The sequence below is a fragment of the Variovorax sp. EBFNA2 genome, assembly GCF_033802765.1.
Lineage (GTDB): Bacteria > Pseudomonadota > Gammaproteobacteria > Burkholderiales > Burkholderiaceae_C > Variovorax > Variovorax paradoxus_H.
In genome coordinates this window covers 3057349-3112902 of the sequence record NZ_CP138496.1, presented here as the reverse complement: position 1 = coordinate 3112902, position 55554 = coordinate 3057349, and the positions used below count along the sequence as shown (strand labels likewise).

At 66.2% G+C, this 55554-nt stretch carries 55 protein-coding genes (2 of these 55 cut by a window edge); 20 read left to right on the top strand and 35 right to left on the bottom strand.

The annotated features are described in order from the left end of the window. The 10 genes from RZE79_RS14560 to icd form a co-directional block, all read right to left on the bottom strand. Positions 1-347: the 5' portion of a GNAT family N-acetyltransferase gene (locus tag RZE79_RS14560; protein ID WP_319360955.1), read on the bottom strand. Its footprint begins 205 nt before the window's first position; only the first 347 of its 552 coding nucleotides appear in the window; the start codon lies at positions 345-347; the stop codon falls past the left edge of the window. Next, entirely contained in the window at positions 334-771 is a 438-nt protein-coding gene (locus RZE79_RS14555) for a DUF3574 domain-containing protein (RefSeq protein WP_319360954.1), read from the bottom strand. Before RZE79_RS14555 ends, RZE79_RS14560 begins: the two co-directional genes overlap by 14 nt. 18 nt (positions 772-789) lie before the next feature. After that, complete coding sequence (gene sbcB, locus RZE79_RS14550; RefSeq protein WP_319360953.1) at positions 790-2229, bottom strand: exodeoxyribonuclease I; 1440 nt, start codon at positions 2227-2229, stop codon at positions 790-792. Further along, positions 2230-3678, bottom strand: a complete 1449-nt coding sequence (gene cls / locus RZE79_RS14545) for a cardiolipin synthase (protein ID WP_319360952.1) — start codon at positions 3676-3678, stop codon at positions 2230-2232. Positions 3679-3778: 100 nt separating this feature from the next. Next, positions 3779-6100: an ATP-dependent Clp protease ATP-binding subunit ClpA gene (clpA, locus tag RZE79_RS14540; RefSeq protein ID WP_153284392.1), complete on the bottom strand. Its 2322-nt coding sequence runs from the start codon at positions 6098-6100 to the stop codon at positions 3779-3781. Between the two features lie 67 nt (positions 6101-6167). After that, on the bottom strand, positions 6168-6527 hold the full coding sequence (gene clpS / locus RZE79_RS14535; RefSeq protein WP_124460748.1) for an ATP-dependent Clp protease adapter ClpS: 360 nt from the start codon (positions 6525-6527) through the stop codon (positions 6168-6170). A gap of 141 nt (positions 6528-6668) precedes the next feature. Further along, positions 6669-7259 carry a hypothetical protein gene (locus RZE79_RS14530; RefSeq protein WP_319360951.1) on the bottom strand — a complete coding sequence of 197 codons (591 nt, stop codon included), beginning with the start codon at positions 7257-7259 and terminating at the stop codon, positions 6669-6671. Then, complete coding sequence (locus RZE79_RS14525) at positions 7256-8299, bottom strand: type VI secretion system ImpA family N-terminal domain-containing protein (protein WP_319360950.1); 1044 nt, start codon at positions 8297-8299, stop codon at positions 7256-7258. Before RZE79_RS14525 ends, RZE79_RS14530 begins: the two co-directional genes overlap by 4 nt. Positions 8300-8322: 23 nt before the next feature. After that, complete coding sequence (gene tssG, locus RZE79_RS14520; RefSeq protein ID WP_319360949.1) at positions 8323-11151, bottom strand: type VI secretion system baseplate subunit TssG; 2829 nt, start codon at positions 11149-11151, stop codon at positions 8323-8325. A 360-nt stretch (positions 11152-11511) separates the two neighbouring features. Next, entirely contained in the window at positions 11512-12771 is a 1260-nt protein-coding gene (gene icd, locus RZE79_RS14515) for an NADP-dependent isocitrate dehydrogenase (protein WP_153284407.1), read from the bottom strand. Positions 12772-12990: 219 nt separating this feature from the next. Between icd and RZE79_RS14510 the strand changes: the two genes are divergently transcribed. The 3 genes from RZE79_RS14510 (at position 12991) to RZE79_RS14500 (ending at position 14232) form a co-directional block, all read left to right on the top strand. Then, entirely contained in the window at positions 12991-13329 is a 339-nt protein-coding gene (locus RZE79_RS14510) for a cell envelope biogenesis protein TolA (RefSeq protein ID WP_153284408.1), read from the top strand. A 152-nt stretch (positions 13330-13481) separates the two neighbouring features. After that, positions 13482-13670, top strand: a complete 189-nt coding sequence (locus RZE79_RS14505; protein WP_101493099.1) for a hypothetical protein — start codon at positions 13482-13484, stop codon at positions 13668-13670. A 91-nt stretch (positions 13671-13761) separates the two neighbouring features. Further along, entirely contained in the window at positions 13762-14232 is a 471-nt protein-coding gene (locus tag RZE79_RS14500) for a DUF192 domain-containing protein (RefSeq protein WP_319360948.1), read from the top strand. A 67-nt stretch (positions 14233-14299) separates the two neighbouring features. On the opposite strand, the gene RZE79_RS14495 is transcribed toward RZE79_RS14500, so the two are convergent. Next, a complete protein-coding gene (locus RZE79_RS14495; protein WP_319360947.1) occupies positions 14300-14881 on the bottom strand; it encodes a Fe-Mn family superoxide dismutase in 582 nt (193 codons plus the stop codon). Between the two features lie 39 nt (positions 14882-14920). Continuing rightward, positions 14921-16249: an exodeoxyribonuclease VII large subunit gene (gene xseA / locus RZE79_RS14490; RefSeq protein WP_319360946.1), complete on the bottom strand. Its 1329-nt coding sequence runs from the start codon at positions 16247-16249 to the stop codon at positions 14921-14923. Between the two features lie 312 nt (positions 16250-16561). On the opposite strand from xseA, the gene RZE79_RS14485 reads away from it, so the two are divergent. The 6 genes from RZE79_RS14485 to adk all read left to right on the top strand — a co-directional run bounded on the left by RZE79_RS14485 (position 16562) and on the right by adk (position 20355). After that, complete coding sequence (locus tag RZE79_RS14485) at positions 16562-17194, top strand: MotA/TolQ/ExbB proton channel family protein (protein WP_070060550.1); 633 nt, start codon at positions 16562-16564, stop codon at positions 17192-17194. A gap of 14 nt (positions 17195-17208) precedes the next feature. Then, positions 17209-17634: a biopolymer transporter ExbD gene (locus RZE79_RS14480; protein ID WP_153284409.1), complete on the top strand. Its 426-nt coding sequence runs from the start codon at positions 17209-17211 to the stop codon at positions 17632-17634. Next, positions 17635-18630, top strand: coding sequence for a tetraacyldisaccharide 4'-kinase (gene lpxK / locus RZE79_RS14475; RefSeq protein WP_319360945.1), 996 nt, complete (start codon positions 17635-17637; stop codon positions 18628-18630). It begins immediately after the preceding gene. Further along, positions 18611-18793, top strand: a complete 183-nt coding sequence (locus RZE79_RS14470) for a Trm112 family protein (RefSeq protein ID WP_013541700.1) — start codon at positions 18611-18613, stop codon at positions 18791-18793. The genes lpxK and RZE79_RS14470 overlap by 20 nt, the downstream gene beginning before the upstream one ends. Next, positions 18790-19563 (top strand): 3-deoxy-manno-octulosonate cytidylyltransferase, encoded by a 774-nt coding sequence (gene kdsB / locus RZE79_RS14465; RefSeq protein WP_319360944.1) that lies wholly within the window; start codon positions 18790-18792, stop codon positions 19561-19563. The genes RZE79_RS14470 and kdsB overlap by 4 nt, the downstream gene beginning before the upstream one ends. A gap of 135 nt (positions 19564-19698) precedes the next feature. After that, positions 19699-20355 (top strand): adenylate kinase, encoded by a 657-nt coding sequence (adk, locus tag RZE79_RS14460; RefSeq protein WP_319360943.1) that lies wholly within the window; start codon positions 19699-19701, stop codon positions 20353-20355. A 33-nt stretch (positions 20356-20388) separates the two neighbouring features. Here the strand turns inward: adk and RZE79_RS14455 are convergent, their stop codons facing one another. Beyond that, positions 20389-21375 carry an asparaginase gene (locus tag RZE79_RS14455; protein WP_319360942.1) on the bottom strand — a complete coding sequence of 329 codons (987 nt, stop codon included), beginning with the start codon at positions 21373-21375 and terminating at the stop codon, positions 20389-20391. Between the two features lie 73 nt (positions 21376-21448). Here RZE79_RS14455 and lexA point away from each other — a divergent pair, with 73 nt between their 5' ends. From lexA to RZE79_RS14410, 9 genes are all read left to right on the top strand, one after another. Then, positions 21449-22132 carry a transcriptional repressor LexA gene (gene lexA / locus RZE79_RS14450; protein ID WP_153284414.1) on the top strand — a complete coding sequence of 228 codons (684 nt, stop codon included), beginning with the start codon at positions 21449-21451 and terminating at the stop codon, positions 22130-22132. 144 nt (positions 22133-22276) lie between these two features. Further along, positions 22277-22660, top strand: coding sequence for a hypothetical protein (locus RZE79_RS14445; protein WP_319360941.1), 384 nt, complete (start codon positions 22277-22279; stop codon positions 22658-22660). 167 nt (positions 22661-22827) lie between these two features. After that, positions 22828-23835, top strand: a complete 1008-nt coding sequence (locus RZE79_RS14440; RefSeq protein WP_101493041.1) for a D-2-hydroxyacid dehydrogenase family protein — start codon at positions 22828-22830, stop codon at positions 23833-23835. Positions 23836-23839: 4 nt separating this feature from the next. Continuing rightward, entirely contained in the window at positions 23840-25000 is a 1161-nt protein-coding gene (locus RZE79_RS14435) for an MFS transporter (protein ID WP_101493040.1), read from the top strand. A 133-nt stretch (positions 25001-25133) separates the two neighbouring features. Next, positions 25134-26654 carry a 3-hydroxyacyl-CoA dehydrogenase gene (locus tag RZE79_RS14430; protein WP_319360940.1) on the top strand — a complete coding sequence of 507 codons (1521 nt, stop codon included), beginning with the start codon at positions 25134-25136 and terminating at the stop codon, positions 26652-26654. A 30-nt stretch (positions 26655-26684) separates the two neighbouring features. Beyond that, complete coding sequence (locus RZE79_RS14425; RefSeq protein WP_095745199.1) at positions 26685-27464, top strand: oxepin-CoA hydrolase, alternative type; 780 nt, start codon at positions 26685-26687, stop codon at positions 27462-27464. Positions 27465-27524: 60 nt separating this feature from the next. Next, positions 27525-28244 (top strand): Crp/Fnr family transcriptional regulator, encoded by a 720-nt coding sequence (locus RZE79_RS14420; RefSeq protein WP_056581250.1) that lies wholly within the window; start codon positions 27525-27527, stop codon positions 28242-28244. A 10-nt stretch (positions 28245-28254) separates the two neighbouring features. Beyond that, complete coding sequence (locus tag RZE79_RS14415; protein ID WP_319360939.1) at positions 28255-29361, top strand: phosphotransferase; 1107 nt, start codon at positions 28255-28257, stop codon at positions 29359-29361. Positions 29362-29395: 34 nt separating this feature from the next. Next, the gene (locus RZE79_RS14410; protein ID WP_319360938.1) at positions 29396-30673 is read left to right on the top strand and encodes an acyl-CoA dehydrogenase family protein; all 1278 of its coding nucleotides are present in this window, start codon (positions 29396-29398) and stop codon (positions 30671-30673) included. 95 nt (positions 30674-30768) lie between these two features. On the opposite strand, the gene RZE79_RS14405 is transcribed toward RZE79_RS14410, so the two are convergent. The 5 genes from RZE79_RS14405 to RZE79_RS14385 all read right to left on the bottom strand — a co-directional run bounded on the left by RZE79_RS14405 (position 30769) and on the right by RZE79_RS14385 (position 36282). Next, entirely contained in the window at positions 30769-31272 is a 504-nt protein-coding gene (locus RZE79_RS14405) for a GNAT family N-acetyltransferase (protein ID WP_319360937.1), read from the bottom strand. Then, entirely contained in the window at positions 31269-32606 is a 1338-nt protein-coding gene (gene glmM, locus RZE79_RS14400) for a phosphoglucosamine mutase (RefSeq protein WP_319360936.1), read from the bottom strand. Before glmM ends, RZE79_RS14405 begins: the two co-directional genes overlap by 4 nt. Before the next feature lie 6 nt (positions 32607-32612). After that, positions 32613-33521 (bottom strand): dihydropteroate synthase, encoded by a 909-nt coding sequence (folP, locus tag RZE79_RS14395; protein ID WP_319360935.1) that lies wholly within the window; start codon positions 33519-33521, stop codon positions 32613-32615. Positions 33522-33530: 9 nt separating this feature from the next. Next, on the bottom strand, positions 33531-35447 hold the full coding sequence (gene ftsH / locus RZE79_RS14390) for an ATP-dependent zinc metalloprotease FtsH (protein WP_153284424.1): 1917 nt from the start codon (positions 35445-35447) through the stop codon (positions 33531-33533). 166 nt (positions 35448-35613) lie between these two features. Beyond that, positions 35614-36282, bottom strand: a complete 669-nt coding sequence (locus RZE79_RS14385) for an RlmE family RNA methyltransferase (protein WP_319360934.1) — start codon at positions 36280-36282, stop codon at positions 35614-35616. 33 nt (positions 36283-36315) lie between these two features. Between RZE79_RS14385 and RZE79_RS14380 the strand changes: the two genes are divergently transcribed. Together RZE79_RS14380 and RZE79_RS14375 are read left to right on the top strand one after the other, a co-directional pair. Next, entirely contained in the window at positions 36316-36795 is a 480-nt protein-coding gene (locus tag RZE79_RS14380) for a YhbY family RNA-binding protein (protein WP_062471564.1), read from the top strand. A 2-nt stretch (positions 36796-36797) separates the two neighbouring features. Next, complete coding sequence (locus RZE79_RS14375) at positions 36798-37556, top strand: glycosyltransferase (protein WP_373696557.1); 759 nt, start codon at positions 36798-36800, stop codon at positions 37554-37556. 49 nt (positions 37557-37605) lie between these two features. On the opposite strand, the gene RZE79_RS14370 is transcribed toward RZE79_RS14375, so the two are convergent. From RZE79_RS14370 to uppS, 17 genes are all read right to left on the bottom strand, one after another. Further along, positions 37606-38028, bottom strand: coding sequence for a DUF4149 domain-containing protein (locus RZE79_RS14370; protein ID WP_153284426.1), 423 nt, complete (start codon positions 38026-38028; stop codon positions 37606-37608). A gap of 5 nt (positions 38029-38033) precedes the next feature. After that, a complete protein-coding gene (greA, locus tag RZE79_RS14365; protein ID WP_056581276.1) occupies positions 38034-38510 on the bottom strand; it encodes a transcription elongation factor GreA in 477 nt (158 codons plus the stop codon). Between the two features lie 66 nt (positions 38511-38576). Next, complete coding sequence (locus RZE79_RS14360) at positions 38577-39446, bottom strand: Kdo hydroxylase family protein (protein ID WP_153284427.1); 870 nt, start codon at positions 39444-39446, stop codon at positions 38577-38579. A gap of 15 nt (positions 39447-39461) precedes the next feature. Beyond that, positions 39462-42710 carry a carbamoyl-phosphate synthase large subunit gene (carB, locus tag RZE79_RS14355; RefSeq protein ID WP_319360933.1) on the bottom strand — a complete coding sequence of 1083 codons (3249 nt, stop codon included), beginning with the start codon at positions 42708-42710 and terminating at the stop codon, positions 39462-39464. After that, positions 42703-43896 carry a glutamine-hydrolyzing carbamoyl-phosphate synthase small subunit gene (gene carA, locus RZE79_RS14350; protein ID WP_319360932.1) on the bottom strand — a complete coding sequence of 398 codons (1194 nt, stop codon included), beginning with the start codon at positions 43894-43896 and terminating at the stop codon, positions 42703-42705. Before carA ends, carB begins: the two co-directional genes overlap by 8 nt. Positions 43897-44038: 142 nt before the next feature. Then, positions 44039-44824 (bottom strand): RNA methyltransferase, encoded by a 786-nt coding sequence (locus RZE79_RS14345; RefSeq protein WP_319360931.1) that lies wholly within the window; start codon positions 44822-44824, stop codon positions 44039-44041. A 7-nt stretch (positions 44825-44831) separates the two neighbouring features. Continuing rightward, positions 44832-45563 carry a ribonuclease HII gene (gene rnhB / locus RZE79_RS14340; protein ID WP_319360930.1) on the bottom strand — a complete coding sequence of 244 codons (732 nt, stop codon included), beginning with the start codon at positions 45561-45563 and terminating at the stop codon, positions 44832-44834. After that, positions 45535-46683: a lipid-A-disaccharide synthase gene (lpxB, locus tag RZE79_RS14335; RefSeq protein WP_319360929.1), complete on the bottom strand. Its 1149-nt coding sequence runs from the start codon at positions 46681-46683 to the stop codon at positions 45535-45537. Before lpxB ends, rnhB begins: the two co-directional genes overlap by 29 nt. Positions 46684-46693: 10 nt before the next feature. Then, complete coding sequence (lpxA, locus tag RZE79_RS14330) at positions 46694-47482, bottom strand: acyl-ACP--UDP-N-acetylglucosamine O-acyltransferase (protein ID WP_319360928.1); 789 nt, start codon at positions 47480-47482, stop codon at positions 46694-46696. A gap of 25 nt (positions 47483-47507) precedes the next feature. Beyond that, positions 47508-47963: a 3-hydroxyacyl-ACP dehydratase FabZ gene (fabZ, locus tag RZE79_RS14325; protein WP_101493097.1), complete on the bottom strand. Its 456-nt coding sequence runs from the start codon at positions 47961-47963 to the stop codon at positions 47508-47510. 23 nt (positions 47964-47986) lie between these two features. Further along, a complete protein-coding gene (lpxD, locus tag RZE79_RS14320; RefSeq protein WP_319360927.1) occupies positions 47987-48964 on the bottom strand; it encodes a UDP-3-O-(3-hydroxymyristoyl)glucosamine N-acyltransferase in 978 nt (325 codons plus the stop codon). Positions 48965-48978: 14 nt separating this feature from the next. Next, complete coding sequence (locus RZE79_RS14315) at positions 48979-49524, bottom strand: OmpH family outer membrane protein (RefSeq protein WP_153284435.1); 546 nt, start codon at positions 49522-49524, stop codon at positions 48979-48981. After that, positions 49525-51954 (bottom strand): outer membrane protein assembly factor BamA, encoded by a 2430-nt coding sequence (gene bamA, locus RZE79_RS14310; protein WP_153284436.1) that lies wholly within the window; start codon positions 51952-51954, stop codon positions 49525-49527. Positions 51955-51992: 38 nt separating this feature from the next. Further along, entirely contained in the window at positions 51993-53369 is a 1377-nt protein-coding gene (rseP, locus tag RZE79_RS14305) for an RIP metalloprotease RseP (RefSeq protein WP_319361186.1), read from the bottom strand. 21 nt (positions 53370-53390) lie between these two features. Continuing rightward, on the bottom strand, positions 53391-54578 hold the full coding sequence (gene ispC / locus RZE79_RS14300; protein ID WP_319360926.1) for a 1-deoxy-D-xylulose-5-phosphate reductoisomerase: 1188 nt from the start codon (positions 54576-54578) through the stop codon (positions 53391-53393). Continuing rightward, complete coding sequence (locus tag RZE79_RS14295) at positions 54575-55420, bottom strand: phosphatidate cytidylyltransferase (RefSeq protein WP_153284439.1); 846 nt, start codon at positions 55418-55420, stop codon at positions 54575-54577. The genes ispC and RZE79_RS14295 overlap by 4 nt, the downstream gene beginning before the upstream one ends. Before the next feature lie 23 nt (positions 55421-55443). Continuing rightward, on the bottom strand, positions 55444-55554 hold the final stretch of the coding sequence (gene uppS, locus RZE79_RS14290; RefSeq protein ID WP_099796807.1) for a polyprenyl diphosphate synthase. The gene runs 615 nt beyond the window's last position; only the last 111 of its 726 coding nucleotides appear in the window; its start codon lies off the right edge, out of view — the gene reads right to left on this strand; its stop codon occupies positions 55444-55446.

The following is a 55554-nucleotide window of genomic DNA, read 5'->3' as shown; positions in this document are numbered from 1 at the left end:
GCGAGCACCAGTTGCCGTCCGGCGCCGACGCGCCGCGCCGTCGGTGCCACGGCCATGCCGAACAAGCTGGCCTTGTGGCGTGTGCGCTGCCGCGATTCGCGACCGAGGCCCGCCGCACCGATGAGCGCGCCCTCGCCATCGAAGGCGCCGTACACCACCTCGGCGGCATCGGCGTCCGTGCGGAGGCGCGCCTCCCACCAGGCCGGCGGCAGGCTGGCGCGCTCCTCGACCGTGGAGGTGAAGGCCTCGGGGTGCCGCGCGTAGGCGTCGAGCATCAGCGCGCGGTAGGCCGGCGCATCAGCGGGGATCAATCGGCGAACGGTGGGAACGATGTCAGAAACGGGCACAGACGGACTGCCTTTCCTGCAACACGGCTTCTTGCGCAAAGCGCTGGCGGTAGGTGTCGATCAACGTGGCGATGGCCGCGTCAGCCTTGGCATCGCGCGGGTGCAGCAGCACGACCAGCTTCGAAGGCTCGCGCACCACCTGCCCCGACGCAGCCCGCCATTGGCCGGCGGCGTCGATCACGGTGAAGCCTTGCGGAAAGGCCGGGGTCACGCGGGTGTCGAGAAAATCGGCCCAGTCGGCGTCGGACACCTGGCCGCCCGTGGGGATGGCGCGGCCGAAATAGAGGGTGTCGCGCTCGAAGGCGTCGAAGCCTGCGGCGCAGTTGCCGGAGTGGCTCGTGGCGCAGCCTGCCAGCGCCAATGTCGCGGCGATCAGCGCGCCCGCCACGCCTGCGCGAGACAGTGTGTAGTGGGCAACGCTCATGCCGGGGACCTCGATCTTTCAGGCCTCGGGCGCGATCATCTCGGCGTACTCGTACAGCGCGCCCAGGATTTCCTCGCCGCGCTCATCGGCGTTCTCGGACAGCGCATCGACCTCGCTGAACAGCGCCTCGATGGTGCGCGCCCCGCCCTCGCCCTTGAACAGGCGCGCCACGCGCAGCGCTTCCCAGCGCTCGGTTTCTTCCTCGTTCAGCGACTCAGGCCAATTGCGTGCGCGGTAGCGGAAGAGGATTTCGTCGAGTCGCCCGTCATCGAAGGCCACGCGCTCCTTGGCGAGCCCTTCGGGCGACAGCCCGCGCAGCTGGTTCAGCCGACGGCGGTCGCCGTTGCCGACAAAGCCGCCGTAGAGGTCTTCATCGACATCGGGCGTCGCCTCCTTCGGACGGGAAAAAACCTGCGACCAGATGGCGCTCATGTCGGGCAGGTCGCGCGCGATGGCGGCGTGGCGCATGGCGGTGTCCATGTCGACGCCCCAGCGCTCGGCCATGGCCGGTGCCAGCGTGCGCAGGTTGCCGACCACCATCGGCGACTTGTTCAGGTGCACGCTCTTCATCGGCAGCCGCGTCAGGCCCTCGGGCAGGTCGGCGGTGCGTGTGAACAGGCGCAGGCGCAGCGTCTCGGCGTCGAGGTCGCGCAGCTCGCTCGGGTCTTGCGACAGGTCCCAGGCCAGCAGCTCGTTCTTGTTGGTCGGATGGCTGGCCAGCGGCCACATCACGGCCAGGCAGCCGCGCTCGACCGGGAACATGCCCGACACGTGGAGGAAAGGCTTGGCGGTCTCGCGCATGGCGGGCAGGCTGAGTTCGATCGCCACGCGGTCTTTCTTGTGCAGGCTGAAGGCGAAGTCGAACAGCTTGGGCTGCTTGTCGCGGATGAGCCGCGCCAGCGCGATGGTGGCGCGCACGTCGGACAGCGCATCGTGCGCCGACTCGTGCAACAGGCCGTTGGCGCGCGCCAGGTCTTCGAGCTTGAAGCTGGGCTTGCCGTCTTCTTTTTTCGGCCACTCGATCCCGTCGGGGCGCAGCGCGTAGGTGAGGCGCACCACGTCGAGCAGGTCCCAGCGGCCGCAGTCGTTCTGCCATTCGCGCGCATACGGGTCGATGAGGTTGCGCCAGAACAGGAAGCGCGTGACCTCGTCGTCGAAGCGGATCGTGTTGTAGCCCACGCCGACGGTGCCGGGCTGCGAGAAGGCTTGCTCGATGTGCGCCGCGAACTCGTGCTCGGGAATGCCGCGCTCCAGGCAGATCTGCGGCGTGATGCCGGTGATCAGGCAGGCCTCGGGGCTGGGCAGGTAGTCCGGCGCGGGCTTGCAGTAGATCATCAGCGGCTCGCCGACCTCGTTGAGTTCGGCATCGGTGCGGATGGCTGCGAACTGCGAGGGACGGTCGCGGCGCGGCACGGCGCCAAAGGTTTCGTAGTCGTGCCAGAGAAAGGTGTGGTTCATTCAGAGCAAGGGAGAAAACAGTCGCGCGATGGCGTCGCCGAGGCGGCGCCAGAAACTCTGCGGCCGGTGGGCGCGCACGGCGCCGGAACTGTGCAGGTCGGTCTCGAATTGCGCCGCCAGCGGCTGGGTCAGCGCGGGTCCGTAGACCACGGCACTGACTTCGAAGTTGAGCCGGAAGCTGCGGTTGTCGAAATTGGCGGTACCGATCATCGCGCAATGGTCGTCGACCACCAGCGTCTTGGAGTGCAGCATGCGCGCCTTGTACTCCCAGACCTTGACGCCCGCCGCGATCAGCTCGTCGAAGTACGAACGCGCCGCGGCGCTCACGATGGCCGAGTCGCTGCGGCGCGGCACGAGCAGCCGCACGTCGACACCGCGCAGCGCCGCGCTGGTCAGCGCCATCAGCGCGGGCTCGCCCGGCACGAAGTACGGCGTGGTGAGCCAGGCCCGGTGCGTGGCCGAATGGATCGCCTCGACATGCATGCGATGGATGGCCTCGAGCGCGTTGTCGGGCCCGCTCGTGACGATCTGCACCGGGATGTCGCCCGCATCCACGCGCGGCAGCAGCAGGTCCATGGTGTCGTCGAGGCGGCGCACGTCGTCGCCGGTGGCGTAGGTCCAGTCTTCGAGGAAGGTGGTCTGCAGCCAGCGCACCACGCTGCCTTCGACGCGCAGGTGCACGTCGTGGTAGGCGTCGTCGGGGTAGGTGCGCTTGTCTTCCTCGTCGGTGATGTTCACGCCGCCGGTGAAGCCGACGCGGCCATCGCACACCACGATCTTGCGGTGGGTGCGGTAGTTGGTCACGGGGCGCAGGCGCCGGCCGATCTTGGTGTCGTGGAACAGCGCCACCTGCACGCCCGCCGCGAGCATCGGCGCCATGAACTTGCGGCCGATGCGCTTGGAGCCGAGCGCGTCGATCAGAAGACGCACCGTCACGCCGGCCTGCGCGCGTTCGATCAGCAGGTCGCGCAGCGCGGTGCCGATGCGGTCGGGCTCGAAGATGTAGTACTCGAGGTGGATGTGGTCACGCGCCGCGCGCACGGCTTCAAAGATGGCGTCGAAGGTGCGCGCGCCGCCCGACAGCAACTCGACGTTCGTGGCGCTCGACACCGGCAGCCCGCAGGCGGCGGTGCCCAGCCGCGCCATCTGCTGCAACGCCGGCGGCGCATGCTGCGACGCGTCCCGCAACCGCGCGAGGTCGGCCTGCGCATGCGCGCTCGCCCGGCTGCGCAATCGCTTGACCCGCTGCTTGCGCAGCCGCTGCGGTCCCAGGAAGTAATAGACGATGAAGCCCGCGAACGGCAGCAGCGCGAGCGACAGGATCCAGCTCATGGTGGACACCGGCGCGCGCTTCTGCATCACGATCCAGACCGACAGCACGGCGATGTAGCCGCTCCATGCCAGGGAGAGGCCGGTTTTCCATTCGTGGCTGAGTTCGGGGAGGATCAAGGCAAATGCGGGTGGAGGCGGAGTGTTTTCGACCGGCCCAAAGAAAAAGGCCGGCAGCGAATGCTACCGGCCTTTGACTTCGTTTCTTACAGCGGCTCGATCAGCCCGTTGCGGCCTCTTCGGCTTCAGGCTTCGACTTGCCTTCCTTCTTCGGGATCGGCTGGATGTCGAGCAGCACTTCGTCCTTCTCGTCGAGGTCGACTTCGAGGCGACCGCCGTCGGTCAGGCGACCGAACAGCAGCTCGTCGGCCAGCGCACGACGGATCGTGTCCTGGATCAGGCGCTGCATCGGACGTGCGCCCATCAGCGGATCGAAGCCCTTCTTCGCCAGGTGCTTGCGCAGCTTGTCGGTGAAGGTGACCTCGACCTTCTTCTCGCTGAGCTGGGTTTCCAGTTGCAGCAGGAACTTGTCGACCACGCGCAGGATGACGTTTTCGTCGAGCGCCTTGAAGTTGACGATGGCATCCAGACGGTTGCGGAATTCAGGCGTGAACAGGCGCTTGATGTCGCCCATTTCGTCGCCGGCCTGCCGCGCGTTCGTGAAGCCGATGGTCGCCTTGTTCATGGTCTCGGCACCCGCGTTCGTCGTCATGATGATGATGACGTTGCGGAAGTCGGCCTTGCGCCCGTTGTTGTCGGTCAGCGTGCCATGGTCCATGACCTGCAGCAGCACGTTGAAGATGTCCGGGTGTGCCTTCTCGATTTCGTCGAGCAGCAGCACCGCGTGCGGCTTCTTCGTGACAGCCTCGGTCAGCAGACCGCCCTGGTCGAATCCGACGTAGCCCGGAGGCGCGCCGATCAGGCGGCTCACCGCGTGACGCTCCATGTACTCCGACATGTCGAAACGGATCAGCTCGATGCCCATGATGTAGGCCAGCTGCTTCGCCGCTTCGGTCTTGCCGACGCCCGTGGGACCCGAGAAAAGGAACGAGCCGATCGGCTTGTCGCCCTTGCCCAGGCCCGAACGCGCCATCTTGACCGCGGAGGCCAGCACTTCGAGTGCCTTGTCCTGGCCGAACACCACGCTCTTGAGGTCGCGCTCGATCGTCTGCAGCTTGCTGCGGTCGTCGTTGCTGACGTTGGCCGGGGGAATGCGCGCGATCTTTGCGACGATTTCCTCGACCTCGGTCTTGCTGATGGTCTTCTTGCGCTTGCTCGGCGGCAGGATGCGCTGGGCGGCGCCGGCCTCGTCGATGACGTCGATCGCCTTGTCGGGCAGGTGACGGTCATTGATGTATTTGGCGCTGAGCTCGGCCGCGGCCTGCAGCGCCGCCACGGCGTACTTCACGCCATGGTGTTCCTCGAAGCGCGACTTCAGGCCCTTGAGGATGTCGACGGTTTCCTGCACCGACGGCTCGACCACGTCGACCTTCTGGAAACGACGCGACAGGGCCGCGTCTTTCTCGAAGATGCCGCGGTATTCCGTGAAGGTGGTGGCGCCGATGCACTTGAGCTGGCCGCTGGAGAGCGCCGGCTTGAGCAGGTTCGACGCATCGAGCGTGCCGCCCGAGGCTGCACCCGCACCGATCAAGGTGTGGATTTCGTCGATGAACAGGATGGCGTTCGGCTTGTCCTTGAGCGACTTGAGCACGCCCTTCAGTCGCTGTTCGAAGTCACCGCGGTACTTGGTGCCGGCCAGCAGCGCGCCCATGTCGAGCGAGTAGACCTGCGCCTCGGCGAGGATCTCGGGCACGTCGCCTTGGGTGATGCGCCATGCCAGGCCTTCCGCAATCGCGGTCTTGCCCACGCCGGCCTCGCCCACGAGCAGCGGATTGTTCTTGCGCCGGCGGCACAGGATCTGGATGACGCGCTCGACCTCGTACTCACGGCCGATCAGCGGATCGATCTTGCCGTCCTTGGCGAGCTGGTTGAGGTTCTGGGTGAACTGCTCGAGCGGCGAGGCCTTCTCGTTGCGTTCGCCACCGCCCTCTTCACCTTCGCCCTGGGGCGCTTCGCCGCTGCCCTTGACGGCTTCCGGCGGATCGCTCTTCTTGATGCCGTGGGCAATGAAATTGACCACGTCCAAGCGGGTGACGCCCTGCTGGTGCAGGTAGTACACGGCGTGCGAGTCCTTCTCACCGAAGATCGCGACCAGCACATTGGCGCCGGTGACTTCCTTCTTGCCGTTGCCGGTGGACTGCACATGCATGATGGCGCGCTGGATCACGCGCTGGAAACCCAGGGTCGGCTGGGTGTCTACATCGTCGGAACCCGCCACTTGCGGCGTGTTGTCCTTGATGAAGTTGGTGAGCGACGCCCGCAGGTCGTCGACGTTGGCCGAGCAGGCGCGCAGAACTTCCGCGGCGCTCGGGTTGTCCAGCAAAGCGAGCAGCAGATGTTCCACGGTGATGAACTCGTGGCGTTGCTGCCGGGCCTCGACGAAGGCCATGTGCAAGCTGACTTCCAGTTCCTGGGCAATCATGTGATTTCCTTTTGCCTTGCTGTAAATAAGTTCTCAGATGGGTTGGAGCGCGTGCAATTCAACTGGTTCACGCGACAGGTTCGCTGACGCATTGCAGCGGGTGCCCAGCCTGATGCGCCGCCTCCATCACCTGATTGACCTTGGTGGCCGCCATGTCGCGGGAATAGACCCCACAAACACCGCGGCCATCGAGGTGGATCTTGAGCATGATCTGGGTCGCCGTTTCCCGGTCCTTGCTGAAATATTCCTGCAGGACGACGATCACGAACTCCATCGGCGTGTAGTCGTCGTTCAGCATGACGACCTGGTACATCTGGGGCGGTGCCGTTTTTTGCGGGCGGCGCTCCAGAACGACCGAATCTCCGTCGTCGCCCGCCGGTTTCTGCGCCGGTGGGGTGTTGGGAGTTTTGGGAATTCTCGTTGCCATGAAAAAGATTCTATAGAGCGTGCAAGCACCGTGCCGACGCCAACAGACTTGGTGACGCCTATTCGACAAATCAAGAGGCATGCGTCGTGTACGACAGCACGAAGACAGACGTAAAAAAACCGGCAGATTGCCGGTCTTTTTTTACAGATTGCGCAGCACGGGGCCCTTGGGCGCCGGCAATTTCCGGCCCGGCACCCGGGTCGCGACCGGTAGATCGGGCGGCAAGGCGTCGATTTCTTCGTCGGTGAGTTCGCGCTCGGGTGCCGTCTCTGTCTCTGCCTCCCAGTGAGAGACAGGGGGCAGCACGAGCGGGACCGGCGACTTCTGCGGTTCTGAATCCTCGTGCAAGGCGGGTGTGGGTGGCGACGATCGCGTCCGCTGTGCTGGGAACGGTGCAACGGGCGGGGCAATCAGCCCTGCTCGTCTGGCCGGCAAGGAGGGGGGCGCTGGCCACAACCCCTGCCATTCAGCCCGCCGCCGCGCGTCTTGCTCAGACTGCCAGTGCGCCAGCGCGAGGCGCTGCGCTTCCTGGTGCGCGGTCTGTTGCTGTCCGAGCAGCGCCAACTCGGCGCAGATTGTCTGCCGCGTCTGTTCGCGCTCCGAATCCAAGGCACGGCGCTGCGCGTCGAGTTGCCTGCCGAGCCTGTGTGAAAACGCCCAGAGCCCCAGCAAGGCGCCCACAGCACCGACCGAAAAACAGACGACAAGGAAATTGGCCTGGATCAGCGTCACAGCGAGATCTCCTCGTCGGCATCCCATTTGCGCAACAGATCGAGCGGGATGGCATCGGCCACCTGTGAGAACCGCAGACCGGTCATGCGTTCGGCCTGCTTGAGCAGCACGGCGACGGGGCTGCTCGGCTCGTGGCTTTCGAACCATCGACGGGCTTTGCGAATGTCGCGCAGGATGTCGTCGCGTGCCACCAACCCTTCGCCGACTGGCGGAGTGGCCGGCCACGGCGGCAGCGGGCCAGGCATTGTTGCGACCACATCAGGTGACACCGATGACCCGGTTCGCTGGAACGGGGCCAGCAACCGCACCAGCGTGTGCAGTGGCGGCGCGTCCTGTCCCAGGTGCTGCGTGGCCCACGCGACGATCTGCGCAGCGGCCTCGCCCGCTTGCGCCAGGAGGCGCAGCGGCGCCTGGTCACCGCCCGAAGCGGCAACCGCCAGGTCTGCCAATTGCTGCGTCATGCTCTCGGGACTGGCGGCGTCCGGCGACCGGGGCATTGCAAACGCGCGCTCGACTTCGCGCACCGTCAAGTGCCGCGCGGCATTGGCCGCGACGACGACTTCTCGTATGTCGCTCAACAGACCTTCCGGATCGGCCAACGCTGCAAGCGCATTGGCACGCACAGCCGGGTCGCGTTCGCCTTCGATCATCAACTGAGGGTGCACCGCGTCAGGCCACGTCTTGAGCGCCTCGACCAGCAGCACCAACGACTGCGCAAGTCCTGGTGCCTGCGCCAACCGGGTGCGCGCGCGACACAGCCAGACAAAGAGATTGATATCCCGAGTCCGCAGCAACAGTCGACGGCAGTCCCGTTCGATCTCGGCCCAGTTAGGCGCATCGGGGGCTCCAACGAACTGCCCGTACTGGGCATCGCCGCGCGGGGCCATGCGTGCCAGCAAGACGGCGTATTCCGCGTCGTATTCGAGGCTCGGGCCGCAGGGGGCTGCGGCACTGAAGGGCGACAGCCGGTTGTCGGCCTCGATGCGGGCAGGCATGGCGTAGACGGTTGGCTCGGCGTCGGTGTGAATGGGAGCGGTCATGGCAGGTTCTCACAGGGGAAAAATCAACGTGCCACGGTCGCGTTGCCGTGATGGCACGAACCGATGTAGGCCTCGGGCTCGAACACCATCCCGACGGTGTAGCCTGGGGATGAACGGGGCGCATCGACGGCCCGGCGCCCCTCCTCCGCGCCCACGGAGCCGCCAAGCCACGTGGACCACCCGAGCTTTTCGGTGTCCTCGAGCCGCGCAGGCGGCGTGCTGTCGTTGCGCACGCGCAGCTCCACCTCCCAGACGAATTCGTAGCCGACAAAGCCACGGACCCATTCGACGAGCAGCGCCAGGTCTTGCCCCTGCGGCGTGAAACGCAGGTACTGCGCCAGGCTCAACGGGCCGAGCACCAACCGGAACTTGTTCTGCCGATCGGCCACGACCTCCCCCGCAATGGCTCCGAGGCCCATGATGCTGGAGCTGCGCGCGAGCCCCAGATGGCTCTGGTCCTCGGGATCGATCCGGATCCAGTGGCGCACGAACTCATCCAGTTGGACGGGCACGGCGAAGAATTGCGCAAGGGTGGCCGCCAGCCCATCGGGATTGCGAGCTTCGCGGGCCAGATAGGTCGAGGCCGCCAGCCGGGCATGCGACGGCAGCACCGAATCACGGATCTCCAGCGGGTCGTGGCCTGTCAGGCGTGCGATGTAGCGGCTGAACGCCTCGTCCTCCGGCCGGTCGAGCCCGGCGGCGGCCTGCCCTTGCGCCCATGCCCGGTACATGTGCGTCAGGTAGCGGTGATGAAACAGGTCGAGGAAGTCCGCCAGGGTGCTGTCGTTGTGGTTTTCGGTGCGGTCCCGAACCAGTTCGGTGAAATGCAGCGGCAGCGGGCCGTTGGGCCCGAGAAGGCCGAGGCCGTACAGGCGCACGATCGGGAGCGCCGGATTGTTCCCGGACCGCGTCGGAGAAGCCCCCAACATCCGGCGCTCCGACTCGCCGGGCAGCACCACGCTGGCGATTTCACGCGGCGCGAAAGTCAAGGCCGCCGCCTGCCCCAGCCGGAACGACTCCTGCTGAGGGCGTCGGGCCAATCCAACGGAGGGATGCTGCGGATGGCCGATCACGCGCGCTTCCAGGCGGGATTGAAGCGCGACGACTGCAGCAACCTCGTCGGTGACCATTCGCCCCACCGGAATCCCGGTCCAGTCGGCCACGATGCCAGCAACCACCGCTTCGTCGACCTGAGGGAATATCAGCGGCGTGTCTTTCTGATGCGCGGCAAGTTCAAGCTCGAGGGCCGCCAACTGCGCCGAGGGTGCATTGCCCTCGGCGCGGCTCACCTCTTCCGCCTCCTCCCTCTTCTTTGTTCTCAATCCATGGATCGTGCGAACCAAGACAAGCTCGTCCTGCCACCGCGCCTCATGCTGGGACAACGCGTGCTGCGCTGCGTTGAATTCTGACTGGGCGATGTCGAGGCGCAACACTCTTTCGTGCCTGCCTTGGACGACAACACCTTCCTGGCCAAGCAGTTCGAGCTCGACTTGAAGCGCTGTGATGCGATGCCGCCATTGATCGACTTCGGGCGGAGGCGCATGGAGTGACATGGCGACGCGCGCGCATGCGGTGTCCAGCAGACTGATCGCCTTGTCGGGCAGCTGGCGTGCAGGAATGTAGCGATGTGACAGCGTCACTGCGGCACGCACGGCTTCGTCGAGCACAAGCACGCCGTGATGCTCGGCAAATGTGGCGACGAGGCCGCGAACCATCTCGATCGCGGAAATCTCATCGGGCTCTGCCACCTGCAGCGTCTGAAAGCGCCGCGTCAGCGCGGGGTCCTTTTCGATGTGGCGCTTGTACTCGCTCCAGGTGGTGGCGCCGATGGTGCGCAAGGTTCCCCGCGCAAGCGCCGGCTTGAGCAGGTTGGCTGCGTCGCCAGTTCCCGATTGCCCGCCCGCGCCGACCAGCGTGTGCACTTCGTCGATGAAGAGGATGACGGGCTGCACCGACTTGCTCGCCTCTTCCAACAAGGCCTTGAGGCGCGACTCGAATTCCCCCCGCATGCTCGCGCCGGCCAGAAGCGCACCGACGTCGAGACTCCAGAGCCGGCAGTTCTTCAGGCCAGGAGGAACTTCGCCTTGGGCGATGGCCAGTGCCAAGCCTTCGACAACCGCTGTCTTGCCAACGCCCGCATCGCCCGTGAGCAAGGGATTGTTCTGGCGACGGCGAAGCAGGATGTCCACCATCGTGCGGATCTCGTGCCCGCGCCCAATGACGGGGTCGATCTGCCCTTGAGAAGCGCGCTCGGTCAGGTCCGTACCGTAGCGACGCAACGCCGACTTGCCATCCGACGCCGCATCGGCGAACGCGGCGCTGGCCTCGCCTGGCAGCGCAGACGGAAGCCCCGAGCCGTCATGCGGTCCTTCCCTCCCTTCGGGGGAACCGGCCACGATCGCGCTGACGGCTTCCGTCAGCTGATCGGCAGGGATTCGCTGGAACGCAGATGAGATGCCAAGAAGCACGCGCCGCAGTTCCGGCGTTTGAAGCAGCGCAGCAAGCAACCAGGCACCACGCACGCAATGCGCGCCGAACTCGAGGCTCGAGAGCACCCACGCGCGCTCAATGGCTGCTTCGATGTGGCTGGAAAAATCTGTCAGCGACGTTGCACCGGACGGCAGGCAGGACAACGCCGATGCAAAGTCTTTCTCGATGACCTGCGCGTCGATCTGGTAGTGCCGGCAGATGCGGTGCAGATCGCTGTCGTTGAGCTGCCAGAGCTGATGAATCCAGTGCGTCAGTTCAACGTACGGATTGCCGCGCAACTTGGCAAATGCAGTGGCAGATTCGATGCCGCGAAACAAGGTGAGATTGAGCTTGCCGAACAGCGCTCGCCGAGAGATCGTCATTGCGCGATCTGTCGTGCGGTGTACACGCCTTGTTCGATCGATTCATCTGGAACGCCCGATGTCGTCGGGCAGATTTCTGCGTTCTTTTTCCCCACTTCGCGCCCCTATGCTTCTTGGAATGGGCGCGATTCTGGCGGCTCGTTGCAGGGCAAATCGCAGCACAGTTTCTACCAATAGTTAAACGCAAGAGGCCGCCTATTGATCTGTGATGTTTGCCCGCCGCTCCTTACGTTCAGAAGACAAAGGAGGTCATTCGACAACGATATCGAAACCGCCGCAGGCAAGAAAAAACCCTCGAGTCCTTTCGGAAACTCGAGGGCTTGAGAGGCTTCTGACGTGTCGCAACGTCCGCGGTTGCAATCACATGTTGTCGATCATGACCTGACCGAAACCGGAGCAGCTCACTTGCGTTGCGCCATCCATGAGACGCGCGAAGTCATAGGTGACCTTCTTGCTGGCGATCGACTTTTTCATCGAGCTGATGATCAGGTCAGCCGCTTCGGTCCAGCCCATGTGGCGCAGCATCATCTCTGCGGACAGGATTTCGGAACCCGGGTTCACATAGTCCTTGCCGGCGTATTTGGGGGCCGTGCCGTGGGTGGCTTCGAACATGGCGACGGTGTCGCTCAGGTTCGCGCCCGGAGCGATGCCGATGCCACCGACCTGTGCGGCCAGTGCGTCGGACACGTAGTCACCATTCAGGTTCAGTGTCGCGATCACGCTGTACTCGGCGGGGCGCAACAGGATCTGCTGCAGGAACGCGTCGGCGATGCTGTCCTTGACCGTGATCTCCTTGCCCGTCCTCGGGTTCTTGAACTTCATCCACGGACCGCCGTCGATCAACTCGGCGCCGAATTCCTTGGCGGCCAGGTTGTAGCCCCAGTCACGGAAGCCACCTTCGGTGAACTTCATGATGTTGCCCTTGTGGACCAGAGTCACGCTGGGCTTGTCGTTGTCGATCGCGTACTGGAAGGCCTTGCGCACGAGGCGCTCGGTGCCTTCGCGCGAGACCGGCTTGACGCCGATGCCCGAGGTGTCCGGGAAGCGGATCTTCTTGACGCCCATCTCGTCCTGCAGGAACTTGATGAGCTTCTTGGCCTTGTCGCTTTCGGCCTCGAATTCGATGCCGGCGTAGATGTCTTCCGAGTTCTCGCGGAAGATGACCATGTTGGTCTTGTGCGGCTCGCGCACCGGGCTGGGCACGCCCTCGAAGTACTGGATGGGTCGCAGGCAGACGTACAGGTCGAGTTCCTGGCGCAGCGCCACGTTCAGCGAGCGGATGCCGCCGCCGACGGGCGTGGTCAGCGGACCCTTGATGGAGACCACGTAGTCGCGCACCGCATGCAGGGTTTCCTCGGGGAGCCAGACGTCGGGGCCGTAGACCTTGGTCGACTTCTCGCCTGCGTAGACTTCCATCCAGTGGATCTTCTTCTTGCCGCTGTAGGCCTTGGCCACTGCGGCGTCCACCACCTTGAGCATCACCGGCGTGATGTCCAGCCCCGTGCCATCGCCCTCGATGAACGGGATGATCGGCTGATCGGGCACATTGAGCGAATTGTCGGCGTTGACCGTGATCTTCTGGCCTTCGGTCGGGACTTTGATGTGCTGATAGCTGGACATGAGAGGGCTTGACTCCGGGAAATGACGTAATTCGAACGACTGTCTGCGAATTCAGACAGCGAGGAGAATCGCTGTACAGCGCGCTAACAAATCGCTGTACATTTTAGACGCAACCCATCAGCGGACAATTGTCAACCGTAGGGCGATAGCGCCCGTTACTGGCTGACCTTCTGCTCGCCGGGAGGCGTTTCCAACCAATTCTCGATAGAGGAATCATCAATGAGCAAACTTCTCGCAGTCATGATCGCTGGCCTGTTCGCCGCTGGCGCGTACGCCCAAAACCCGGCCGGTACCACGCCCGAACAAGGCAACGCGACCAACAGCAAGCCGCAAGCTCGCGCTGAAGCCAAGAAGGAAGCCAAGCCCGCTGGCCAAGTGGCTCCCGCTGCTGGCGACACCGCCAAGACGCCCGAAGGCGGCGCATTCGGCGCTGACAAGGCTGGCGTTGCTGGCGAAAAGCGCGCCAAGACCCGCGACGATCGTCGTCGCAACAAGGACGGCAGCGTGAAGCGCAAGGCCACCCAGGGCGGCACGCCCGACATGGCCGGCGCCAAGTAAGCTGTTCGGTCCCCTCAAGAAAAGCGCTCTTAGGAGCGCTTTTTTTCGTTCGCAGTTTTGCTCGACCACTGTCAACCGGGGTTCTTGAGGTCCGTTGAATGGAAGCCTTCCACAGGGAGGTGATCCATATCAACAATCTCAAAGGATTTCTCATGAACAAGCTGATCGCAGCCCTGGTCGCCGGCCTCTTCGCAGCCGGTGCATTTGCGCAAGCCGCCGCACCCGCAGTTGCCGCACCGGCCGCCCCCGCCGTCCACAAGGCGAAGGCCAAGCACACGGTCAAGAAGCACAAGGTGCGTCACGTCTCCAAGGCCCACGCGGCCGCCGCCAAGAAGGTGTAAGCTTTCAAGCTCCCGGCAATGCCCGCTTCAGCGGGCATTTTTATTGGTCACGGGCCGACCTTGTGTATGGCGGCCCCGAAAGAGTCATCCGATGTTCCAGCGTCTTGCCGCGCTGCTTCTGGTGTCCGCGTCCTTCCTGGCGCCGGCCCACGCACAGCAGCAAATCCAACCGCAACCCCAAACCGATCTGGCACGCACGCAGTTGTCGGTCGGCCTCTACAAGATCGACGCACAGGTGGCGCAATCGCCCCGTGAACGCGAGATCGGCCTGATGTTTCGCAAGACGATGCCGCAGGCCGAAGGCATGATCTTCGTGTTCGATCAGCCGGCCACACAGTGCTTCTGGATGCGCAACACGCTGTTGCCACTGACCGCCGCCTTCGTGGCCGACGATGGCCGCATCGTCAACCTGGTCGACATGCAGCCGATGACCGAGAACTCGCATTGCTCCGAAGAACCGGTGCGCTACGTGCTCGAAATGAACCAAGGCTGGTTCGCCAAGAAGAACATCAAGAAGGGGGCCAAGCTCGGCGGCGATCTGTTCTCCACAGCCAAGCGCTAACTCTGGACTCAGCGCCCGTAAAAAAGCCGACCCGCAGGTCGGCTTTTTCATGGCGAGAGCGCCGGCTTCAGCCGAAGTTCTTGGCTGCGAAGTCCCAGTTGGCCAGTTTGGCCAGGAAGGTTTCGACGAACTTCGGGCGCAGGTTGCGGTAGTCGATGTAGTACGCGTGCTCCCACACGTCCACCGTCAGCAGGGCGGTGTCGGCGGTGGTCAGCGGCGTGCCGGCGGCGCCGGTGTTCACGATGTCCACCGAGCCGTCGGCCTTCTTCACGAGCCACGTCCAGCCCGAACCGAAGTTGCCCACGGCCGACTTCACGAAGGCTTCCTTGAAGGCGTCGTAGCTGCCCCATTTGGCGTCGATGGCCTTGGCCAGTGCGCCCGTCGGTGCGCCGCCGCCTTGCGGCTTCATGCAGTTCCAGAAGAAGGTGTGGTTCCAGATCTGCGCGGCGTTGTTGTAGATGCCGCCGCTGGACTTCTTGATGATCTCTTCGAGCGTCATCGCTTCGAACTCGGTGCCCTTTTGCAGGTTGTTCAGGTTCACCACGTAGGCGTTGTGGTGCTTGCCGTGATGGAACTCGAGGGTTTCCTGCGAGTACTCGGGGGCCAGTGCGTCGATGGCGTACGGCAGGGGTGGGAGCACATGTTCCATGGTTTTTTCTCGTGGGTTGGTTGTGGGGAATGAAGGATTCTAGGAAGTAATTTTCGAGGGCGCGTCGGACGTGTTCCCGTTGTTGCTCCCTCCATGCGTCACGGTCAGGTCGACCTCGCCATCCGCGAGCCGAGCGACGACCGCATCGCCGGCATGCAGCTTTTTCGCGCTGATGAGCGCGCGGCCGGCGCCATCGGTGAGCCAGGCGTAGCCGCGCTGCAGAACCAGCGCCGGATCGAGCAGCCGAAAGCGCAGCGCCACGCGCTCCAGGCGCTCGCGCCGCTGCACCAGTGCGCGGTCGAATTTCGAAGGGAAGTCGGCCGCGATCGATTTCGGCACCTGCGCCAGGCGCTCCCGTCGCGACAGCACCGCGAAATGCAGGCGCTGTGCATGGTGGGCCAGGCGAAGCTGCTGGCGAGCCACCAGATTGGACGGCCGGCCGAGACGCCCCGCCGCTTGATCGAGTCGCTGCCCCAGTACGTCCAGACGTGCACCCAGCGCATCGCCGAGTCGTTCGTCGAGCAGATCGAGCGCACCGAGCCACAGGTCTCGCGGCGCACTGACCAGCTCGGCGGCGGCCGTGGGCGTGGGCGCGCGCAGGTCGGCACAGAAGTCGGCGATCGTGAAGTCGGTTTCGTGTCCCACGCCGCTGATCACCGGCACGGGACTCTGCACGATGGTGCGCGCCAGCGTTTCGTCGTTGAAGGCCCAGAGGTCCTCGATCGACCCGCCGCCGCGCACCAGCAGGATCACGTCGACGGCCGCCTCCAGTGTGTAGAGCGACTGCAACGCGCGCACCAGTTCGGCCGGCGCGTTGGCGCCCTGCACCGCCGCCGGGGCCAGCACCACGGGGATGTGGGGCACGCGCCGCCGCAACGCGGTCACGACGTCGTGCAGCGCCGCGGCGCCCAGCGAGGTGACGACGCCCACGGCACGCGGCATGGACGGCAGCGCCCGCTTGCGCGCCGGATCGAACAGGCCTTCGGCTTCGAGGCGCGCCTTGCGCTGCAGGAACTGCTCGAACAGCGCGCCCTGTCCCGCGCGCCGCAGGCTCTCGACCACCAGTTGCAGGTCGCCGCGCGGTTCGTACACCGCCAGCCGGCCGCGCACCTCGACCTGATCGCCATCACGCGGCGTGAAGTCGAGCAGGCTCGCCGCGCGGCGGAACATCGCGCAGCGCAACTGGCCGGACTCGTCCTTGAGCGAGAAGTAGCAATGACCGCTCGATGCGCGCGAGAAACCCGAGATTTCCCCGCGCACGGAGACAGGGTTGAAGCGCGCGTCGAGCGCGTCGGCCACCGCGCGGCACAGCGCGCCCACGGCCCACACACGCGGCCCGGGCGCTGCATTCGGCTCCCTGAAGCTCATCGCGCCCCTCCGCCGTCGAGCGCCACTCTTCCACAACGGGCGCTGCGCCCCCCACTTTGGAGGGGTATGGTGGAACAGATGCACGAGTTCTCGTGCAAGCTGTTGATTTCATTGAAAAAAGTGCTGCTCAAAATTCAATCGATCTAACGGAAAGCCCGTCCCATGCGGGTTCGGAGCCATTGCGCCACGGGTTAATCACAAAGTTATCCACAGAATCTGTGCGTCCTTGCCGACACACAAACAAGCCGCGAGCCGATGGTGGCTCGGTGGATAATCGCCGCGCATTTGCAGTCTACGGGCCGGAGGATTTTCTTGTTTTCCATCATTGTTGCCGCGGGCTGGCCAATCTGGCCATTGCTCGCCTGTTCGGTCATCGCACTCGCGCTGGTCATTGAACGTTTCACCAGCCTCAAGACCGTCAAGGTCCTGCCGCCGAAGCTGCTGGACGAGACCATCACCGTGTCGCGCGGCGCGGTTCCCGGCCCCGATGTCGTGACCAAACTCGAAAGCAACTCGATGCTCGGCCAGGTGCTGGCCGCCGGCCTGCGCGCGCTGAACGCCAACCCGCGCTGCACCGAAGAAGACCTGCGCGCCGCCATGGAGGCCTCGGGCCGCACCGTGGCGCACAAGCTGGAGCGCTACCTGCCGGCGCTGGCCACCATCGCCTCGGCCGCGCCGCTGCTCGGCCTGCTGGGCACGGTGATCGGCATGATCGAGATCTTCGGTTCGCAGTCGCCCGGCAGCGGTGCCGTCGGCTCGGGCAACCCGGCGCAGCTGGCGCACGGCATCTCGATCGCGCTGTACAACACGGCCTTCGGCCTGATCGTGGCCATTCCGACGCTGATTTTTTGGCGCTACTTTCGCAGCCGCGTCGACGAGTACCTGCTGAACCTCGAACTCTCGGGCGAGCGCTTTGCCCGCCACCTGAACGCCCTGCGCAAATGAGCTCGCGGGGCCGCATGCAGTTTCGCCATGGCGCGCGCGACGAGCCGGAGATCAACCTGATCCCGTTCATCGACGTGCTGCTGGTCGTGCTGATTTTCCTGATGCTGTCGACCACCTACAGCAAGTTCACCGAGATGCAGCTGCGACTGCCGACGGCGGACGTCGACGCCCAGCGCGATTACCCGAAAGAGGTGATCGTGGCGGTGTCGGCCGACGGCCGCTACGTGATCAACAAATCGCCGCTTGCAGACCGCAGCGTCGACACCGTCGCCGCCGCGCTCGCCGCCGCCGCCACCGGCGGCAAGGACAGCGTCGTGATCATCAGCGCCGACGCGGCCAGCCCGCACCAGGCCGTGGTGACGGTGATGGAGGCCGCGCGCCGCGCCGGCCTGATGCAGATCACCTTCGCCGCCCAGTCGACGGCCCAGGCCGGTCACTGAGTGTCGACCGGCGCGCGGCTGCAGGATGCCTGGCTGCGCCGCGGTGCGCTGGCCTGCGTGCTGTGGCCGCTGTCGCAGGTCTACGGCGCCCTCTTCGCGCTGCGGCGCGCCTTCTACCGATGGGGTTGGCAGAAGACCGGGCGCGTGCCGGTTCCCGTGATCGTGGTCGGCAATGTGATTGCGGGCGGGGCCGGCAAGACACCGGTCGTGATGGCGGTCGTGCGGCATCTCCAGGCGCGCGGGCTGCGCGTAGGCGTGGTGTCGCGCGGCTATGGCCGCCGCACCGATGACTGCCGCGAAGTCCTGGGCGACAGCGATCCGCAGGACGTCGGCGATGAGCCCGCGCTGATCCACCATGCCACTGGCGCGCCGGTCTTCGTGGCCCGGCAGCGCATCGAGGCTGCGCGCGCCCTGCTCGTCCGACATCCGGACACCCAGATCATCGTCAGCGACGACGGCCTGCAGCATCTGGCGCTGGCCCGCGACATCGAGATCTGCGTGTTCGACGACCGCGGCGTCGGCAACGGCTGGCTGTTGCCCGCCGGCCCCTTGCGCGAGCCGTGGCCACGCCGCTGCGACCTGCTGCTGCACAGCGGCGAGCGGCCCGCCTTCGCCGGTGGCTACATCGCCACCCGCGAACTGGCGCCGTACGCGCTTGCGAAGGACGGCCGTCGCATCCCACTGGACACGCTCGCCGGCCAACCCTTGATCGCGCTCGCCGCCATCGCGCGGCCGGAAGCCTTCTTCACGATGCTGCGCGCACGGGGCCTCACGCTCGCGGACACCTTGGCGCTGCCCGACCACCACGACTTCAGCGGCTGGCAACGCCCGGCGGGCCCCGCGCTGCCCCTCATCTGCACCGAAAAAGACGCCGTCAAGCTCTGGCACCAGGCACCCGACGCGCTCGCCGTGCCGCTGCACTTCGAGCCCTCGCCAGCGTTCTTCGCGGCCCTCGACGCAAAGCTATCATCGGTCGATGGATACCAAGCTGCTTGAACTGCTCGTCTGCCCCGTCACCAAGGGCCCGCTGACCTGGAACGCCGAGAAGCAGGAACTCTGCTCGCGCAGCGCGCGGCTGGCCTACCCGGTGCGCGACGGCATCCCGGTGCTGCTCGAAAACGAGGCCCGCACGCTGTCCGACGAAGAGCTGGGCCTGTGAGCTTCACCGTTCTGGTGCCGGCCCGGCTGGCTTCGACGCGACTTCCCAACAAACCCCTGGCCGACATCGCCGGCCTGCCGATGGTCGTGCGCGTGGCACAACGCGCCCGCCAGTCCGGCGCCCTTCGCGTGGTGGTGGCCGGTGACGACGCCTCCATCATCGAGGCCTGCAAGGCGCACGGCGTCGAAGCCCTGCTGACCCGCCAGGACCACGCCAGCGGCACCGACCGGCTGGCCGAAGCCTGCGAACAGCTCGGGCTCGACGGCGACGCGATCGTCGTCAACGTGCAGGGCGACGAACCGCTGATCGACCCCGCGCTGATCGATGCCGTTGCCGCCACGCTGGCCGCGCGCCCGCATGCCGCGATGAGCACCGCCGTCCATGCGATCGATTCGCTGGCCGACTTCATGAACCCGAACGTCGTGAAGGCCGTGCTCGACGCACAAGGCCATGCGCTCTACTTCAGCCGCGCCCCGATCCCCTGGTGGCGCGACGGCTCTTCAGGTGGAGCGGCACCCTCGGTGCTGCCCAGCCCCGCACCGCTGCGCCACATCGGCATCTACGGCTATCGCGCGGGCTTCGTGCGGCAATTTCCGTTGCTGTCGCCTGCGCCTGTCGAAGCCACCGAAGCGCTCGAGCAGCTGCGCGCGCTGTGGCACGGACACCGCATCGCGGTGCATGTCAGCGACGTGGCACCGGGCCCCGGGATCGACACGCCCGAAGACCTGGCGCGCGTGCGCGCGGTCTTCGCGGCCGGCTTGCCTGCGTGAACTGCCCGCCGCCCCGAGGGGAACGGCGGCAATTTGTCACGGGCACGCATGCTATCCTCGACGCAATTCCGCCTCGGCGCGCCTGAGGGTGCGCATGGGGCGCGACACAAAATCTAAGAACCTTCCGAGGACACCATGAGACTTATTTTGCTGGGCGCGCCCGGAGCAGGCAAAGGCACGCAAGCGACCTTCATCTGCCAGAAATACGGCATTCCCCAAATCTCGACCGGCGACATGTTGCGCGCCGCCGTCAAGGCCGGCACCCCCCTCGGGCTGCAGGCCAAGGCGATCATGGACTCGGGTGCACTGGTCAGCGACGACCTGATCATCAACCTCGTGAAGGAACGCATCGCGCAGCCCGACTGCAACGACGGCTTCCTGTTCGACGGCTTCCCGCGCACCATTCCGCAGGCCGATGCCATGAAGGCAGCCGGCGTCAAGCTCGACTACGTGCTCGAGATTGACGTGCCCTTCGGCGACATCATCGAACGCATGAGCGGTCGCCGCTCGCACCCGGCATCGGGCCGCACCTACCACGTCAAGTTCAATCCGCCGAAGGTGGAAGGCAAGGACGACGTGACCGGTGAAGAGCTGATCCAGCGCGAAGACGACAAGGAAGAGACCGTGCGCAAGCGGCTCGACGTGTATAGCCAGCAGACCCGTCCGCTGGTCGAGTACTACTCGACCTGGGCCAAGGCCGATCCGGCCGCCGCGCCGAAGTACCGCGCCATCCAGGGCGTGGGCACGGTCGACGAGATCACGCAGCGCGCCCTGGCCGCACTGAACAGCTGATTTTCAGCAGCGGCTGCCCCGTCAGCCGCTCTCCTATCCGCCTTCCGACTCTGGCAGGGCGGCCACTCCCAAGAGTTCCAGCACCAGCGCGACCCGCGCCTTCACCGGCGTGAGTGCGCCTGCATCCCGCAGCCCGTCACCGGGTTTCGGCAGGATGCGTCCGTTCGCGCAGCGCGTGGCGCGCAGCACCGCGGCGCCGGCGGCTTGCGCCTTCAGCGCCGCGGCTTCCAGGGCGTGGTGCACCGTGCCGTTGCCGGTTGCTGCCACGACCAGCCCGCGCAAGGGTTCAACCGACGGAAGCAGGAGCGCCTCGACGATCGCACCGCTTGCGCCCGCGTGGCTCACGACGATCTCGACGCGGGGCCACGGTTTCGACACCGCCTCCAACCTTGAAGCGTCGAGCGACGCTCCCTGCGGCCACGCGCGAACACGCCGCACCTCGCCCTCTTCCACATAGCCGACCGGCCCCGCATCGCCCGACGCGAAGGCATCGAGGCGATAGGTGTGCACCTTCTGCACATCGAGGCCGCTGTGGATCGTGCCCGCGCACACCACTGTCACGCCCTGCGCGCCCCGTGTCGAAGCCACCACGAGCGCGTCGCGCACGTTCTGCGGACCATCCGGCGACAGGGCCGTTGCCGGACGCATCGCGCAGGTCAGCACGACGGGCTTGGCCGGCGCCAGCACGGCGTGCAGGAAGAAGGCGGTTTCCTCCAGCGTGTCGGTGCCGTGCGTGACCACGATGCCCGCCAAGTCAGGCTGCGCCAGCCAGTGTGCGCAGCGCGCGGCCAGTTGGCGCCAGGTGTCGGCGTCCATGTCCTTGCTGTCGAGCTGCGCCACCTGCTCCGCGACCAGCGTCACGTCGGCCGGCGCCTCGATGCCGCCCAGCAGGTCCGCCACACCCACCTGCCCCGCTGTATAGCCGATGTTGTCGCCGCTGGTGGCGGCCTTGCCGGCAATGGTGCCGCCGGTGCCCAGCACCACCACGCGGCGCGTCTCGGACAAAGAGGAATGAGTCATGGCTTGTCAACTTTTGAAAACTGGTTAAAAATACAGGTACTGGATATCTAGCCAGTGCCGCAAGGAAACCACTATGCAGTTCGCAGTGAAGCTTACCGCCCGCCAGCAGCAGATCCTGGACCTGATCCAGGCCGCCATCGCACGCACCGGTGCGCCGCCGACGCGCGCCGAAATCGCCAATGAGCTGGGCTTCAAGTCGGCCAATGCCGCCGAAGAGCACCTGCAGGCCCTGGCCCGCAAGGGTGTCATCGAACTCGTCAGCGGCACCTCGCGCGGCATCCGCCTCAAGGGCGATGCGCTGCGTTCGCTCCACGAAACGCGCCACCGCGAAGGCAACCAGTTCTCGCTCTCGCTGCCCGGCATGGCCCAGCTCGCGCTGCCGCTCATCGGTCGCGTGGCGGCGGGTTCGCCCATCCTTGCGCAAGAGCATGTCGACCAGACCTATTACGTCGAGAACACGCTGTTCCAGCGCCAGCCCGACTACCTGCTCAAGGTGCGCGGCATGTCGATGCGCGACGCCGGCATCATGGACGGCGACCTGCTCGCCGTGCAGGCCACCAAGGAAGCGCGCAACGGCCAGATCGTGGTGGCCCGTCTCGGCGAAGAAGTCACCGTGAAGCGCCTCAAGCGCAACAAGCAGGTGATCGAGCTGCACGCCGAGAACCCCGACTACCCGACCATCTTCGTCCAACCCGGCGAGCCCTTCGAAATCGAAGGCCTCGCGGTCGGCCTCATCCGCAACACCATGCTGATGTAGGTCCTGGGCTTGCTGCCCACACGCAGCAGCACCTCATCCGGCCGCGACAGGTGGCGGGCGTATGGCGCGAAGTCGCCATCACCCTGTTGCGGCCGATTCAAGAAATCCTGCCTGTGTTCAACCTCATACTTTTTTGGAGTTCACATGGGAATCGCCCTCCTTGCCATCGCCGACCTTTGGTCGCCCCTGCAATCGCTGGCCACCCGCTGGATGCCCGCCCGCCGCCCGTCACGCGGTGACAGCAGCGACGCTGCCGCTGGTTTGCGCTACGTGGCCATCCGCCCGGCCTGCACGGCACGCACCGCGGGCAGCCCTGCGCCAGCAACATCGCCATCCACTGCAGCCACACCCGCCCGCCCGCTGCGTGTGGTCCGCGTGGTCGACCGCCAAGGCACGCAGCGCGGCTGCGCCAACCGGGTCGTGATTTCCGGCCGCATGGCCGACGTGTGCGCCGAGCTCGAGCGGCTCGCGGCACTGGAAGCCGCGGAAACCGGGAGCGGCACGCACCGCCCCAGCCACCTGCACTGAGAAAGTGCGAACGAACCCGCTGTGCCTGCGCGACCTGCGCACACCCCATGAGCACGGCGGATTCACCGACAACGGCCTGAAACAAGCCTCCCGGGCGCCATCGGGCACCGGGTATCCAAACGTTCACACGTGCGACCTGCCAATGCTGCGAGGCACAATGGCATGCCATGAACATTGTGATCCTCGACGATTACCAGGACGCCGTGCGCAAGCTGCAGTGCGCCGCCAAACTGGACGCCTATGCCGCCAAGGTCTACACCAACACGGTCAAGGGCATCGGCCAACTGTCGGTTCGCCTCAAGGATGCGGACGTCATCGTGCTCATCCGCGAGCGCAGCCAGATATCCCGCCAACTGATCGAGAAGCTGCCCAAGCTCAAGCTGATTTCCCAGACCGGCCGCGTCGGCGGCCACATCGACGTCACGGCCTGCACCGAGCGCGGCGTGGCGGTGGCCGAAGGCTCGGGTTCGCCGCAGGCACCTGCCGAGCTCACCTGGGCGCTGATCATGGCGGCCATGCGTCGCCTGCCGCAGTACATCAGCAACCTCAAGCACGGGGCCTGGCAGCAGTCGGGCCTCAAGTCGGCCTCGATGCCGCCGAATTTCGGCATGGGCTCGGTGCTCAAGGGCAAGACGCTGTGCATCTGGGGCTACGGGCGCATCGGCCAGCTGGTGGCGCGCTACGGGCAGGCCTTCGGCATGCAGGTCGTGATCTGGGGCCGCGAGGCCAGCTGCGCCAAGGCGCGTTCCGACGGCTTCCAGGTGGCACAGAACCGCCACGAATTCTTTGCCGCGGCCGACGTGCTGTCGGTGCATCTGCGGCTCAACGAGGACACCCAGGGCCTCATCAAGCTCGAAGACCTCTCCCGCATGAAGCCGACGGCGCTGTTCGTCAACACGTCGCGCGCCGAACTGGTCGAGGCCGATGCCCTGCTGGCCGCACTCAACCGTGGACGCCCCGGGTTGGCGGCCATCGACGTGTTCGAGAGCGAACCGCCGCTGCAGGGCCATGCGCTGCTGCGCCTCGAAAACTGCATCTGCACGCCGCACATCGGCTATGTCGAGCAGGAAAGCTACGAGAGCTACTTCGGCCAGGCGTTCGACAACGTCGTGAGCTTCATCAAGGGCAACCCCACGAACATCGTGAACCCCGGCGCGCTGCAGGTCCGGCGGTGAACGCATGAGCCGGCCCGCGCCGCAGCGAGGCGCGCTCTGGGCGCTGTTGGCCGGCAATTTCGTGATCGGCACGGGCGTGATGGTCGTGCCCGGCACCCTCAATGAAATCAGCGTCTCGCTGGCGATCAAGGTTGCCACGGCGGGCCAGTTGATCACTGCTGCCGCCTTCGTGATGTGCCTGGGCGCCCCGCTGCTGGCCGCCGCAGTCGCCGGCTGGGACCGCCGCAAGCTGCTCGCCCTCACGCTGCTCTGGTACGCCGCGTGGCACGTGGTCGCGGCGCTCATGCCCAGCTTCGGCGCGCTGCTGCCGGTGCGCATGCTCACGGTGATCGCGCCCGCCATCTTCACGCCCCAGGCCGCGGCCTGCGCCGGCATGCTGGTGCCGCCCGAGCAGCGCGGGCGCGCCGTGACCTTCGTCTTTCTCGGTTGGTCGGTCGCCTCGGTGCTGGGCCTGCCGATCGGCGCGCTGATCGGCGGCCATCTGGGCTGGCGCATGGCCTTCATGGCCATCGCGGCGCTCAGCGTCGTGAGCGCCGCCTCGGTGTGGCTCACACTGCCCAACGGCATCCGGCCCGCCGCGCTCACGGCCGCTGCCTGGTCGCGTGTGCTGCGCAGCCCGGTGCTGATGGGCATCGTGTCGGTCACGGCGCTGCAGGGCATCGGCCAGTTCGTGCTGTTCAGCTATTTCGGCCCGCTGCTCAAGCAGGGCTTCGGCGCCGACGCCAACACGCTGAGCCTGATGTGGGCGCTGTTCGGCGCCTTCGGCCTGCTCGGCAACATGGTCGTGAGCCGCTACATCGACCGCGTCGGCGCCGGGCGCATGGTGCTGCTGACGACCGGGCTGATCGCGCTGAGCCTGCTGCTGTGGCCGCTGGCCAGCACGCTGGCATGGCTCGCGGTGGTGCTCGTGCCCTGGGGCCTGGGCTGCTTTGCCACCAACTCCTCGCAGCAGGCGCGGCTGGTGGGGCTGGCGCCCGCCCTGGCGCCGGGCTCGGTGGCGCTCAACAGCTCGGGCATCTACATCGGCCAGGCTTTGGGCGCGGCGCTCGGCGGCTGGTTGCTGGCGAACGACGCCACCGAGTGGATGAGCCGGGTCGGTTTCACGCTGATGCTGCTGGCCATGGGCCTGAGCATCGCCATCGACCGCAGCCGCCGTCCGGCCTGATTCCGATGCCCCGCGTAACACCCGGGGCGCGGGCCTCCCGCGAGATTGCAAAATCGGAGCTTCCGTCCGCGTCGCGCACCCGCGCCGGCGCGGCCGTCCCGGACACCCACCAACCCATGAGAACCTTGATCCCATGACAGTGAACTACCCCCGAATCGGCGTGATCGGCGCCGGCGCCATGGGGCGCGGCATCGCGCAGATCGCCGCCCAGGCCGGCAGCGAAGTGCTGCTGCTCGACAGCTTCGCAGGCGCCGCCGAGCGCGGCCGCGAAGCCCTCGCCGCCCAATGGAACAAGCTGCACGAGAAGGGCAAGATCGACGCCCCCACGCGCGACGCCTACGTGGCGCGCGTCAAGGCGGTCGACGGCATGCAGGCGCTCGCGGGCTGCGAGCTCGTGGTCGAGGCCGTGGTCGAGAACCTCGAGGTCAAGCGCACGCTGTTCCGCGAACTCGAGGACGTGGTCGCGCCCACCGCCACGCTGGTCACCAACACCTCGTCGCTGTCGGTCACCGCCATCGCGGCCGGCCTGCAGCACCCCGCGCGCTTTGCGGGCTTTCACTTCTTCAACCCGGTGCCGCTGATGAAGGTGGTCGAGGTGGTGGCGGGCTTCAAGACCTCGCCCGAGGTCTGCCAGCAGCTGGCCGGCTATGCCACGCAGATGGGCCACAGCGCCGTGCAGGCGCAGGACACGCCCGGCTTCATCGTCAACCACGCGGGCCGCGGCTACGGCACCGAGGCGCTGCGCATCGTGGGCGAAGGCGTGGCCGACTTCGCCACCATCGACCGCATCCTGAAGGACCAGGCCGGCTTTCGCCTCGGCCCGTTCGAGTTGCTCGACCTGACGGCGCTCGACGTGTCGCACCCGGTGATGGAGTCGATCTACCACCAGTACTTCGAAGAGCCGCGCTTCCGCCCGAGCGTGATCACCGCGCAGCGCCTGGCTGCCGGCGCGCTGGGCCGCAAGACCGGCGAAGGTTTCTACCGCTACGACAACGGCGTGATGCAGCAGACGCCCGAAGCACCGGCGCCCGTGGTCGAGGGCACGCCCGCGGTCTGGGTGTCGCCGCGTGCCGCGCGTCGCGCCGAGCTGCTTCGCCTGGTGAACACGCTGGGTGCACAGATCGACACCGGCAGCGCCCCCGCACCGCAGTCGATCATCCTGGTCGCGCCGCTGGGCTTCGACGTGACGACGGTCGCGGCCGTCGAGCGGCTGGACGCCACGCGCACCGTCGGCATCGACATGCTGATCGATGACGCCGCCACCAGGCGCCGCGTGCTCGCCACCAACCCGGCCACCCGCCGCGACGTGCGTGACGCCGCGCATGCCCTCTTCGCACGCGACGGCAAGGCCGTGAGCGTGATCCGCGACAGCGGCGGCTTCGTCACGCAGCGCGTGATCGGCGCCATCGTCAACATCGCCGCCGACATGTGCCAGCAGCGCGTGTGCACGCCGGCCGACCTCGAGACCGCCGTGCAGCTGGGCCTGGGCTATCCGCGCGGCCCGCTCGCCATGGGCAACCTCTACGGACCGACCAACATGCTCGAGGTGCTGTTCAACCTGCAGACCGTGTACGGCGATCCGCGCTATCGCCCGAGCCCGTGGCTGCGCCGCCGCGGCGCACTGGGCCTGAGCCTGCTGCACGAAGAAGAATAAATAACAACCGAACGAACAGGCACACACGCCATGACCGCCGAACTCAAGAGCACCAGCGAAGGCAGCACCATGGTGCTGACTATCGTCAACCCGACCCAGCGCAATGCACTGGGCCCCGAGATCTATGCCGCCGGCATCGAGGCGCTGAACGGCGCCGAGAGCAGTGACGAGATCCGCAGCGTCGTCATCGTGGGCGAAGGCGCCTGGTTCTGCGCCGGCGGCTCGCTGCAGCGGCTGCTGGCCAACCGCCAGCTCGACCGCTCGGTGCAGGCCGAAAGCATCGAGGGCCTGCACAACTGGATCGACTCGATCCGCACCTTCCCCAAGCCGGTGATTGCGGCCGTCGAGGGCGCCGCAGCGGGTGCCGGCTTTTCGCTCGCGCTGGCCTGCGACTTCGTCGTGGCCGCGCGCGACGCCGTGTTCGCGGCCTCGTACAGCAACGTGGCGCTCTCGCCCGACGGCGGCCTCAGCTGGCACCTCGGGCAGGCACTGCCGCGCCAGCTGGCGAGCGAATGGCTGATGAACGGCGAGCGCATCGAGGCCGCGCGCCTGCATGCCTTCGGCCTCGTCAACGAGCTCACCGACAGCGGGCAGGCGCTGGCCGGCGCGATGGCCCTGGCCACCCGCCTGAACGCGCGCGCACCGAATTCGCTGGCCAGCATCAAGGAGCTGCTGAGCGAAGCGCGCGGCGCCACGCTGGCATCGCAGCTTTCGCAGGAGCGCGATCATTTCGTGCGCAACCTGCACCACGCGAACGCGGGCATCGGCATTGCCGCGTTCCTCGACAAGACACCGCCACGCTACGAGTAACGCCTGACGGCGTCGCTCCCGTGACACCCCCCAGCTTTTCAGTCGCCGAGAGGACAGACCATGGACGACCCCATTCTTACCATCGAAGAACGTGAAGCGATCAACAGTGGTCGCTGGTTTTCTTCCCTATCTCCATCACTACGGCACGACATCCTCCGATGCGCCTTTGTCAAACGCTACAAGGACGGCGACCTGCTCGCCGCGCGCGGCGACCCGCCCGAGCACTGGATCGCCTGTGCCAAGGGGGCGTTGCGCGTGAGCTCGACCGCCGTGTCGGGCAAGCAGGTGACGCTGACCTACGTCGAGCCGGGCATCTGGTTCGGCGACGTGGCGATGTTCGACGGGGAACGTCGCACGCACGACACCTACTCGCACGGCGACACCACGGTGCTGTGCGTGGCGCGGGCCGATTTCCAGAAGATTCTGGCCACCCACGTCGAGCTGTACGAAGCGCTGATGCGGCTGCAGGCACGCCGCATCCGCACACTGTTCGGGCTGGTGGAAGACCTCAACACCCTGCCCTTGCGCGCACGCCTGGCCAAGCAGCTCATTCACCTGGTGCGCAGCTACGGCGTGCCCAGCCTGGACGACGGCAGCCAGACGCGCATCGGCCTGCAACTGGCGCAGGAAGAACTCGCGCAGCTGCTCGGCGCTTCGCGCCAGCGGGTCAACCAGGAACTCAAGACGATGGAGCGCGAGGGCACCATCCGGATCGAGCCGGCCGGATTGGTCGTGCTGGACCGCTCGGCGCTGATGCAGATCTCCGTAGCAGACAACTAAAAGAATCGACATGAGCCAGGACTTCTCCAGTTTCATCGGCACCCGTGCGGTGTCCCAACAGCACACCTTCGACGTGGACGCGCTTGCGGCCTGGCTCGAAAAGAACCTCGAGGGCTTCCAGGGTCCGTTGACGGTCGAGATGTTCAAGGGCGGCCAGTCCAACCCGACCTACAAGCTCGTCACGCCCACCCAGAGCTACGTGATGCGCGCCAAGCCGGGCCCGGTCGCCAAGCTGCTGCCTTCGGCCCATGCGGTCGAGCGCGAGTTCAAGGTGATGAGCGGCCTGCAGGGCACCGATGTGCCCGTGCCGCGCATGTACTGCCTGTGCGAAGACGAAGCCATCATCGGCCGCGCCTTCTACATCATGGAGTTCATGCAGGGCCGCGTGCTGTGGGACCAGTCGCTGCCCGGCTTCAGCAACGCCGAGCGCGCCGCCCACTACGATGAGATGAACCGCGTGATTGCGGCGCTGCACACGGTCGACTTTGCCGCGCGCGGCCTGGGCGACTACGGCAAGCCCGGCAACTACTTCGACCGCCAGATCGGCCGTTGGAGCAAGCAGTACAAGGCCTCGGCCGACGGTGCCGGCGAACTGTCGCAGCCCATCGAAGCCATGGAGCGCCTGATCGACTGGCTTCCGGCCCACATGCCGGCGAGCGCACGCGACGAGACCAAGGTCTCGATCGTGCATGGCGACTACCGCCTGGACAACGTGATGTTCCACGCCACCGAGCCGCGGATCATCGCGGTGCTCGACTGGGAACTCTCCACGCTGGGCCACCCCCTGGCCGACTTCAGCTACCACTGCATGTCGTGGCACATGCCTCCCACCACCGGCCGCGGCATCGGCGGCGTGGACGTGGCGGCGCTGGGCATTCCCACCGAGAGCGAATACATCCGCCGCTACTGCGAGCGCACGCGCATCAGCACGCCCGAGGCGCTGGCGCCCGACTGGAACTTCTACCAGGCCTACAACCTGTTCCGCATGGCTGCCATCCTGCAGGGCATTGCGAAACGGGTCGAAGCCGGTACCGCATCGAGCGAGCAAGCCGTGGCGTCCGCCCGTGGCGCGCGGCCGATGGCCGAGATGGCCTGGCAATTTGCCCAAAAGGCATAGCCAGCCCTCCCCCTTAACCCCACCAGGAGACAGCATGGATTTCGAATATTCGGCCAAAACCAAGGAGCTTCAGAAGCGCGTTCTCGCCTTCATGGAAGACCACATCTACCCGGCCGAAGCCGAGTACAGCGCCGAACTGGCCGCCAACACGGTCGCCGGCAAGCGCTGGACCGCCCTGCAGACCGTCGAGAAGCTCAAGGCCAAGGCCAAGGCCCAGGGCCTGTGGAACCTGTTCCTGCCGGTCGACAGCGCCTCGGCCTCGGGCTATGAGGGTGCGGGCCTGACCAACCAGGAATACGCCCCGCTGGCCGAGATCATGGGCCAGGTGCCATGGGCATCGGAAGCCTTCAACTGCTCCGCGCCGGACACCGGCAACATGGAAACCATCGCCCGCTACGGCTCGGAAGAGATCAAGGCGCGCTGGCTCAAGCCGCTGCTCGAAGGCCAGATCCGCTCGGCCTTCGCCATGACCGAACCCGACGTTGCTTCCAGCGACGCCACCAACATCGCCACCCGCATCGAGCGCCAGGGCGACGAGTACGTCATCAACGGCCACAAGTGGTGGATCTCCGGTGCCGCCGACCCGCGCTGCGCCGTGTTCGTCACCATGGGCAAGACCGATCCCGAAGCGCCCAAGCATTCGCAGCAGAGCATGGTCATCGTGCCGGCCGACACCAAGGGCATCCGCATCGTGCGTCCGCTCAACGTGATGGGCTACGACGACGCGCCGCACGGCCACGTCGAGATGCACTTCGAAAACGTGCGCGTGCCCGTCGGCAACATCCTGCTGGGCGAAGGCCGCGGCTTCGAGATCGCCCAGGGTCGCCTTGGCCCCGGACGCATCCACCACTGCATGCGCCTGATCGGCCTGGCCGAGCGCGCGCTCGAGCTGATGTGCAAGCGCGCCTCGTCGCGCGTGGCCTTCGGCAAGACCGTCGCCTCGCAGACCGTCACGCAGGAACGCATCGCCGAAGCGCGCTGCAAGATCGACATGGCCCGCCTGCTCACGCTGAAGGCCGCCTGGCTGATGGACGTGGCCGGCAACAAGGTCGCGCGCACCGAGATCGCCATGATCAAGGTGGTGGCGCCCACCATGGCCTGCCAGGTCATCGACTGGGCCATGCAGGTTCACGGCGGCGGCGGCATGTGCGACGACTTCCCGCTGGCCTCGGCCTATGCGCAAGCGCGCACGCTGCGCTTTGCCGACGGTCCGGACGAAGTGCACCGCAACGCGATCGCCAAGTGGGAGCTGGGCAAGTACGCCGCCGACAAGTCGGGCGCCACCGCCGACGCGCCTGTCACGCGCTTCTGATCCAGAAAAAAGAAAGGGCGCGATCGCCGCGCCCTTCTCTTTCTAATCTGGCCATGCCGCCCACGCCTTGCGCGTCGGCGGCATTTTCTTTGGTGTCAGAGCTTCTTCTGCAGGAAGACGGCGTGGCCGAATTCCGGATCGAGCTGGTAGCTGACAAAGCCTTCGCGCTCGTAGCTGCGCAGCGCGGGCGCATTGCCCGACAGCACCTCGAGCGTGAGCTTGCAGGCGCCGCGCCGATGAGCCTCTTGCTCCACCAGCGCGAACATCTGCTGCGCCACACGCTGGCCGCGGTGGCTGGCGCGCACGACCACGTCGTGCACATTGACCAGCGGCTGGCAGGCGAAGGTCGAAAAACCTTCGATGCAGTTGATCAGGCCCACGGGCGTGTCGCCGTCGAAGGCCAGCACGCTGAACGCCTGTGGACGCGCCGCCAGCGCGGCAGGCAGGCCTTCGCGCACGGATGCCGGCAGCGGCGTGCCACCGCCGGCGGGGTCGCGTGCGTAGCTGTCGAGCAACTCGACCACAGCCGCCGCCTGCAGCGGATCGCGGTAGTCGGCCAGGCGCGTTTCGATGCGGCCCGCTGTCGTTATCACCGTCATGCGGCGGGCTTGAGCGTGGCCGCGAGGCGCTCGGCGCACGACTGCGACTGCTTGGCGTCGCGCGCCTCGACCATCACGCGCACCAGTGGCTCGGTGCCGCTCGCACGGATGAGCACGCGGCCTGCGTCGCCCAGTTCGGCTTCGATGCGCTTGGTTTCGCTGGCGAGCGCTGCGTTGCTCTTCCAGTCCTGGTCGGGCGCGAGGCGCACGTTGATGAGCGTCTGCGGGAACAGCGTGACGCCTTCGAGCAACTGCGCCACCGTCTTGCCGCTGCGCACGCAGGCCTGCAGCACCTGCAGCGCGCTCACGATGCCGTCGCCGGTGGTGTGGCGGTCAAGCGCCAGCAGGTGGCCGGAGCCTTCGCCGCCGAGCAGCCAGCCGCGCTTGTCGAGCTCTTCGAGCACGTAGCGGTCACCGACCTTGGCGCGCACGAACTCGATGTCCTGTGCGCGCAGGGCCATTTCGACGGCCTTGTTGGTCATCAGCGTGCCGACCACACCCGCCGGCTTCTCGCCGCGTGCGATGCGTTCGGCCACCATCAGATACAGCAGCTCGTCGCCGTTGAACAGGCGACCGCTGGCATCGACCAGCTGCAGCCGGTCGGCGTCGCCGTCCAGCGCAATGCCGTAGTCAGCCTTTTGCGCCGTCACGGTGGTGACCAGCGCCTCCGGATGCGTGGCACCGAAGCCCTTGTTGATGTTGAGCCCGTCGGGTGCACAGCCGATGCTGGTGACGTCCGCGCCCAGTTCGTGGAACACGTTCGGCGCCACCTGGTAGGCCGCGCCGTGGGCCGCATCGACCACCAGCTTCATGCCGCGCAGCGACAGGTCGTTGGCGAAGGTGCTCTTGCAGAACTCGATGTAGCGGCCGTCCGCGTCGTTGAGGCGGCGGGCCTTGCCGAGATCGGCGGAGGCGGCCCAGACCGGCGCTTCTTCGAGCGCGGCCTCGACGGCCAGCTCCCAGGCATCGTCGAGCTTGGTGCCCTGCGCGCTGAAGAACTTGATGCCGTTGTCGGGAAAGGCGTTGTGGCTGGCGCTGATCACCACACCCAGGCTGGCGCGCTGGGCGCGCGTGAGGTACGCCACGCCGGGCGTGGGCAGCGGGCCCAGCAGCACCACGTCGACGCCGGCGGAGTTGAAGCCCGACTCGAGCGCCGACTCCAGCATGTAGCCCGAGATGCGGGTGTCCTTGCCGATCAGCACCGTCGGACGGGCCTGGGTCTTCTTGAGCACGCGGCCGACGGCGTGCGCGAGGCGCAGCACGAAGTCGGGGGTGATGGGCGATTGGCCGACCGTGCCGCGGATGCCATCGGTGCCGAAATATTTACGGGTCATTTGCTGTTATTGCTCTTGTGAAGTTCGTTGCTGCTGCGGTGCTTCTGCGCGCATGGCACGCCATACGGCGAGGGCGGCGACGGTGTCGCGCACGTCGTGCACCCGCACGACCGCTGCGCCCCGGTCCACGGCCAGCACGGCGGCGGCCACGCTGGGCACGGTACGCCCGGATGCATTGTCGATGCCCGTGACCGCTCCGATGGAGGACTTGCGGGACCAACCTAGCAACAAGGGGTAACCGGCTGCGAACAATTCGGGCTGTCGCCCGAGCAGCGCGAAGTTCTGCGCCACGCTCTTGCCGAAACCAACGCCCGGATCGAGCGTGATGCGCGCGGGGTCGATGCCCAGCGCCTTCAAAGGTGCCAGTTGCGCGCCCCAGAAAGCCAGCACCTCGGGAATCACGTCGCCCTGCATCGGAAGCGTCTGCATGGTCTGCGGATCGCGGTGCATGTGCATCAGGCAGATGCCGCAGCTCGGGTGCGCCGCCACCGCCTCGCGCGCGCCCGGCTGGCGCAGCGCCCAGATGTCGTTGACGATGTCCGCCCCCAAGTCGAGCACCGCGCGCATCACCTCGGGCTTGTAGGTGTCGATGGACAACGGCACGTTCAGCTTCACCGCGTCGCGCACCACGGGCAGCACGCGTGCCAGTTCGGCGTCGAGCGGCACGGCGGGGCTGCCGGGGCGGGTCGATTCGCCGCCGATGTCGAGGATGTCGGCACCCTCTTTCAGCAGCTGCTCGCAGTGCCGGAGCGCGGTCTCGGTGGACGCGTGCGCGCCGCCGTCGGAAAAGGAATCGGGCGTGACGTTGACGATGCCCATCACGCGCGGCTGCGCGAGGTCGATGCGAAAGCGCGAGGTCTGCCAGACCGCCGCGCCATGAAAAACGGGGCCAGAGGCCCCGTTGCTGTTTGCCATTGAACCCACTCAGGCCGCCGTGGGCGCCGGGTCGGTTGTGACGGCCGGCGTGCCACCACTGCCGCCGCTGCCCGAAGGCGGAATGCGCGGCGTCCAGTCCTTGGGCGGACGCGGTGCGCGGCCGGCCATGATGTCGTCGAGCTGCTCGCTGTCGATGGTTTCCCACTCGAGGAGCGCCTTGGCCATCGCGTGCATCTTGTCGCTGTTCGCTTCGATCAGGTGGCGCGCCAGGGCGTACTGCTCGTCGATGATGCGGCGCACTTCGGCGTCGACCTTTTCCATGGTCTGCTCGCTCATGTTCGTGGTCTTGGTGACCGAGCGGCCCAGGAACACTTCGCCTTCGTTCTCGGCATAGACCATCGGGCCCAGCGCGTCGGTCATACCGTAGCGTGTGACCATATCGCGGGCAATGGAGGTCGCGCGCTCGAAGTCGTTGCTGGCGCCGGTGGTCATCTGGTGCATGAACACTTCTTCGGCGATGCGGCCACCGAACAGCATGCTGATCTGGTTCAGCATGTACTCGCGGTCGTAGCTGTAACGGTCTTGCGCCGGCAGGCTCATGGTCACGCCCAGGGCGCGGCCACGCGGAATGATCGTGACCTTGTGGACCGGGTCGCACTTGGGCAGCAGCTTGCCGATGAGGGCGTGGCCGGACTCGTGGTACGCCGTGTTGCGGCGCTCTTCCTCGGGCATGACCATGCTCTTGCGCTCGGGGCCCATGAAGATCTTGTCCTTGGCCTTCTCGAAGTCCTGCATCTCGACCACACGCGCATTGCGGCGGGCCGCCATCAGCGCGGCTTCGTTGCACAGGTTGGCCAGGTCGGCACCCGACATGCCGGGCGTGCCACGCGCGATGACGCTCGGGTTCACGTCCTGGCCCAGCGGGACCTTGCGCATGTGGACGGCCAGGATCTGTTCGCGGCCGCGGATGTCCGGCAGCGTGACGTACACCTGACGGTCGAAACGGCCCGGACGCAGCAGCGCGGCGTCAAGGATGTCGGGGCGGTTCGTGGCAGCCACGACGATCACGCCGAGGTTGGTTTCGAAGCCGTCCATCTCGACCAGCATCTGGTTGAGGGTTTGTTCGCGCTCGTCATTGCCGCCGCCGAGACCGGCGCCGCGCTGACGACCCACCGCATCGATTTCGTCGATGAAGATGATGCAAGGGGCGTTCTTCTTGGCGTTCTCGAACATGTCGCGCACACGGGCCGCGCCCACGCCGACGAACATTTCAACGAAGTCGGAACCCGAGATCGAGAAGAAAGGCACCTTGGCTTCGCCGGCGATCGACTTGGCCAGCAACGTCTTGCCGGTGCCCGGAGGGCCAACCAGCAGCAGACCGCGCGGAATGCGGCCGCCGAGTTTCTGAAAGCGCTGCGGGTCTTTGAGGAAGTCGACCACTTCACGGACTTCTTCCTTGGCCTCGTCGCAGCCTGCGACGTCGGCGAAAGTAACCGTGTTGTTGTTCTCGTCCATCATGCGGGCCTTGCTCTTGCCGAAGCTGAACGCCCCGCCCTTGCCGCCGCCCTGCATCTGGCGCATGAAGTAGATCCAGACGCCGATCAGCAGCAGCATCGGGCCCCAGCTGACCAGCAGGGTCATGAGGAGCGAGCCTTCTTCGCGCGGCTTGACGTCGAACTTGACGTTGTGGTCGATCAGGTCGCCCACGAGGCCGCGGTCGAGCACCGTGGCGGTCGTGCGGATCTTGCGATCGTCGTTGGTGACAGCGACGATCTCGCCGCCGCCGGCGCCCTCAGGAATGATGGCGCTCTTGATCTGGTTGTTGCGGACCTGGTCCAGAAACTCGGAATAGCTCACCGTTCCCGAGCCGACGCCACCGCGGGTGTCGAACTGCTTGAACACAGTGAACAACACCATGGCAATGACGAGCCATACGGCAACTTTGGAAAACCACTGATTGTTCAAACGAAGCTCCAGTCGAAAGCGCGTGACGGGAATATGAAATACGCGCTGAGGGTACGCAATTGCGCCCCATTTTAGGCTTTTCAAGCTGCGAAAAGCGGACATTTCCCTATAGCAGCCATAGGCTGACAAGGGTTTGCGCCCCTGGAGGGCGCTCTGCGGCAAGGTATCAATGCGTATCGAGCGCCTTCAATCCCCTGCCGATGAGGAAGGTCTCTGCCGATTTATCGCGTGACGCCTTGGGCTTGAGAGGCTTCACGACGCGGAAATTGGCCTTGAACATCTTGACCAATTCGTCATATCCGCTGCCGTGGAATACCTTGGCCACGAGCGCCCCTTCGGGCTTCATGTGGTTCTGGGCGAAGTCGATGGCCAGCTCGATCAGGTGCGCCACGCGGGCCGCATCGGCCGAGTGGATGCCCGACAGGTTGGGCGCCATGTCGGACACCACCAGGTCGGCCTTGCGGCCGGCCAGTACCGCCAGGAGCTGCTCCAGCATTGCGTCTTCGCGGAAGTCGCCCTGCAGGAAGGTCACACCTTCGATGGGCTCCATCGGCAGCAGGTCGAGCGAAACGATGGTGCCGTTGAGGTCGCCGGCCGCCGCCCCGCCCGGCGACATGCGCCGCCGCAGGTATTGGCTCCAGGCCCCCGGGGTCGAGCCGAGGTCGACCACGAGCTGGCCGGGCTTGACCAGCCCGAGCGACTCGTCGATTTCCTTGAGCTTGTAAGCCGCGCGGGCACGGTAGCCCTCTCTGGTCGCGAGCTTCACGTAGGGGTCGTTGATGTGGTCGTGAAGCCACGCCTTGTTGACTTTTTTGCTTTTGGCTTTGGTGCTCATGAGGGTGTTCGTGTACGCGTCGATAATACGGGGATGCCCGCCATTCAACTTACCCCTGCCGAGCGCAAGGTGCACCGCGCCGAAGCTCACCACCTGGATCCGATCGTCATGGTCGGTGGAGACGGGCTCACCCCTGCCGTAAAAAAAGAGGCCGACGCGGCCCTGAAGGCCCATGGCCTGATCAAGGTGCGCGTCTTCTCCGACGACCGCCTCGCCCGCGACGCCATGCTCCAGGAGCTCGCCGACGAGCTCGACGCCGCCCCGATCCAGCACATCGGCAAGCTGCTCGTGCTGTGGCGTCCGAAGCCCGAAAAAGAGCGTGTGATCGACGAAGACCGCATGCCCGGCCCGCGCGACGTGAAAATCGTCAAGTACAGCAAGCGCGGCGGCCAACGCCCTGAAATCAAGACCCTGCGCGTGCTCGGCAACCAGCGCCTCACCCCTGGCGGCACCATCAAGCGCGCCAAGGCCAAGCGTCCGCTGTCGGCCAAGAAACGCAACCAGGCGGACTGAGCTTGGTGGCAGCGCAAGGCGCCGAGCGCCATATCCTCTGCATGAAGTGGGGCACCAAGTACGGCCCCGAGTACGTCAACCGGCTCTACGCCATGGTGCGCCGCCACCTCAGCGGCGACTTCAAGTTCGTCTGCCTGACCGACGACGGCAACGGCATCCGACCCGAAGTGACGTGCCTGCCCATTCCGCCGCTCAACCTCCAACTGGCCCCGGGCCAGCGCGACGGCGCGTGGAAGAAGCTCACCACCTTCGAGCAGGACCTGCACGGCCTGCGCGGCACCGCCCTCTTCCTGGACGTCGACGTGGTGATCGTCGGCAGCCTGGACGCTTTCTTCGAGCAGCCCGGCGAGTTCCTGATCATTCACGACTACGCCCGCCCCTGGCGGCGCGAGCGGATCACGGGCAATTCATCGGTCTACCGTTTCGAACTGGGCGCCCACGCCGACGTGCTGGCGTACTTCCGCGCCAACATGGACAAGGTGCAGGCCGAATACCGCAACGAGCAGGCCTACCTGTCGGACGTGCTGCACAAGCAGGGCAAGCTGGCCTACTGGCCGGCCGCCTGGTGCCCGAGCTTCAAGTACCACGGCATTCCGACTTGGCCGACCAACTACTGGGAAGAGCCCTTCGTGCCCGAAGGCGCCCGTGTGATGGTGTTCCACGGCGAGTGCAACCCGCCCGATGCGCTGGCGGGACGGCGCAACCGCGCCTTCCGCTACATCCGGCCGGCGAGCTGGGTCGCCAAGCACTGGAAAGAGTAATTGAGCCGGAGGCCGCGGCGACATCACCTGTCGCTGCTGCCGCCCCGGTTCAGCGTGGCGCGCGAGCGGCGCCGCCCATGCGCCACAGCAGCGTGCCGGCGCACACCCACTGAACGAAATACATGCCCGTGCCCACGGCGTGCCACAGCTTGAGGTTGTCGCGCGCCACGATGCGCGGCGCCACGGCGTACTGCTGCAGCAGCGCCAGCAACAACGCCGCCAGCACCAGGAAGATGGCCGTCAGCACAGGCGGGGTCATGCCGTCGTCGGCCTTCTGGCGAAAGTGGATCAGCAGGATCAGCCCGCAGCCGATGGCAATCCAGCTTTGCGCCTCGAACAGCTGGGCGGCGAAATTGCCCGCCACCGCCGGGTTGCCGAGCTTCGCGAACAGCATCGGCACGACCAGGAAACCGATCGTGGTGAGGCTGCCCCACCACAGGGCTGCCAGCATCAGCGCGACGCGGTCTTTCATCCGATTCAGAGGTAGCGGACCGCCACGATCTCGTAGCGCTTGAGGCCGCCCGGGGCCTGCACTTCGGCCGTGTCGCCCTCTTCCTTGCCGATGAGCGCGCGCGCGATCGGGCTGGAGATGTTGATGAGGCCCAGCTTCAGGTCGGCTTCGTCTTCGCCGACGATCTGGTACTTGACGGCTTCGCCCGACTCTTCTTCCTCGAGTTCGACGGTCGAGCCGAACACCACCTTGCCGCCGGCGTCGAGTTCGCTCGGGTCGATGATCTGCGCGGCTGAGAGCTTGCCTTCGACTTCCTGAATGCGGCCTTCGATGAAGCCCTGGCGGTCCTTGGCGACTTCGTATTCGGCGTTTTCGCTCAGGTCGCCCTGGGCGCGCGCTTCGGAAATGGCATTGATGACCCAGGGACGGTCGACCGTCTTGAGCTGGTGCAGTTCGGCGCGCAGCTTTTCAGCGCCGCGCTTGGTGATGGGAATGGTGGCCATGTTGTTGGTTCTCCATAAAGCGAAACCGCCGAACGATGCCGTTCGGCGGTCGATTGGGGGGACAGATCAGACGAGATTGCGTCCGGTCAGCCGGCTCAGGATGGCGAGCGGGCTCGAATCTGGATTGTATTGCTTCGATGCGGCCAGATGAAGGGTCTGCTCGAGCATGTACTGGCCCGCCATCACGGCGTGCGAGGTCTGGTCCGAGAAGCACACCCACACCGAACCCGGCGGGAATTCGGCCTTCTCCTGTGGCGAGTTGTCCTGGTACGCCATGTCCGACTTCATGCCGTCGTGCAGTTGCAGCATCAGGTGGTCGTACTCGCTGCGGAACGACTTGGTGACGTGCAGTGCCTGCAGCAGCTTGGCCTGCCAGCGCGCATAGGGCTTGGCCCGCGGCAGGAAGCGCTTGGCGATGTCCTCGAAAGGCTCGCCCACGCGCCACACGCGCGGCGCGCCGTCGGGGTTGACGTTGGTGAACACGCGCAGGATGCGCTCGCCGTAGTTGGGCCGCGACGGAAACGCATCGACGTGCAGGCGCCGGTCGTCGGCGCGCCACGACTGCACGCGCGTCTCGACCTGGGCCGGCCGGTAGCTGGTCGGCGCCAGGCGCAAAGCCGGCGTGTAGTGCGGCAGCAGGCCATGAATGAGCTGCTGCGCCTGCGTACGGAACCGCTTCACCATCGCCGCCGTGGCACGCTGCACCGCCTCGTCACCCACGGCGCCCTTGAGCTTGCCGTGGGCGTCGAGGCTGATGTTGCGTACGTCGGGCGACAGCAGGCTGGGCGTCAGCAGGCTGCGCTCTTCAGGCCGCAGCTCGAAGCCCAGCCGCGGGAAGTACAGGACCTTGCCGGCTTCCAGTTCCGCGATCCACGCCTCGTTGGGCGCGGCCGCGTTCCAGTCCGCCAAGTCCAGTTCGACCAGCTGCGTTTCCATGATGGCGGTGCCCGATCAGGCAGCAGCCAGCTGCGCGTGCATCTCCTGCACCGAGATCACGCCCAGCTCGTCCATGAAGCCCATGCCTTCCACCGCGGCTTCGGCGCCGAAGATCGTGGTGAAGGTGGTCACACGGGCCAGCAGTGCCGAGGTGCGGATCTGCCGCGAATCGGTGATCGCGTTGCGGCGCTCTTCCACCGTGTTGATGACCAAGGCAATTTCGTTGTTCTTGATCATGTCCACGATGTGCGGACGACCTTCGGTCACTTTGTTGACCGTCTCGCAGGCGATGCCGGCGGCGCTGATGGCCGCGGCGGTGCCCTTGGTGGCGACCAGTTCGAAGCCCAGCTTGGCCAGGCCGCGTGCCACTTCGACGGCGCGCGCCTTGTCGTTGTTCTTCACCGAGATGAAGGCCTTGCCCGACTTCGGCAGGTGCGTGCCCGCGCCCAGCTGCGACTTCACGAAGGCTTCGCCGAAGGTCTTGCCCACGCCCATCACTTCGCCGGTCGACTTCATCTCGGGGCCGAGGATGGTGTCCACGCCCGGGAACTTGACGAACGGGAACACGGCTTCCTTCACGCTGAAGTACGGCGGCGTGACTTCCTTCGTGATGCCCTGCGATGCGAGCGACTGGCCGGCCATGCAGCGTGCCGCCACCTTGGCGAGCTGGATGCCCGTGGCCTTGCTCACGTAAGGCACGGTGCGCGACGCACGCGGGTTCACTTCGAGCACGTAGATGACGTCCTTGCCATCCTTTTGCTGGATGGCGAACTGCACGTTCATCAGGCCGACCACGTTCAGTGCCTTGGCCATCGCGGCGCTCTGGCGCTTCAGTTCGGCGATGGTGTCGGCGTTCAGGCTGTAGGGCGGCAGCGAGCAGGCGGAGTCGCCCGAGTGCACGCCGGCTTGTTCGATGTGCTCCATCACGCCACCGATCAGCGTGCCGCCTTCGGCGTCGCGGATGCAGTCGACGTCGCATTCGACAGCGTCGTTCAGGAAGCGGTCGAGCAGCACCGGCGAGTCGTTGCTCACCTTGACCGCTTCACGCATGTAGCGCTCGAGGTCGCGCTGCTCGTGCACGATTTCCATCGCGCGGCCGCCGAGCACGTAGCTGGGGCGAACCACCAGCGGGTAGCCCAGGGCGGCAGCCTTTTCGAGTGCTTCGGGTTCCGTACGCGCGGTGGCGTTCGGCGGCTGGCGCAGGCCCAGCTCGTGCAGCAGCTTCTGGAAGCGCTCACGGTCTTCGGCCGCATCGATCATGTCGGGCGAGGTGCCGATGATCGGCACGCCGTTGGCTTCGAGGTCGAGCGCGAGCTTCAACGGCGTCTGGCCGCCGTACTGCACGATTACGCCGAGCGGCTTTTCCTTGTCGACGATCTCGAGCACGTCTTCGAGCGTGAGCGGCTCGAAGTACAGGCGGTCGGAGGTGTCGTAGTCGGTCGACACGGTCTCGGGGTTGCAGTTGACCATGATGGTCTCGTAGCCATCTTCGCGCATCGCGAGCGCGGCGTGCACGCAGCAGTAGTCGAACTCGATGCCCTGGCCGATGCGGTTGGGACCGCCGCCGAGCACCATGATCTTCTTCTTGTCCGTCGGATCGGCCTCGCACTCGTCCTCGTAGGTCGAGTACATGTAGGCCGTGTTGGTCGCGAACTCGGCCGCGCAGGTGTCGACGCGCTTGTAGACCGGACGCACGCCCAGGGCGCGGCGCTTTTCGCGCACGGCCGTGTCGGTGGTCTTGAGTTGCTTGGCGAGGCGCCGGTCGGAGAAGCCCTTCTTCTTGAGCGCGAGCAGCGTGTCCTTGTCGATATCGTCGAGCGACTTGGTTTCCAGCTCGAGCTCGATCTTCACGATCTCTTCGATCTGCACCAGGAACCACGGATCGATCTTGGTCAGCGCGAACACTTCGTCCACGCTCAGGCCCATGGCAAAGGCATCGCCCACGTACCAGATGCGCTCGGGACCGGGCTCGCCCAGTTCCTTTTCGAGCACTTCGCGGTCCTGTGTCTTCTCGTTCAGGCCGTCGACGCCCACTTCAAGGCCGCGCAGGGCCTTCTGGAACGACTCCTGGAAGGTACGGCCCATGGCCATCACCTCACCCACCGATTTCATCTGCGTGGTGAGACGCGAGTCGGCCTGCGGGAATTTTTCGAACGCGAAACGCGGGATCTTGGTGACCACATAGTCGATCGAGGGTTCGAACGACGCGGGCGTGGCACCGCCGGTGATTTCGTTGCGCAGCTCGTCGAGCGTGTAGCCCACGGCCAGCTTGGCCGCGACCTTGGCAATCGGGAAACCCGTGGCCTTGGAGGCCAGCGCCGACGAACGCGACACGCGCGGATTCATCTCGATGACGACCATGCGGCCGTCCTTCGGGTTGATGGAGAACTGGACGTTCGAGCCACCGGTGTCCACGCCGATTTCGCGCAGCACGGCCAGCGAGGCGTTGCGCAGGATCTGGTATTCCTTGTCGGACAGCGTCTGCGCGGGGGCCACGGTGATCGAGTCGCCGGTGTGCACGCCCATCGGGTCGAGGTTTTCGATCGAGCAGACGATGATGCAGTTGTCGGCCTTGTCGCGCACGACTTCCATCTCGTACTCTTTCCAGCCGAGCAGCGACTCTTCGATCAGCAGCTCGTTGGTCGGCGAGGCTTCGATGCCGCGCTTGCAGATGGTCTCGAATTCGTCGGGGTTGTAGGCGATGCCGCCGCCGGTGCCGCCGAGCGTGAAGCTGGGGCGGATCACGGTCGGGAAGCCGAGCGTCTTCTGCACGGCCCAGGCTTCGTCCATCGTGTGGGCGATGCCCGAGCGCGCCGAACCGAGACCGATCTTGGTCATCGCGTCCTTGAACTTCAGGCGGTCTTCGGCCTTGTCGATGGCTTCGGGCGTGGCGCCGATGAGTTCGACCGGCTTGTTGGTGGCCGCGCCCGTGTACTTGTCGAGCACGCCGTTGCGCCAGAGGTCCAGCGCGCAGTTCAGCGCGGTCTGGCCGCCCATCGTCGGCAGGATCGCGTCGGGGCGTTCCTTGGCGATGATTTTCTCAACCGTCTGCCAGGTGATGGGCTCGATGTAGGTGACGTCGGCCGTGGCCGGGTCGGTCATGATCGTCGCGGGGTTGCTGTTGATCAGGATGACCTTGTAGCCCTCTTCGCGCAGCGCCTTGCAGGCTTGCACGCCGGAGTAGTCGAACTCGCAGGCCTGGCCGATGATGATCGGGCCGGCGCCGATGATGAGGATCGATTTGAGGTCTGTGCGCTTAGGCATTCTTGCTCTCCGTCTTTTCCGTCTTGTTCTTTTCCATGAGTGCCGTGAAGCGATCGAACAGGTAGCCGATGTCATGCGGGCCCGGCGAGGCTTCCGGGTGGCCCTGGAAGCAGAACGCGGGCTTGTCGGTGCGTGCCAGGCCCTGCAGCGTGTTGTCGAACAGGCTGATGTGGGTGGGGCGCAGGTTGGCCGGCAGCGACTTCTCGTCGACCGCGAAGCCGTGGTTCTGGCTGGTGATGCTCACGCGGCCGTTGTCCAGATCCTTCACGGGATGGTTCGCGCCGTGGTGGCCGAACTTCATCTTGAAGGTCTTGGCGCCCGAGGCGAGCGCCATGATCTGGTGGCCCAGGCAGATGCCGAAGGTCGGGATGCCGGTTTCGATCAGTTCCTTGACCGCGGCGATGGCGTAGTCGCAGGGCTCCGGGTCGCCGGGGCCGTTGGCCAGGAAGATGCCATCGGGCTTGAGCTTGAGCACGTCGGCCGCGGGCGTCTGCGCCGGCACCACGGTGATGCGTGCGCCGCGCTGCGCGATCATGCGCAGGATGTTCTTCTTGACGCCGTAGTCGAAGGCGACCACATGGAACTGCGGCGTGATCTGCACGCCGTAGCCAGCGCCGAGCTTCCACTCGGTTTCGGTCCATTCGTAGGTCTGCGTGACCGACACCACCTTGGCCAGGTCGAGGCCCGACATGCTCGGCACGGCCTTGGCGGCGGCGATGGCCTTGTCGATCAGCGCCTGGGTCACGGCTTCTCCAGCGGCCAGGCCCAGGATGCAGCCATTCTGCGCGCCGTGGGTGCGCAGGTGGCGCGTGAGCTTGCGGGTGTCGATGTTCGCGATGGCCACCGTGTTGCCGGACACGAGGTACTCGGTCAGCGTGGCGGTCTTGCGGAAGTTGGACGCGACGAGGGGCAGGTCCTTGATGATGAGGCCCGCGGCATGGATCTTGTCGGCTTCGATGTCCTCATCGTTGACGCCGTAGTTGCCAATGTGCGGATACGTCAGGGTGACGATCTGCTGGCAGTAGCTCGGGTCGGTGAGGATTTCCTGGTAACCGGTCATCGAGGTGTTGAACACCACTTCACCGGTCGTGGAGCCGGCGGCTCCGATCGAGTTGCCGAGAAAGACCGTGCCGTCTGCGAGCGCCAGGATGGCGGGCGGGAAACTTCCCTTGAGAGACAAAAGCACTGGGTTCTCCGGATGGTTACGGTCGCCCGGAGCCCCAGGCGCGTTGCCTGCGGACTGCTGCTTAAGGGGATTTTGGCGTTGAAGGCGGCCGGGCGACGCTGATTTGCGAGTAAGCCCCCGATTGTAGCTCGGACTGGGTGTGTTATTTGGCCTGTAGGGCCGCTCCGCTTGCGTGCAGGCAGATGGCAGCGGCCGCCGCGACGTTGAGCGACTCCTCGCCGCCCGGCTGTGCGATGCGGATGTGGTGGCTGGCCCGGGCCTCCAGCGCGGCCGAGACGCCCTGCCCTTCGTGGCCCATCAGCCAGGCGCAGGGGTGCGGCAGATCGGCCTTGTGCAGCCATTCGCCACGGTGCGAACTCGTGGCCACCAACGGCACCCGGAGTGCGTCGAGGACGTCAATATCCACGCCTTCGACCAGCCGCAGGCCGAAGTGAGCTCCCATGCCGGCGCGCAGCACCTTTGGCGCCCACAGCGCCGCCGTGCCCTTGAGCGCGATCACCTGGGTGAAGCCGAAAGCCGCCGCGCTGCGCAGGATGGAGCCGGCGTTGCCGGCGTCCTGCAGGCGGTCGAGCACCACGGTCGGGGCCTCAGGCAGGATCTCGGGCCGCTTCGGCAGGTCGAGCACGAACCCCATCGGTGCGGGCGATTCCAGGCCGCTGACCGCGCGCAGCAAGTCATCGGCGACCACTACCGTTTTGAGAGCACTTTGCACCCATTCGGCGGGCGCCGAGGGCCAGAACGCCTCTGAAAACACCGCCACCGCCGGCTTCACGCCGCGGGCCAGCGCCGCGCGACACAGGTGATCGCCCTCGAGCCAGAGCCGGCCCAGCTTGCGATAGGCGCCCGGGTCCTGTGCAAGCTTACGCAGGTCCTTGAGCAAAGGGTTGTCTCGCGAGCTGATGTGGCTCGGGCCGGTGTCGGTGGTCATGAGGGGTTCAGGGGGCGGCGCGCGGGTCGAGGCGTGCACCGAGGTTTTCGGCGGCCCCCATCACGAGCGCCACCGGCATCTCGCCGGTCACGACGGCGGCGCCCGAGGTCGCAGCGGCCGTGCGCGCCAGCGCCGCCGCCACTGGGCTGAAGGAGCGGCGATGGTGCATGCAGGCGCCATGCTGTTGAAGCGCCTCCAGGTGCTCACGCGTGCCGTAGCCCTTGTGGCCGGCAAAGCCGTAGTGAGGGAATTCGTCGTGTAGCTGCGTGCAGAGCCGGTCGCGGTGCACTTTGGCAAGAATTGACGCGGCCGAAATCGCCTTGACCCGCGCGTCGCCCTTGACGATGGCCTCGGCCAGCACGTCGAGCCGGGGCAGCCGGTTGCCGTCCACCAGCACCTTGACCGGCTTCAGTCGCAGGCCCTCGACTGCGCGACGCATCGCGAGCATCGTGGCCTGCAGGATGTTCAGGCTGTCGATCTCCTCGACCGACGCCTGCGCGATCGAGCAGCACAGCGCCTTGGCGAGGATCTGGTCGTGCAGGCGTTCGCGCTGCAGCGCCGTGAGCGTCTTGGAATCGGCCAGGCCGCGGATCGGGCGCAGGTCGTCCAGGATCACGGCCGCGGCCACCACCGGGCCGGCCAGGGGCCCGCGTCCGGCTTCGTCGACGCCCGCCATCAGGCCCGGCGCGTCCCACACGAGCGGGACCTGTTCAGCCTTCAAGAACTTTCTGGATCGCATCGGCGCAGAGTGTGGGCGTGTCGCGCTGCAATTGCACATGCAGCGCGGAAAATCTTTGTTGCAGCGCCTGCGTCTTCGCGGGCGCGTCGAGCCATTCGAGCGTGGCCTGTGCCAACGCCTCGGGCGAGGCGGCTTCCTGCAGCAGCTCGGGCACCACGAACTCGCGGCACAGGATGTTCGGCAGCCCGACCCAGGGCTGCAGCTGCTTGCGCTGCATCAGGCGCCACGAGAGCCCGTTCATGTTGTACGCGATGACCATCGGCCGCTTGAACAGCGCGGCCTCGAGCGTGGCCGTTCCGCTGGCGATCAGCGTGACGTCGCAAGCGGCGAGTGCGGCGTGCGACTGGCCATGAAGCAGCGTCACCCGCCCTGCCATACCAGCGGCCTGCAGCAGGCCTTCGACCTCGGCGCGCAGCCCCGGCAGGATCGGCGCGATGAACTGCAGCTTCGGCTTGGCCTTCTGCATCAGCGCCGCAGCGGCGAAGAAGCGGGTCGCGAGGTACCGGATTTCGGAACGGCGGCTGCCGGGCAGCAGCGCAACGACCTGCGCCTCGGGGTCCAGCTTCAGCGCGGCGCGGGCGGCCGCACGGTCGGGCGTCATCGGGATCACGTCGGCAACTGGATGGCCGACGTAGCTTGCCGCGACGCCCTGCTTTTCGAGCAGCTCGGGCTCGAACGGGAAGATGCACAACACGTGGTCGGCGGCAGCCCGGATCTTGTCGATGCGATCGGCGCGCCAGGCCCAGATCGAGGGACAGACGAAATGCACGGTCTTGATGCCCTCGCGACGCAGGCCGGCTTCGAGATCGAGATTGAAATCGGGCGCATCGACGCCGATGAACAGCTCGGGACGCTCGCGCAGCAGCCGGGCCTTGAGCTGGCGGCGGATGCCGGCGATTTCGGCGTAATGCCGCAAGACCTCGATGTAGCCGCGCACCGCGAGCTTTTCCTGTGGCCACCAACTCTGGAAACCGTGGGCCAGCATGCGCGGACCGCCGATGCCGGCGGTCTGCAGCGCAGGCCAGCGGGCTTCGAGGCCGTCGAGCAGCAGGCCCGCGAGCAGGTCGCCGGACGCTTCGCCCGCGACCAGCGCGAAGCGGCGCTGCTCGTTCGTGCTCATCGCGCCCATGTCAGCGCGCGATGCCGCGCGTTGAACTGGCGAGGAAGGCCTCCATCAGCGCAACATCGCCGACGGCCTCGGGCATTTCCGCCGCGAGCGCGGCGATGCCGGCGCGCGCCTCTTCGAGCGTCTTGCCTTGGCGGTACAGCAGGCGGTGCATCTGCTTGACCGCGGCGAGCCGCTGCGCCGAGAAATCGCGCCGGCGCAGGCCCACTTGATTGAAGCCACGCACGGCCAACGGATTGCCGTCGACCAGCATGAAAGGCGGCACGTCCTGCGAGACCGCGCTGGCAAAGCCGACCATCGCGTGCGCGCCGATCGACACGAATTGGTGGATGCCGGTCAGGCCGCCGATGGTGACCCAGTCGGCCAGGTGCACGTGGCCGGCCAGCGTCGTCTGGTTGGCCAACGTGGTGTGGTTGTCGACATGGCAGTCGTGCGCAATGTGCGTGTACGCCATGATCCAGTTGTCGTTGCCGACGGTGGTCACCCCCCCCGCCCCCGGCACGCCGAGGTTGAAGGTGCAGAACTCGCGGATCACGTTGCGATCGCCGATGGTCAGCTCGGTCGGCTCGCCCGCGTACTTCTTGTCCTGGGGAATCGCACCGAGCGACGAAAACTGGAAGATCCTGTTGTCGCGGCCGATGGTGGTGCGCCCTTCGATCACGCAGTGCGGGCCGATGGTGGTGCCCGCGTCGATCCGCACGTGCGGGCCGATCACGGTATACGGACCGACCGACACCGAGGCGTCGAGTTGGGCCTTCGGGTCGACGATCGCTGTCGAATGAACCTGGGTCATGCCTTGCAAAAAACGATGCGCCGGATCAGCTGTTGATCTGACGCATGGCGCACATCAGCGAGGCTTCGCACGCCAGCTCGCTGCCCACGAGCGCGCGGCCCTTGAACTTCGAGATGCCGGCCTTCATGCGTTCGATCTCGACTTCCAGCGTGAGCTGATCGCCCGGCTCGACAGGACGCTTGAAGCGCGCGCCGTCGATGGCCGCAAAGTAGTAGACCGTGTTGTCGTCGGGCACGATGTCCATCGAGCGGAACGACAGCAGCGCCGCCGCCTGCGCCATGGCTTCGAGCATCAACACACCCGGCATCACCGGGCGGTGCGGGAAGTGGCCGTTGAAGAACGGCTCGTTCATCGTCACGTTCTTGAGCGCCGTGATGCGCTTGCCCTTTTCCATGCTCAGCACCCGGTCCACCAGGAGAAACGGGTAGCGATGCGGCAGCAACTTGAGAATTTGGTGGATATCGAGCGTCGTGTCCGTCATGGTGTTCTGTTCCTGCATCGTCGTCATTGTTTCGAGGGGGCTTTTTCCAGCGCCTTCAGTCGTTCGCGCAGGCTGTGCAACTGCTTGAGCGTTGCAGCATTCTTTTCCCAGTTTGCATTGTCATCGATCGGAAACATGCCGGTGTACTGGCCGGCCTTGCGGATGGAGCGTGTCACCACGGTCGCCGCCGACACATGCACGCCGTCGGCCACCGTGAGGTGACCCAGCACGATGGCGCCGCCACCGAACGTGCAATTCGCACCGATGGTCGCGCTGCCGGCAACGCCGACACAGCCCGCCATGGCCGTGTGCTTGCCGACGCGCACGTTGTGGCCGATCTGGATCAGGTTATCGAGCTTCACGCCGTCTTCGATGACGGTGTCGTCGAGCGCGCCGCGGTCGATGCAGGTGTTGGCGCCGATCTCGACGTCGTTGCCGATGCGCACTGCGCCCAGCTGTTCGATCTTGACCCAGGCACCCTGGTGCGGCGCGAGGCCGAAGCCGTCGGCCCCGACCACCACGCCGGGGTGCAACAGGCAGCGCTCGCCGATGCTGCAGTCTTCGCTGACCGTGACGCGCGACTTCAGCACGGTTCCCGCACCGATGCGTGCGCCCCGCTCCACCACGCACAGCGCACCAATGCGCGCGGTGGCGTCGACCTGGGCTTCGGGATGGATCACGGCAGAGGGATGGATGCGATCGGCGTCCAGGCGCGCATGGTGCGCTTTCCACAGCTGCGTCAGCCGGGCAAAGTAGTAGTACGGGTCGGGCGTGACGATGTAGGCGCCACGCGCCGCGGCTGCCTCGCGCATGGCGGGAGACACGATGACACAGGCCGCCTTGGAGGCGGCCAGTTCCTGCTGGTATTTGGGATGGCTCAGGAAACTGAGCGCATCGGGCTGTGCATTCTGCAGCGGCGCAAGCCGCTCGATGGACAGCGTGGCATCTCCATGAAGCTCGCCCCCGAGGGCGTCAACGATGGCTCCGAGCTGCAGCGACACGCCGGTTCGCGGCGTTACTTGCCGGCCGCAGGCGCAGAGGAGCCGACCGACGCGTTCAGCGCCTTGATCACCTTGTCGGTGATGTCGTGCTTCGGATTGATGTAGATCGCTTCCTGGAGGATGGCGTCGTACTTTTCGGTTTCGGCGACCTGCTTGACCACGCGGTTGGCGCGCTCGTAGACCTGCTGGAGCTCTTCGTTCTTGCGCGCGTTCAGGTCTTCCTGGAACTCGCGGCGCTTGCGCTGGAAGTCGCGGTCCTGGTCGACCAGCGAGCGCTGGCGCGAAACGCGCTGGCTTTCCGACAGGGTCGGAGCCTCGCGCTCGAACTTTTCCGACGCCGTCTTCAGCGCTTCGCCCTGCACGGTGAGGTCCTTTTCGCGCTTGAGGAACTCGGCCTCGAGTTTGGCTTGCGCTGCCTTGGCCGGCTGCGCCTCACGCAGTACGCGGTCGGGATTCACGAAACCGATGCGAAAGCTCTCCTGGGCCTGCGCGGGCGCAGCCACCAGGGCAAAAGCGGGAATCAGGAACGCGCCGGCTGCGGCGCGAATCAATTGCTTCATTTAGAAAGACGTTCCGATCTGGAATTGGAGGCGCTGAATTCTATCCTTCGGGATCACGACGAAGCCTTGTTCATTCAGCACTTCCTTCTGGGACTTGACGGGGAAGGCATACGCAAGGCGCAGCGGGCCCAGCGGCGAGATCCAGCTGATGCCGAGGCCGACCGAGGCGCGCAACTTCTTCTGAGCCTTCCACTGCTCGTCCGTCACGTTGGGTGCACGGGAACCAAACACGTTGCCGACGTCGAAAAAGCCGTACAGGCGCAGCGTGCGGTCATTGCCGGCGCCGGGGAACGGCGTGCTCAGCTCGGCGTTGAAGATGGCCTTCTTGGTACCGCCGATGGCGGCGCCTTCGGTCTGGAGCCACAGCGGCTGGTCTCGCGGACCCAGCGAGTTCTGCTCGAAGCCACGGATCGAACCCAGACCACCGGCGTAGAAGTTCTTGAAGATCGGGTAGGTCTTGCCGCCGAAGGCCTTGGCATAGCCGACTTCGCCGTTGATCGCGAAGGTGTACTGCTTGTTGATCGCGAAGAACTGCTGGTACTGGTAGCTGGTCTTGAGGTACTTCATGTCCCCGCCCACACCCAGCTCGAGGTTGGCGCGCTGCAGTCGACCGGTGGTGGGAACCAGCGCGCTGTCGCGGCTGTCGCGACCCCATCCCACGGTCAGCGGCACGCCCCAGACGCTCTTCTGGTCGCAACCGGTAACGAACAAGCCGCTCGCGTCCTTCGCGCATTGGAAGTAGTTGAGGTACGACTGCGGCGTGGTGATGCCGGCCAGCGCCGAGCGATTCGGGTCGAACGCGTAGCGCTCCAGACCGACGCCGAAGAAGACGGTGTCGAGCTCGCTGAACGGCACGCCGAAACGGATAGCGGCCCCCTGGTTCACCAGCTTGTAGTCGCCGTCTTCGTTCGTGGAGTACGGACGCGTCGTCGTGTGGTAGACGCTGATCGTGCGCGAGATGCCGTCCTTCGTGAAGTACGGATCGGTGGTGGTCAACGACAGCGTGCGGTTGTACTTGCTGGTGTTGACTTGCACGCCCAGGAAGTTGCCCGAGCCGAACACGTTCTCCTGCGAGATGCCGAAGGTCAGTGCGACCTTTTCTGCGCTCGAGTAGCCGGCGCCCAGCTGCAGCGTGCCGGTGGGCTTCTCGGCCACGTTGACGGTCAGGTCGACCTGGTCGGGCGAACCAGGCACTTCCTGCGTCTCGACGTTCACTTCGGTGAAGAAGCCCAGGCGGTCCACGCGGTCGCGCGAGATCTTGATCTTGTCGCCGTCGTACCAGGAGGCTTCGAACTGGCGGAACTCGCGGCGAATCACTTCGTCGCGGGTCTTGTTGTTGCCGCCGACCGACACGCGTCGCACGTAGACGCGACGTGCGGGTTCGGCCTGCAGCGTCAGCGTGACGCGGTTGTTCACGCGGTCGATGTCCGGGCGCGCCTGCACACGAGCGAAGGCGTAGCCGAAGGTGCCGAAGTAGTCGCTGAAGGCCTTGGTGGTCTCGGTGACCTGCTCGCCGTTGTACGGCTCGCCGGGCTTGATCGTGATGAGCGACTTGAACTCGTCGTCGCGGCCCAGGTAGTTGCCGTCGAGCTTGATGCCCGCCACCACGAACTTCTCGCCTTCGGTGATGTTGACCGTGACGCTCAGGTCCTTGCGGTCCGGCGAAATGGCGACCTGGGTCGAATCGATGCGGAACTCGAGGTAGCCGCGCGTGATGTAGTACGAGCGCAGGGTTTCGAGGTCGGCGTTGAGCTTGGCGCGCGAGTACTGGTTCGACTTGGTGTACCAGCTCATGAAGCCGCCGCTGTCCTGGTCGAACAGGCTCAGCAGCGTCGATTCGCTGAAGGCCTTGTTGCCGACCACGTGCACTTCGCGGATGCGGGCGGACTCGCCTTCGGTCACGGTGAACGTCAGGTTCACGCGGTTGCGCTCGATGGGCGTGACGGTGGTCACGACGTTCGCGTTGTAGAGGCTGCGGCTCACGTACTGGCGCTTAAGCTCCTGCTCGGCGCGGTCGGCCAGCGCCTTGTCGAACGGGCGGCCGTCGGCCAGCCCGATTTCACGCAGCGCCTTCTGCAGCGCCGCCTTGTCGAATTCCTTGGCGCCGACGAAGTCGACGTCGGCAATCGTGGGCCGCTCTTCGACGATCACCACCAGCACGTTGCCGTTGACGTCGATGCGGACGTCCTTGAACAACCCCAGGTCGAACAGCGCGCGGATCGCGGCCGAGCCGCGTTCGTCGCTGTAGGTGTCGCCCACACGCAGGGGCAGCGATCCGAAGATCGTGCCGGCCTCGACGCGTTGCAAGCCTTCGACGCGAATATCGCGCACCGTGAAAGGCTCGACGGCCCAAGCGGCCGTGGCCGCCAGCGTGCTGGCCACCACCGCGGCAACGCTACGCAGGCGAAAGCGACTGAAGTTTGTGTTCATCTGTGAATTGGGCCGGCACGGAAAGGGCCGGCAGAAAGTTAACCAAAGAGCCGCGTGACGTCGTTGAAGAGTGCGACCGACATCATCACCAGCAGCAAAGCGACACCGCCGCGCTGCAGCCGTTCCATCCAGGCGTCGGAGACGCTTTTCCCGGTCAGGCCCTCCCAAAGATAATACATCAGGTGCCCCCCATCGAGGACCGGCAGCGGCATCAGGTTGAGCACCCCGAGGCTCACGCTGATGAGCGCGAGAAAGACCAGGTACTGCGTCAAACCGAGGCTGGCGGACTTGCCGGCGTAATCAGCAATTGTTAAGGGACCGCTCAGGTTCTTGATTGACGCCTCGCCGATCAGCATCTTGCCCATCATGCGAACCGTGAGCGCCGACACCTCCCAGGTGCGCACCACGCCACGCCAGACGCCGTCGATGACGCCCTGGCGCACCGTGACCATCTCGGGCGGCGCACCCACGTAGGCGCCGATGCGCGCGACCTTGGCGGCGCCCTCTTCGCGCACTTCGGGCTTGACCTCGAGCGAGAGCGGCTGGCCGTCGCGCTGGAGCTGCCAGGTCTGCGTACGCGCCTGCCCGGTGGCATCGACCGAGGCGCGGATGACCTCGCGCAGCTGCTGCCCATCGAGGATGGGGGTGTCGCCGATGGCAAGGACCAAGTCGCCGTTGCGAAGGCCGGAACGCTCGGCCGCGCTTCCAGCCATGACCTCGCCGATCTCGGGACGGGTCAGCGGTGCGACCACGCCGATCTTGCGGAACATCTGTGGATCGGCGTCCTTGGCCTCCATCCGGCTCAGAGGCAGGACCAGCTGGCGGCCGGGCCGACCGCCCTCGCCCGCCACTTCGAGCGTGAGGTCGCGGCCGTCGAGCGCGCCGCGCGTCATGCGCCAGCGCAGGTCTTCGAAGGACTGCACCGGCGACAGATCGCCGTCGAAACCGGCCTGGGTGATGTGCTCGCCGCCGCGCAGGCCCGCCGCTTCGGCCAGCGATGCCGCCACCGGTCGCCCCAGCTTGGCCACAGGCTCGTCGACGCCGATCCAGTTGACCGCCGTGTACAGCACAACCGCCAGCAGCAGGTTGGCGATCGGGCCGGCGGCCACGATGGCCGCACGCGAGCGCAGCGGCTGGGTGTTGAAGGCGCGGTGTCGCTCCTCGGGTGCAACCGGGCCTTCGCGCTCGTCGAGCATCTTGACGTAGCCACCGAACGGAAAGGCGCCGATGACGAATTCGGTCTGCTGCCCCGGGTGCTGGCGCTTGGGCTGCCAGCGCAGAAGGGCCTTGCCGAAGCCGACCGAGAAGCGCTCTACTTTGACGCCGCAAGCGACGGCGACGCGGTAGTGGCCGTATTCGTGGACCGCGATGAGAACGCCGAGAGCGACCACAAAAGCTATGACGGTGAGCATCAGGGTCCTCTGCGCTGTAGGGAATCAGGCCGCGAAACGTGCCGCGGCGGCGTTGGCCGCCTCGCGGGCGCTGGCGTCGAGCGCCAGCAGGTCGGCCAGCGATGCCGGCTTGGAGGGCAAGACCGCCTCCAAAGTTTCCAGGTTGACCGCATGAATGCGATCGAAACGCAGGCGCCGGTCGAGAAAGGCGGCCACGGCCACCTCGTTGGCCGCATTCAGCACTGCCGTGGTGCCCGAGGCGGCACGCAGGGCGTGCCACGCCAAGCCCAGACCGGGGAAGAGCGCCGGATCGGGCGCGTCGAAGGTCAGCGAACCCATCTGGCGGAAATCGAGCCGCGCCGCCCCGCTCTCGATGCGCTCCGGCCAGGCTAGGCCGACCGCGATCGGCACGCGCATGTCAGGCGTGCCGAGCTGGGCGATGACCGAGGCGTCGGTGAACTGCACCATCGAATGGACCACGCTCTGCGGGTGGATGACGACCTCGATCTGCTCCGGCGTCACGCCGAACAGGTGGCGCGCCTCGATCACCTCGAGCGCCTTGTTCATCATCGTGGCCGAGTCGACCGAGATCTTGCGGCCCATGACCCAATTGGGGTGGGCGCAGGCCTGCTCGGGCGTCACGGCGCCGAGCGTGTCGGGGGCGCGGGTGCGGAACGGGCCGCCCGACGCCGTCAGGATGATCTTGTCGATGCGCCGCGCCCAGGTGGACGGGTCTTCGGGCAGCGACTGGAAGATGGCCGAATGCTCGCTGTCGATGGGCAGCAGCGTGGCACCGCCCTCCTGCACCGTGCGCATGAACAGCTCGCCGCCGACGACCAAGGCTTCCTTGTTGGCCAGCAGCAGGCGCTTGCCGGCGCGCGCGGCGGCCAGGCACGGCGCGAGGCCGGCTGCACCGACGATGGCGGCCATCACGGCATCGACTTCGTCGTCGGAAGCTATTCTTTCGAGAGCGTCGTCGCCCAGCAGGACGCGGGTTGCAAGGTTGTTCTGCTTGAGCTTTTCAGCCAGCAGCGCGGCATGCGGCGCGCTCGCCATGACGGCGAAGCGCGGCGAGAAGCGCGCGCATTGGGCCAGCAGTTCGTCGACCTTGGTAGCAGCCGACAGCGCGAACACCTCGAAGCGCTCGGGGTGACGGGCGATGACGTCGAGCGTGCTGACACCGACCGAACCGGTCGAGCCGAGCACCGTGACACGTTGTTTGGAAGTGCTCACAGGAAAGCCAGCATCATGGCGATGGGAAGTGCCGGCAAGAGGGCATCCACGCGGTCGAGAACGCCGCCGTGGCCCGGCAGCAGGCGGCTGCTGTCCTTGGCGCCGGCGCTGCGCTTGATGAGCGATTCGACCAGGTCGCCGACGACGCTCATCGCCGCCAGGAACACCGCCCCGATCAGCAGCAGCCACCAGCCGCGCTCATGCAGGCGGGTGTACAGGCTGGGCACCGTGGCGCCCAGGCTCTTGTCGGCCCAGACCCAGGCGAATGCCAGCACGATGACGCCGGCCATGCCGCCCCAGACACCTTCCCAGCTCTTGCCGGGACTGATGGCGGGCGCCAGCTTGGCGCGCGTGAATTTCAAGCCGAAGGCGCGGCCGGAGAAATAGGCGAACACGTCCGCCACCCAGACCAGCACCAGAATGGACAGCAGAAAGTTGATGCCGACCATGCGCGCCTGCACCGCCGCGAGCCACGCGACCCACAGAGCCAGCAGGCCGCCCACCAGCCGCAGCCCGCGCGGAATGCGCGGCCAGCCAGGTACCGCGACGCGCAGCAGCGCCGCACCGCCGAGCACCCAAGCCGCGCTGGCCAGCGTCCACATCAGGAACAGGCGCTGCTCCAGCAGGCCCAGCCACCACGACAGCCCGCACAGCGCCACCATCTCGGCGCCCAGGAACAGCGACATGCCCTGCCCGTAGCCATTGAGGCGCCCCCACTCCCATGCAGCGGCGCCAATCAGCACCAGCATCACGCAGGCGAAAGGGATGTAGTTCCGGTAGAACAGCGCTGGCAGCAAGATCGCGAGCAGCACGATCGCCGTGAGGATGCGTTGTTTGAGCATGCGGAAGGTGGTGTCGGGCCGTGTCAGGCCGCGGAAGCCGAAACCTGCGCCGAGGTCTGGCCGAAGCGACGCTCGCGACCCTGGAACGCAGCGATGGCCTCGTCCAGTGCGGCTTCGTCGAACTCGGGCCAGAG

Excerpts from the sequence above, each read along its gene's own strand:
- RZE79_RS14555 (WP_319360954.1), bottom strand. The coding sequence starts at position 771 with ATGAGCGTTGCCCACTACACACTGTCTCGCGCAGGCGTGGCGGGCGCG.
- sbcB (WP_319360953.1), bottom strand. The coding sequence starts at position 2,229 with ATGAACCACACCTTTCTCTGGCACGACTACGAAACCTTTGGCGCCGTG.
- clpA (WP_153284392.1), bottom strand. The coding sequence starts at position 6,100 with ATGATTGCCCAGGAACTGGAAGTCAGCTTGCACATGGCCTTCGTCGAG.
- clpS (WP_124460748.1), bottom strand. The coding sequence starts at position 6,527 with ATGGCAACGAGAATTCCCAAAACTCCCAACACCCCACCGGCGCAGAAA.
- RZE79_RS14525 (WP_319360950.1), bottom strand. The coding sequence starts at position 8,299 with ATGACCGCTCCCATTCACACCGACGCCGAGCCAACCGTCTACGCCATG.
- tssG (WP_319360949.1), bottom strand. The coding sequence starts at position 11,151 with ATGACGATCTCTCGGCGAGCGCTGTTCGGCAAGCTCAATCTCACCTTG.
- icd (WP_153284407.1), bottom strand. The coding sequence starts at position 12,771 with ATGTCCAGCTATCAGCACATCAAAGTCCCGACCGAAGGCCAGAAGATC.
- RZE79_RS14510 (WP_153284408.1), top strand. The coding sequence starts at position 12,991 with ATGAGCAAACTTCTCGCAGTCATGATCGCTGGCCTGTTCGCCGCTGGC.
- RZE79_RS14505 (WP_101493099.1), top strand. The coding sequence starts at position 13,482 with ATGAACAAGCTGATCGCAGCCCTGGTCGCCGGCCTCTTCGCAGCCGGT.
- RZE79_RS14500 (WP_319360948.1), top strand. The coding sequence starts at position 13,762 with ATGTTCCAGCGTCTTGCCGCGCTGCTTCTGGTGTCCGCGTCCTTCCTG.
- RZE79_RS14495 (WP_319360947.1), bottom strand. The coding sequence starts at position 14,881 with ATGGAACATGTGCTCCCACCCCTGCCGTACGCCATCGACGCACTGGCC.
- xseA (WP_319360946.1), bottom strand. The coding sequence starts at position 16,249 with ATGAGCTTCAGGGAGCCGAATGCAGCGCCCGGGCCGCGTGTGTGGGCC.
- RZE79_RS14480 (WP_153284409.1), top strand. The coding sequence starts at position 17,209 with ATGCAGTTTCGCCATGGCGCGCGCGACGAGCCGGAGATCAACCTGATC.
- RZE79_RS14470 (WP_013541700.1), top strand. The coding sequence starts at position 18,611 with ATGGATACCAAGCTGCTTGAACTGCTCGTCTGCCCCGTCACCAAGGGC.
- adk (WP_319360943.1), top strand. The coding sequence starts at position 19,699 with ATGAGACTTATTTTGCTGGGCGCGCCCGGAGCAGGCAAAGGCACGCAA.
- RZE79_RS14455 (WP_319360942.1), bottom strand. The coding sequence starts at position 21,375 with ATGACTCATTCCTCTTTGTCCGAGACGCGCCGCGTGGTGGTGCTGGGC.
- lexA (WP_153284414.1), top strand. The coding sequence starts at position 21,449 with ATGCAGTTCGCAGTGAAGCTTACCGCCCGCCAGCAGCAGATCCTGGAC.
- RZE79_RS14445 (WP_319360941.1), top strand. The coding sequence starts at position 22,277 with ATGGGAATCGCCCTCCTTGCCATCGCCGACCTTTGGTCGCCCCTGCAA.
- RZE79_RS14440 (WP_101493041.1), top strand. The coding sequence starts at position 22,828 with ATGAACATTGTGATCCTCGACGATTACCAGGACGCCGTGCGCAAGCTG.
- RZE79_RS14435 (WP_101493040.1), top strand. The coding sequence starts at position 23,840 with ATGAGCCGGCCCGCGCCGCAGCGAGGCGCGCTCTGGGCGCTGTTGGCC.
- RZE79_RS14430 (WP_319360940.1), top strand. The coding sequence starts at position 25,134 with ATGACAGTGAACTACCCCCGAATCGGCGTGATCGGCGCCGGCGCCATG.
- RZE79_RS14425 (WP_095745199.1), top strand. The coding sequence starts at position 26,685 with ATGACCGCCGAACTCAAGAGCACCAGCGAAGGCAGCACCATGGTGCTG.
- RZE79_RS14420 (WP_056581250.1), top strand. The coding sequence starts at position 27,525 with ATGGACGACCCCATTCTTACCATCGAAGAACGTGAAGCGATCAACAGT.
- RZE79_RS14415 (WP_319360939.1), top strand. The coding sequence starts at position 28,255 with ATGAGCCAGGACTTCTCCAGTTTCATCGGCACCCGTGCGGTGTCCCAA.
- RZE79_RS14410 (WP_319360938.1), top strand. The coding sequence starts at position 29,396 with ATGGATTTCGAATATTCGGCCAAAACCAAGGAGCTTCAGAAGCGCGTT.
- RZE79_RS14405 (WP_319360937.1), bottom strand. The coding sequence starts at position 31,272 with ATGACGGTGATAACGACAGCGGGCCGCATCGAAACGCGCCTGGCCGAC.
- glmM (WP_319360936.1), bottom strand. The coding sequence starts at position 32,606 with ATGACCCGTAAATATTTCGGCACCGATGGCATCCGCGGCACGGTCGGC.
- folP (WP_319360935.1), bottom strand. The coding sequence starts at position 33,521 with ATGGCAAACAGCAACGGGGCCTCTGGCCCCGTTTTTCATGGCGCGGCG.
- RZE79_RS14385 (WP_319360934.1), bottom strand. The coding sequence starts at position 36,282 with ATGAGCACCAAAGCCAAAAGCAAAAAAGTCAACAAGGCGTGGCTTCAC.
- RZE79_RS14380 (WP_062471564.1), top strand. The coding sequence starts at position 36,316 with ATGCCCGCCATTCAACTTACCCCTGCCGAGCGCAAGGTGCACCGCGCC.
- RZE79_RS14370 (WP_153284426.1), bottom strand. The coding sequence starts at position 38,028 with ATGAAAGACCGCGTCGCGCTGATGCTGGCAGCCCTGTGGTGGGGCAGC.
- greA (WP_056581276.1), bottom strand. The coding sequence starts at position 38,510 with ATGGCCACCATTCCCATCACCAAGCGCGGCGCTGAAAAGCTGCGCGCC.
- RZE79_RS14360 (WP_153284427.1), bottom strand. The coding sequence starts at position 39,446 with ATGGAAACGCAGCTGGTCGAACTGGACTTGGCGGACTGGAACGCGGCC.
- carB (WP_319360933.1), bottom strand. The coding sequence starts at position 42,710 with ATGCCTAAGCGCACAGACCTCAAATCGATCCTCATCATCGGCGCCGGC.
- RZE79_RS14345 (WP_319360931.1), bottom strand. The coding sequence starts at position 44,824 with ATGACCACCGACACCGGCCCGAGCCACATCAGCTCGCGAGACAACCCT.
- rnhB (WP_319360930.1), bottom strand. The coding sequence starts at position 45,563 with ATGCGATCCAGAAAGTTCTTGAAGGCTGAACAGGTCCCGCTCGTGTGG.
- lpxB (WP_319360929.1), bottom strand. The coding sequence starts at position 46,683 with ATGAGCACGAACGAGCAGCGCCGCTTCGCGCTGGTCGCGGGCGAAGCG.
- lpxA (WP_319360928.1), bottom strand. The coding sequence starts at position 47,482 with ATGACCCAGGTTCATTCGACAGCGATCGTCGACCCGAAGGCCCAACTC.
- fabZ (WP_101493097.1), bottom strand. The coding sequence starts at position 47,963 with ATGACGGACACGACGCTCGATATCCACCAAATTCTCAAGTTGCTGCCG.
- RZE79_RS14315 (WP_153284435.1), bottom strand. The coding sequence starts at position 49,524 with ATGAAGCAATTGATTCGCGCCGCAGCCGGCGCGTTCCTGATTCCCGCT.
- bamA (WP_153284436.1), bottom strand. The coding sequence starts at position 51,954 with ATGAACACAAACTTCAGTCGCTTTCGCCTGCGTAGCGTTGCCGCGGTG.
- RZE79_RS14295 (WP_153284439.1), bottom strand. The coding sequence starts at position 55,420 with ATGCTCAAACAACGCATCCTCACGGCGATCGTGCTGCTCGCGATCTTG.